Raw genomic sequence first — 56,747 nt, 5'->3', positions numbered from 1 at the left:
ATCGATGGAACGCACCGGTGACGTCACGAGGCTCTCGTAGCCGCCCCAGCTCGGGCCGATCCGAAAGAGGCGCAGGGCGTCGATGAACCGGGACACCCGCGCGAAGGTGCCCTCCCGCAGCTCGAAGCTGAGGAGCCCGGAGAAGCCGCTGAACTGGGAGGTGATCACAGCCTCGTCCGGGTCGTGGTCGGCGTGCGGGTGGTGGACAGCGGTGACCTCGGGGTGCGCGCGCAGATAGTCGACGACGCTCAGCGCGTTGCGCTGGTGCTGCTCCATCCGCACCGGAAGGGTCCGCAGCCCGCGCAGCACGAGGGACGCTTCCATGGCGGACATGACGGCGCCGAACAGCTGGTGGCCCTGGTAGAAGAGTTCGCGGATCGTGTCCCGGGAGCCGATCACCGCACCGCCGATGACATCGCTGTGTCCGCCGATGTACTTGGTCAGGGAGTGGACGACGAGGTCCACGCCTGCCGCGAGCGGCTTCTGGAAGAGCGGTGTGGACCAGGTGTTGTCCATCACCGTGCGGATGCCGTGGCGCCGCGCGACGGCCGTCAGCGCCGGTACGTCCACGACCTTCATGAGCATGGTGCCCGGGCTCTCGACATAGATGAGTGCCGTGTTCTCCCGGAGGTGCTCCTCGACGCCGGCGGCGGTCGGGTCGGCGAGGACCGTGTGCTCGACCCCGAAGCGCTCAAGGTGCTGCGCGAGTTCGATCGTCGGACCGTAGACGGTGTTGACGAAGAGCACGTGATCACCGCCGCGCAGCAGACCGGCGAAGACTGCGCCGATCGCGCCCATACCGGAGGCGAAGCACTTCGCGGCCTCGCCGCCCTCAAGCAGCGCGAGACGCTCCTCAAGGAAGGCGACCGTCGGGTTGGTGCCCCGGCTGTAGACGAAGTTCTCGTGTTCGGCGGCCTGCTGCCGTACGAACTCCCCGAAGGACGGCTTGGTGAAAAGGCTCGTCTGGTAGACGGGCGGAGCCACGGCACCGGGCCCGGCGCCCGGACCGTCCCAGACGCCCATACATATCTGCTGGTCGGTGCTGTTCACCTGTGCCCCTCGTCGCGGACTCGTGTGCGTGCGGACGTCGGCCGGGCTTGGAGCGGGCCGCCGAACAGGCGTAGCTTGTAATATAAGCTGCTACGTGGTCAACACTTTCCAGCGAACGCGTACGACCGAACGCATACGATCGGCACTGATCCGCACCGGGCCGCACAAGCCGCTCGGCGAGACTGCTGCTGAGTAGGCTCAGGTGACGAAGGCCGATTTCGACGGAGGGGCGAACGCATTGAGAGACACAGCGGAGGGGGAGCCCGCGCGGCAGCCGGCAGGGCGCGGTGCGATGCGCGCCCAGCCACGGTCGCTGACCACACAGGTCGCCGAGTTCATCGAGGAACTGTGCGTGGGCCCGGACGTCGAGCCGGGGACCCAACTTCCTCCGGAAGGCGAGCTCGCGGCACGGTTCGGGGTGAGCCGGGTGGTGCTCAGGGAGGCGATGAAGACTCTTGAGGCGCGCGGCCTGGTGCAGCGGCGCCAGGGCAAGCCGGCCGTCGTCGCCTCACCGAACGCTTTGCCAGTGGAGAAGTTCGTCGCGTTCGCGGTCCTGCGCGACAAGCGCGCCCTCATGGAGTTCACCGAGATCCGCAAGGCTCTCGAGGTGCACGCCGCCCGTCTCGCAGCGCAGCGCATCGCGGGCCCGGAGGAGCCGCAGACCCGGCCGCACATCGCCCGTGCCCGGGAGGCGATCGCCGAGCAGCGCGCCAACCCGCTGGACATGCCCACCCGAATACGCACGGACGTCGCCTTCCATCAGGCGCTGGTGGCAGCTGCGGGCAACACCAGCCTGACGCAGATCCTGGACGCTTTGGAACGCTCACTCGCCGAGAGCCGGGAGGAGAGCCACCGGCGGTATCTCGCAACCGGGGCCGATCCCGCCCGCTCCGCCACCGAACACGAGGAACTGCTCGACGCCGTGTTGACCGGCGACCCGGCGCAAGCGGTCGCAGCGATGGAATACCACCTGCACATCACGTTGCAGGAGATCGAGAGCCGCCCCGAGGCAGACGGAGCCGAGTAGGGGACACTGCCCGTCGAACGACGGCCGGGCGCCGGCCGGCCGAGCACGACCTCCGACCGGAAGTTCCGGGCCGCACGCGCCGGTCGCGGACCCGGCAGGCACCCTCCAGCACTCTTCGGGGGACGGAGCACCGCCCTGCTCTCTCGCGGCGCCTCGGCCGTGTACGCGCCTGCACTCCCTCGACCGCCGTCTGGCGCCAGGCGATCGACTCGACGACAACGGCCGGGTCCGGGTCCTTCACCGCGTCCCACAGAAGGCTGGCGGGGTGAAGCAACGTGGACCACCTGCTCGCGCGGCGCGGTCGGCAGCTCCGCCTGGAGGTGGTGACATCCTTGACTTGGGCGATGCGCATTACGGCCTGGTCGCCCCGCCGCGGATCCCCCCGGCCGGGTCCGCGACCTGATCGATCAGAGACAGCAGTTCGCGCCCGCGCGCGGCCAGGGTTCGCCGACGCCTCCCGTCGGCGGTTCTCGTTCGCCTTGTAGCGGTGTCACCACGGGGGTGGTGATGGGGGAGCGGCTGCACCAGGCCGCAAGCCCGGCGGCCCGGGAGAGCAGCCCGGGCGCGCTGAGAGTGACACCTGCGCGTCCCCACGCGATCAACCGAAACTGTCACCGACGCCGAAGGCCGTTCGCATCACAGCCGACCAGGGCACGGGACCGGGGCGTTCGGGTAGTCCGTCCGCCCCCGGTCTGCCGCCTGCCAGGAGTGCTCCTCCGCAGGCGCCGGAAGGCATCAGCGCAGGCCGCCGGAGGCGAGGATGAGGTCGCCGGTGATCCAGCACGCGTCGTCGGAGGCCAGGAAGGCCACCAGGGGCCCGTAATCGTCGGGAGTGCCCGTACGGCCCAGGGGGGTGGCGGCGATCGCCTGTGCTTCGCGTTCCGATCCGCTGTATCCCATGGCTCTGGTGCCGTCGGTGTCCGACGGGCCGGGCATGATCGCATTGACGCGGATGCCGCGTGGTCCCAGCTCCTTGGACGCCACGATGGTGAAGGCGTTGACGGCGCTCTTGGACGCGACGTACAGCGAGGCGTCCGGGGGGTGGCTGACCGTGCCCGATGTCGAGACGTTGATGATCGACGCGGCCTCGATGTCGTCCTGCGCGGCCAGGGCCTGCGTGGTCAGGATCGTGCCCAGCAGGTTGGTGGTCGTCTCGCTGTGGAACTGGGCCTCGGTGATGTCCGAGAGAGGCACGAACGTGCCCACGCCCGCGTTGTTCACGAGCACGTCGACCGGGCCGTAGGCCGCGCGCGCCCGGTCGAAGAGCCGGTGTACGTCTTCGCCGTCGGCCACGTCCGCCTGGACCGCGGTTGCCCGGCCGCCCTTGGCGGTGATGTCCGCGACGACTCGCGCGGCGCCCTCCGCGTCGCTGCGGTAGTTCACCACGACGGCCGCGCCGGCCTCGGCCAAGGACTTGGCGATCCCCGCGCCCAGGCCCTTCGACGCGCCGGTGACGATCGCTGTACGTCCGTTGTTGCTGCTCACAGTGGCTCCTCGACATGACTGCTGACACGAGTCACCGCAGGGAAGTGGTTACGTAATGGAAGTACGTACATTTTTATAAGCTGCCTCCGTCTCGGGTGCAGCGGCTCTGGGGTGAACGAACCGGCCGGTGCCGGTCGGCAACCTGACGTTCTCAGCCCCCGGGCTCCGCTCGTCAGCACCACTGTTTTCCGGGTTCCCACCTCGATGTCCGAGCACCGCACAAGAGGAGAAAAATGAGCACTATCGCGATAGTCGGTGCCGGGCCCCAGCTCGGTTCGGCGATCGGACGGCGGTTCGTCGCGGAAGGAACCCACGTTGTGCTCTCGCTCACCGCTCACCGCTCATGGTTCGTGGCTCATCGTGAAACAGCGCTCCAGGAGATGGACGGCGCCTTCTCTGCGGGCGGCACCAGGGCCGCCGCTCTCGCCGCCGATGCCACCGACCGGCCCGCGCCGCGTGCCGCGCTGAGGGGCGCCGAGCAGCGCTTCGGCACGGTGGACGCGGTCGGCCCCCTCGGGGGCTTGTGGTGCGCCGTGCCGCATGCGACGGGAGTGCAGAGGGGACCGCCCCGGTCGAGGCCAAAGCCTAGGTTCGGACTCGGGCGACCTGCTGGCTTCACTGCTGAGGACGGCGGGGACCTCGTCAGCTCTCATCCCGCTGTCGCAAGGCCCGATGCAACCCGTGGGGGGTACACAGGTTCCTCGACGACCAGTTCCAGCTGGGCGACGGTCACGAGGTTTGGATAGACCTCGCCGCACACGATCCGGCCGACCGCGTCGGCACGAGGCAGGCCGCCCGGAGGCATTCAAGCTGCCTCCGGCTCCTGGCCCGTACCGTACCGACCTACAGACGGCGTCCGAGGTAGTCGGCGCTGTGTGGGTGCAGGTGTGGGTGGGCCAGTGCGGCGATGTGTTCTCGGTAGTCGTGGTCGAGGGTGGTGAGGCGCCGACGGCGTCCAAAGGAATCCACTCGAGCCCGAGTTGATTGTTGTCTTTGTGGTGGCCGCCTGTCAGGGCCGGGCTTCCGGTCAGTGTGCACCGGAAGGTGATTTCGACCCGGTGGATCAGCTCTCCGTCTTCGTGGCTGTTGGGCCACTCTCGTATCCACAGCAGGCGGCCGGCGGTCACGGCCAGGCCGGCCTCTTCGAGGACTTCCCGCTCTGCTGCGGCGGGCAGGAGCTCGCCGGACCTCTGCCCGCCGCCGGGCAGGAAGTGGCGCTCGCGGCCTTCCCACAGCACCCGGGTCAGCAGGACACGACTCTGGTGGAGGATGACGGCCTTGGCCGAGTTTCTGATACGGGAGTTCATGGAGTTCCCCGGGGTGGCGCCCGTCGATCCTGGCGCAGCAGGGCGGCGGATTCGGGCTTTCACGCGGCTTTCGTGCGCTGTTCCAGCTGTGCCTCGACGCCATCTCGGGAGGCGGTGCTGATCCGCCGCCCCAGCCCCCGAGCCCATTCGGCACGGCTGATGGCGTCATGGATATCTGGGGGAAGGACTCATACCGGACCAAGATGTCCCGGGCCGCGAGCCATGTCGCTTCCCCCGGTCTAATCCCTGATCTTCAGGAACCGCATCCGTGTCGCCCCGTTGCTGTCGGTGCCCCCGGCCTCGGCGTTGGAGATCTTGCCGCCGGTGAGGACGAACATCAGGTGCAGGCGGACCGTACGGGGGCCGGAGGCGACTGTGTACTCCGTCATGATGTGCGTCGTTCCGCCCTGCTGCTCCTGGCGTTCCGCGTTGATCGCCGCGATCTGTGTGAAGCTCGTCAGGAGGGTGTCCGTGGTCTCGTCCCGCAGCCAGCCGATGATGTAGCCGCTGCCGCCGGTGGCGGAACCGAGCGCGTACCGCACGTCGCTGTCGATGTGGTACACCCCGGCCTCCGGGAGTACGACGTCGGACTCCGGTATCGGTACGTCGGCACCGGTCTTGGCCAGGAGGTTGGCGTGCTGCCGCTCGGTGTTGAGGAACCCGCTCACCGGTGTCAGACGGGCCCCGACCCGCCACCTCTCGGGGCAGCCGCGCGTCCCGGTGACGTCGATGTCCACCGACCGTTCGGTGCCGGTGTTGCCGCCGGGCGCGATGCCCGTCACCTCGATCCGGGGTACGAGCAGCCCGCCGGTCGTGTTCCGGGCGGCGTTGCACGGGGACGGGTCCAGGGCGGGGGTGTCGGGCGCGTACAGGCATCCGTCGCTGCCCCGGACGATGGCGTTGCCCCGGTCGGTGGACAGGCACGGCGGGCAGGCGGTGGCGCATCCATCCTGGCAGGAGGCGACCGGGACGACCGGGGGGACGGGGGCGTACGGGGTCGAGCCGTCGAGGGTGTCGGTGGTGCAGGTGACCGCTCCGTCGCAGGTGCGGCACGTCGTACGCAGGAACGACCTGCCGCAGCCCGGGGTGGCCGCCCGCACGGTGAGGACGAAGCTGTCGACCGTCCACTGCTTGGGGCCGACCCGGCAGGCGTCGTCGTTGCCGGTCTCCAGGTTCAGCTCGACGACGACCTTTCCGGCGAGGACGTCCGCGAGGGGCACGACGGTCGGCGGGATGACGCCGTCGTCCTCACCGCCCGCAGGCAGGTCGGGCGGGCCCAGGAGGTCGGTGCGGACCGGGGTGGTGCCGTTCCACAGGGCGAAGCGGCCGTAGAGCTGGCACGCCGTGCTGCTGCCGTCGTTGCGGACGTGGACCGAGGCGCTGACCGTTACCTCGGTGGGCTTGCCGCGCAGTGACGCGGGGTCGACACGTACGACGCCGGCGAGCCATGTGTGCTGTCCGTTGTGCGTCCCGTCATCAGCCGGGAACGTGCCGGTTCCGCTGTCCAGGATGGTCTGGGCGACCACGGGGTCCAGCGCGGCGTGGGTGTTGGCGATGGTGTAGTACGGCGTCGGGTCGATGCTCTTGGCGGTCGCCGCGACCCGGTACGGCGCGGAGTCGCGCAACGGGATCGTCTCGCAGTGCTCGCACCGCCTCGGGGCGCAGCATGAGGACCCGGAGCGGGTGCAGCTGGAGCACCCCGAGTCGGCGCACCTGGATTCGGGGCACGAGACGGGAAGGCGGGCCGGCTCGCTTGGCTGTCGGCCACCGACGACGATCGGGGACTGTCCGCAGCCGCATCCACTCATGGATCAACTCCTCATGTGGGTGGGTGGGATGGCAGCAGTGACGACGTGCCGCCATGCCGTTCGGGGTTACGGGTGCACCGGTGGGGGAGGGGGAAAGTGAAGTGTCGGCACGCGGCCGGAGCGCACGGGAGTCGCTACGTGAACGGGTCTGTCGGGAACTCACGGCGGACCGGAAGCCGACCGAGCGACGGGCGGGAAGAGGGAGAAGGGAGAGAGGTGAGGAAGCCCGCCCGGACGTGGGCATATCGAAAGCTCGGCCGTTCAGTTTCTCTGAAGCCGTTCCCAAAGTACTATCCCATGATCTGCCGGGCATTACCTCGAAAGAGTGGTTGCTTCTCACCGAGCGGCCGACAGCCTCTTCCTGACGCCGCGCACGGGCCGCCCGCCCGTCCTGTCCGACCGGGCCCGGCGGGCTGGAGTGCGGGCAGAATTCGGACCCGTCAGACCCCGTGTGCAAGGCCCGTGTGTTCACCGAGTCGATCGCATACCTCGACCATTCCAGGCCGCCACGGGAGCCGAGTTCGTCCGAGGACCAGGCAGTGGAGTTTGGCCCACACCCTGCCCTTCGTCCACTCGGTGAACCTGCGGTAGGCCGTCACACCCGGACGGCCCGGACAGGCCCGGGCGATGCGGCAAGCTGCTACTGCCACGTGCAGCCCGGTGTCCCCACAAACGATGTCCCCACGAACACGATCGCCGCCAGCACCTCCCGATCACCCCGGTCACCGTGCCGCCGCCGGCAGGCAGGCGCGGGAGGGCGCGGGTGGAGTAGCTCTTGTCAGCGACCGTGCGCTCGGGCCGGACACGGGGCCGTCCCGCCCGGGCTGCGTGACGCGGATCTTGCCGATGATCGCTTCGGCTTGGGTGCAGTCGTTGCGTTTGCCGGAGGTGACCGTGACGGACAGGGGCCGGCCGCGGCCGCCGCAGGCGAGGTGGAACCTGCTGGTCAGCCCGCCGCGGGAGCGTCCGAGCCCAACGCTCGTCGAGCCCCCTTCGGCGACCGTGTGCTGATGGGCCTGACGATGGTGGAGCCGAGTGCGACCAGCCAGCTCACCTCCGCCCTGTGCCGGGCTGCGGCCAGGAGCAGGTCGAAGGTCCCGTCGGCGGCCCAGCGGGCGAAGCGTCCGTGCACGGTCTGCCAGGGCCCGATCCGCTCCGGCAGGTCCCTCCAGGGCACCCCGGTGCGGAACTTGAAGAGGATGCCTTCCAGCACCTGACGGTGATCCCGATGCGCCACCTGCCCCGGGCACGACCCACAGACGGCAACAACGGCTCGATGACCGCCCACGTAGCGTGAGTCATCCTCCCGTCCCTCACGATCCATCCAACGATCAGATGATCGGAAAGACCCTGCCCAGGGCCTGTTCTGGAGGCGGATCGTCACGCAGGGCCTTGAGCGCGTGCGTCAGGGTGGGCTGCCCGCCAGCAGTGGACTCGCTGCCAGCCACACCTCAACGTGGTCGCGTATTCGCAGGTCTGGTCCGAGACACACCGCCACAAGCCCGAGCCCGCGAGGGGAACGGACTCGGAGCGTCACCTGAGCGAGGTGGCCCACGGGCTCGGTGGAATGCCCACAGCGGTCCGGTACCGCAGAGACCGTCTGTGAACGTCTCACGTCCGGTTGGTGGGGCGCCTGGCTATAGGTAGAACAACCATCCGGTCCCTTGGCATACCGCCGGAACCTTCTCGGCGACCATCGCATGAGGTAATGGCGTAGCTCATAGATCGTCCGGGTAGGTGTAGGCGCCTTGTGCAGCGGTGACGTCGTCGGTGGCGTAGCGCATGACGATGTGGTGCCAGTCGTGATTGCCGCCGATGACGGCGTCGATGTTCTTGATGAACTGCATGACCGCGCGCGTTACCGGGGGTTCGAAGCCACGCTCGTGGCACAGGCTGCGCATGTCGGCGCAGGCTTGCCGGTAGTCCGCCAGGTGGTGGTCGATGCGGTCAACAACCTGGCGGACGGCCTGCTGTGGGGTGCACTGGCGTGTGTGGCGGAAGATCATCACGCTGTTGACGGTGCGGTCCTGGTGGTCCTCGCGAGCTGCGGAGAAGATATCGTTGAGCAGGGCCTGCTGGAGACTGGCCGCCCGGCGCAGCCTGAGCATGGGGCGGCAGGAACGGAGTTCCGCGGGCAGGTAGCTGCCGCGGGGGCCGGAGGTTTCCATGAAGTCGTAGACCCAGTCCATGCCGAAGGCGGTCTCACGGAAGTCTTCGTACTCGCTCAAGCCCAAGACGCGCCCGTGGCGGTCAGTGTCGTAGTTGAAGCGTGACTGGCGGGTGTAGGACCGTACGAGTTCGCAGTAGTGATCGCGGAAGGCCTCGACCCAGGACAGCGGACGGTCTGCCTGGGTGCGCTGCCAAGTGCGATGGAGCTCCCTGGCGAGCGGACTCGTGGTGGTCAGCGCTTGGTTGTGCAGGATGCCCGTGATCTTGTCGGCGGCCTTCTGGACGCGGCTGACGTCACGCTGGGCTGCGCCTTCTTCCATCTGGTCATCGAAACGGAAGAAAAAGAACATCCACTTCATGCCCTCGAGCAACACAGACCGGTCCGCCCAAGGCCAGCAGTAGCAGGAAGCGAGCTCGATCCCGCTGCGACGTAGACGTTCTCGCGAGCGGGCCGTCGGGGCGAGATCCTGCTCCTGGACCCACTGCCAGAACTGTTGCGAGACCCGGCCGGTAAAGCGGTTGATCCGGGCCGGAAACGGGACCGGAAACTCGGCGGGGATCTCGATGTGCAAGCGGCTTCTGTCAGACAACTGGCTCTTTGAGGACGGGGCCAGCACATCAGATACAACGTCTCCGGACATCGCGAAACTGTCTCCGGCACGTAGGGGTAAGCGGCCTGCTGCTGCGGCGCCTCCATGAGGAGGCCCTTACTCAAGTCAGACAGCGGGAGACGGCGGCAGGAACCCCATATGGCGTATCGACCCGTGAACACGTTGAAAGCTGGTGAATTTGTGAACTGGCAACAGCTGGGCTGAGGTCGGCCAGGCGGACGGTACCGCCGACCCGGCTCTTGAACGGTTTGCCGTCCGGGCCGTTGATAGTGCCGGTCTGAACGTAGATGGCCTCGGTGCCGTCGGTCGGTCAGCCAGCCAGCCGGCGCGGTGGGCGGCGCGGAAGATCATGTCGAAGTACTGGGCCTGCCGGGCGTCGACCACGAACAGGATGCGGGTGGCTGCCAGTTCCCGTGTGCGGTAGGGGATGGCGGCCAGGTCGGTGGCCGCGTAGACGAAGCCGCCGTCCGCTTTCCGCACGATCAGGCGGGCGGGGCTGCCGTCCGGCCTCTTGACGTCGTCGAAGACCGGACTCGTTGACGATCTCGCGCCAGGTCGCGAGGGTCTCTTCGTGGCCGGCTCGCAGTTCGACGGCGCGCTGCTGTGCGCGGGCCTTGAAGGCCCGGGTCTTCGTCGAAGAGCTTGCGGGCGGTGCGGTAGAGGATGTCAGCTTGACGCCGAGGCGGACAGCCTCCGCGCGAGAGCGCATTTTCATGATCAGACGGTTGCCGTTCACCGTGAAGTTGAGGAAGCCGGGACCGAAAACCTCGGCCGTCAGCCCCGGCGTGGCGGTGAACTGGCCTTGGATCCGGTTGGCGAGGTCCCGCGGGGGATCTGCTCCAGGCGCTCGGCCCAGGAGCGGGCGGCGTTGGACTGGAAGTCGGCGTGCTCGGATCGGCGGATCAGCGGGTCCACGCCAGCCACCTCGGCGGGGAGGACTGCGTCCCACCGCCGCTTCGACGGCTTCCTCCACCTGACTGGCCAGGGACCGGACCTGCTGTTGCCGCACCATGCCTGTGCGCACCCTTCCCTGCGTGCTGTCTCACACCTGTGTGATCACTCAATGAGGACCGGCCCGTCCCGTGCGCACGGGACGGTTGGCGATTCTCCAGCGTGGCAGGTTCCAGGTCCTGCCTTCGGTCACTTTCTCTCGGTGAGAGAGTCCAGGCGAGCGACGCCTCAGGGCCTCCCGGCCAGCTCTGGGTCGGCTACCGACCGTGTGGCCACCGGAGGCACGGAGAGAATGTGCTGAGAGGTAGCGATCTCCGCCAGGGCTCTCAAGTCACCGATTGAACGGTGTTGATCCCCGGCTGGGTGAAAGGGAATCTGGCGGAGTGCACCAGCCGCGCCTCGTGGTCGGCCGGTGGTACCGCAGGAGGTGGCCCCGCTGGCGGTCGAACCTCTTGGGGAAGGTTCTCGTGCGTCGGGTACAGCGAGGTCTCGACCGTATTCACCTGCCACAGAAGCAGCGGGACGGTGTTGCACAACGGCCACTCACACAGCAGGAGACTGGTCGCCGCGAACATCAGCGTCCCGTTCGGGCCCGGGGCGAAACACAGGTCCGCTCAGACCGTGTCCGGCGCGGACATGCCCGGAATGGCCTCGCCCGGGATCCCGCGCCGGTCCGCCTCTCGCATGATCAGTTGCCGCAGGCCGACAGGCTGTTGCGGTCAGCGACGCTGTTGCTGTCCGCGACACTGTGGCGGATAGCAACAGCAGCAGCGCTTAAACGGGGAAATGCCCCAGAAGGGACAGGGCGGGGCCCAAGTGATGAGCTGCATACGACGAATACGCGCTCCCTGCGCGTCCGGTAGCCCCGGATGCGAGCTTCCTCGGCAGGGACCATCCGTGAGAACTCGTCGATCGCAGAGTGCATGAAGGGTGCTGGAAGGTGGGGGGAACCGGCGTGGCCCCACTCCGAGCAGACGGGTCAGGTGCCGGGTCGCGGTCCGCCCAGGACGCGGGTAGGCGGTGCGGCCTGGGCGGAGTCGCGGCCGGGCGTGTGGTCATCGGTCCCACGTATGGTCAGCGCGGTCCTCGGATGCTGTCGATGATGCGAGTCCAGTTGTCGTTGCCATGTCCGTCCTTGATCGCGCGCCGATAGTGGGCCTGCACGGCCAGCGGGAGCGCGAGGTCGAGGCCGAGTGACGTGCTGGTCTCGACGATGTGGTCGGCCGTCGCACCCATCATGGTGACCGTGCTGAGGTCGCCGGGATGTTCTCCAGCATCAAGCGCGGTGCCGGGATTCTCTTCGCCAGCCCTCAGCATGTCGCCAATCGAGTCGGCGGCGGAAAGCAACTCTGGCAGTGCTTCCTTGGCCTTCACTCCTGCGGTGCCCAGCATCGCGGTGGCATGCATCAGTCCGGACAGGGTGGTGAGGAACACCGCGAGTTGGGCTTGATACATCATCTGGGCGAGGCCCGGGTCCTCCCCCAGGTGCTTCGGCGTTCCGAGCAGTGTCAACGTCGCCAGGTGGCTCTCCAAGGCCTCGTCGGGGCCGCTGTAGTAGACATAGGCTGCCTCCGTGCCCACCATCGGCGCGGGGACCATGACACCTCCGGTGAGGAAGGTGGCGTCGTGGCCCGCTGCCCAGGTTGCTGCCTCGCGTGTGTGATCGGGAGTGTCAGAGCTGAGGTTGACCAGCGTCCGGCCAGCGAGCGATTCGGTGGCGCTGTCGAGGACGTCATACATCGCTTGGTAGTCGGTGAGGCTGAGGATCACGAGGTCACTCGCTTCGACCGCCTCGCTGGGTGTCGCTGCGAGCGTTGCTCCGTCGGACACGATGCCCTCGGCTCGACTGGCGGTGCGGTTCCAGACGGTGACCGGGTGGCCGGCAGTGAGGAGGGTGCGTGTCATCGCCTGGCCCATCGGGCCAAGCCCGATCACGGTGACAGCGCTGTTGTGCTTGGTGGTGCGGTTCTGTTGTTCGTTCACCCCTCCATGCTCGGAGAGGGCCAGTACTCTCGGAAGTACCGACTATTTTCTGCGGTACTTACCTTTTCGTAAGGGGATCAGTGATGGCCAAGAAGCCGAGACGCGGGCCTTACATCTGCGGCATCGACGCTGCGCTCGACGTGGTGAGCGGCAAGTGGAAGGGACGGATCCTTTGGGAACTTGATACCCACCGCGTACGCCGCTTCGCTGAGCTCCGCCGCGGTCTGCCTGGAGTGAGCGAGAAGATGCTGACGCAGCACCTGCGCGAGATGGAGGTGGACGGTCTCGTGCACCGGGAGGTCTACGCCGAGGGTGGAGTACTCCCTGACTGAGCACGGGCGCACGCTCAATCAAGCGCTCGGGCCGCTCGGCGCCTGGGGGATTGAGCGGGTGCGTCGCGAAGGCCACGAAACGGTCGGCGCAGCCGAGACCTCACTCGGCTGAGCATTCCGTCCCCCAATCCTGTGCGTGCGCGCCCCTTGGGAGCTGAATGCGGAGGGGTACCGCGTTTCATAAACAGCCTCGGGGGACCTCGGTACATCGGTTGGCGCTGACATTGATCATGGTTGGCCAGCACACCCACTGGGGGCTCCGCCGGGGTTCGCGGAAAGACCGCCGGGCGGGTGCCGGGGGCTGGCTCCGGTCCGCTCGTGCCGGCAGAGTTTCCGACTGGTGAGCAGGCCGAGGCGTACGGGAAGTTCGCCGAGGAACCGACCCGCTCCGAGCTGGAGCGGTTCTTCTTCCCGGACGTCGATCGCGGCCTGATCGCCCGGCGACGCTCCACCAGCTCGCTTCGCCCTCCGGAGGTGCACGCTGCGCGCTGCGCTACTTCGGTCGGTTCCTCCCGGATGACCCACTGGACGCGCCGTGACCGGTGGTCGAGCACCTGGCCGCGCAGTTCGGAATCGAGGAAGCGTCGGTGGGGAAGCGGTGGACCGAGTGGCCGAAGACGGCGTACGAGCATGCGTGGGGGCCCGGGACGCCTACGAGAACCGGTCAGCGCACTCGCAGGCTGACCATGATCGCTCTCAGCGCCAACCGCTGTAAGTGGCAGAAGCGGCTCACCGACGCCGACCGGCGGGCCCTGTCCCCGCCGTTCTGGACCCACGTGAACCCTTACGGCCGGTTCGAGCTGGACATGAATTCCCACCTCGACCTCGCTGCTGTGGCGTAAGACTAGGTGGCCTGGCCTGAATCCTCGGTCAGAGCAGCCGCGGTCAAGGTGAGGTGCTGGACCAGGACCGCGGCTGCGGTGTCGGCGTCGCGGGCCAGCACCGCTTCCTCCAGCCTGCGGTGTTCCTCGGCGCCGTCCCGGCCGGGATTGCGGTGCGCCGACCAACGACGGGCCAGCTCACTCGCGGTCCACAACCGGTCGAAGGTCTCCAGCAGCGCGCGGTTGCCACACCCTTCCAGCAGCGTGCGGTGAAAGGCCCGGTGAGCCTCGGCCCAGGTGCCGGTGTAGTACTCGCCCTCCTCCGGCACGTACGCCGGGGTGCGCACCAGACGATGATGGGCGGCCCGCACGCGGGCCTCCCAGTCGACGTCGCCGCGCTCGATGGACATGCGCAGGATGACCGGTTCGATGGTCCGACGGGCTTCCGCGATCTCCTGCCAGCGGTGGTCGGAGAAGGATGGGACCGCGAAACCGCGGTTGGGCAGCCGGTCGGCGAGCCCCTCGCCGACCACCCGCACGAGCGCCTCGCGCACCACGGCCAGGCTCACGCCTTGCTCCCTGGCGAGATCCTGCGGCTTGAGAGAGGCGCCGGGGGAGTAGTCCCCGCGCATGATCGCGTCCCGCAGGTGTGCGTAGACCTGCTCCGAAAGCATCTGTTTCCCCGGCGGGGTCGAGGAGCGCGCCGTCTGAGTCATGGGTCCATCCTAGACTGATCCCCTGGATAATCGATTATCTGTGTTACTGTCGATTCAGTAGCCGATGAGGACACCTTCGTCCGGAAAGGAACGACCGCTGTGCCTGCCAACGATCCCTTCGCCCGCCTCCCCCAGGCGGCCTCGTTCACCGTCACCAGCACCACCGTCACCGACGGCGCCGCGTGGCCGCCCGAGCAGCGCTCCTCCGGCCTGCCCGGCGGCAAGGACACATCCCCGCAGCTGTCCTGGAGCGGCGCCCCGAACGGCACCAAGAGCTATGCCGTCACCGTCTATGACCCCGACGCCCCCACCGGGTCCGGGTTCTGGCACTGGGCGGTCGCCGACATCCCCGCCACAGTCACCGAGCTGCCCGAGGGCGCCGGCGACGAGACCGGCTCGGGCCTGCCCGAGGGTGCCTACCAGTTGCCCAACGACGCCCGCGCGGCCCGCTACATCGGCGCCGCCCCGCCGGCCGGCCACGGCCCGCACCGCTACTTCGTCGTGGTGCACGCCCTCGACATCCCCTCGGCAGGCGTCCCGGCCGACGCCACCCCCGCCGTCCTCGGCTTCACCATGGCCGGTCACACCCTCGGACGCGCCGTGTTGATCGCCACTGCCGAAACACCCGCCTGACAGCGCCGCCCGACTTCCGGAGACACCACCGCCATGCACCTCGACGCCTTTCCCGGCTCCGCCCGCATCGGAGGCGGCCCGATGGGCCTGAACGCCGTACGCGACGTCAGCCGCGCCGTCAGCGCCGCCCACCTGTTCATCTATCTTGTCCCCGAGACCGCCGAGGAGGCGGCCGAGCTCGGCGTGACCGACCGCGGGCCGGCGTATCTTGCCTTCCGGTCGGCCGCGATGGGCGCGGTTCCGTGGCAGGCCACGCTCGCGGCCTTTTACAACTTCAGCCCGCGGGCAGTGCGGGCCATGGTGGGCGTATGGGACGCCGCGCCGCCGGAGCGGTGGCAGGCCGCCCGCTTTCTGGCCGCCGGCCGGGCGATGCGGCGCGTCAACGTACATCTCAGCGATGACCACCTCGCCGAGGCGCGCTCGCTGATCGACGCGGTCGTCGCCGGTGCCGACTATGCAGGCAAGGTGCTGGCCGCCGCGAACGCATCGGTCCCGCTTCCACCCGATCCCCTTGTCGCACTGTGGCAGCAGATCACAGTGGCACGCGAGTGGCGCGGCGACGCCCATCTCGTCGCACTCGCCGACAACGGCCTCGGGCCGTGCGACTGCCTCGTCCTGCACACCGCAACCGGCCGTCTCCCCGCAGCTCTCGCGCGAGCGACCCGCCAGTGGGACGACGAGGAGTGGAGCGCGGCGACGGCACGCCTCGTCGCGCGCGGCTGGCTCGACTCCCACGGCGTTGTCACCGACACCGGCAGTGCGGCACGCGAGCGCATCGAAGTGGAGACGGACGAGCACTGCGCCGCGCTATGGGCGCCGATCGGCAACGCAGGTGCCCGCCGCTTCGCCTCGCTCATCGCGCCGATCAGCAGCGCGTTCACCGCAGCAGGGACGTTCCAGGCCGTTCGCGGACAGTCCGACCTCACATAAGCAGGTCCTTTGCCCGAGCAAGATCAACCGCAGGCCGCTCGATCACTGGCAAACCCCCGGGCTCGCTGGCAGAACCCGTTCTTACTCGGAAGCGGGACGACCCCCCTTCTGAACCTTGCATTGTGTGAAATCCGGTCTCATGGCGGACCGTCAGCAGCCTTCCCCAACCGACCGGTCGGACGCGGACGACGTCGAACAGCACGCCCGTCCGAAGTGTGACGTCCAGCCCGGCTCGCCCTGCCGCTCGCGCGGCGGCGCGGTCGCCCCGCCGGCCACCCCCACCGCTTCACGAAGGTGCCCTGGTTGAAGAGGGCGCTGCGGGTGCCAACCCCGGCCGACCGTGACCCCGGCCGAGCGCGGACGGGCCCACCGTGGCGGCCGGGCGCCCGGCGCCGATCGACCCGGACCTGCCGAGCGCGGACATCCCCATCGGGTACGCGCGGTGCTCGACGCTCGGGCAGAAACTCGGGCAGAAAGCCGACTCCCAGCTCGACGCCCTCAGCCAGAACGGCATCCTTGCAGGCAAGATCTTCAGCGAGAAGATCAGAACCGCGTCCGGATCTGCCCGAAGTTCGAGGAGGCGCTGAAGACAGTGCGTGAGGTCAAAGTTCACGCCCCGCACTGCCGGGTCACCTTCAACCGTTTACGAGATGAAGCGGCTCGGCCGCGACGCCGCCGAAATCACCGCGCTCGCCGACCATCTCACCGCCCACGGCCTGGCCTTGGAAATGTTCGCCGGGCACCTGTCCGGCATCTACGGCCCCACTGGCCCGGGGAAGCTACTGGGGGAAGTACTGTTCGCGTTCTTCGCCGCGATGGCGGAGACCGAGCGGGATAACATCCGCGAGTCCACGCTCGAAGGGCTCGACACCGCGGCCCGCAAGGGCGAGCACGGCGGCGGGCCGCCCGTCATCACCAACGAGATGCTCGACACCGTGCTCCGGCGCCGCGCGGGCGGCGAGTCCGCGAGCAGATCCAGTCCGACCAACACCGTGTCCCGGCGGCACGCCCGTGCTGCCGCCGGTCAGGCAGTGGGTAGCGGTCGCCACCGTGCGAGTGGTTGTCCATGCACCGCTGTATGCCAGGGCTTGCGCCTGGCCGGTTACTCCTGGACGGAGACGCACCAGGACCAGGGGCCTGCGCGGCCGTCTGGGACTCGTAGCCACCGGTGAGGGAAACCGCCCACGGGACCGGCCAGACCGCGAGGCCACAGATGGCCGCCACCATCACACCAGCTACCTGCAAACGGCGCCGCGATTCCGTCTCGGGTCGCATTCTTCGCAATATGGGATATTCCTGTGCGCCGTCCGCTCGCCCAACCGGGAGAGACACTGCCTAATTCATGGTGGTCTTCACCCAGACGCCGAGGGACTCATGCTGAATGGTGTCTGCATTGTTGTGAATAGTCATCTTCGCCCAGTGTTCACCAAGCGTGTGATAGAAGGTGACGAGTTTCGCTAGATTGCCGTTGTAGTCCGTCCAGCCTGCCGCGTGCTTCACCCGCCCCGTGAAGGTTCCTTTGGTAACGGGGCCCTGGTAATCGTGTTGCCCTCGATCGAACTGCGTTTTCGCGGTGGGATTCAGTGTGCGATCCGGCTGCCACTTCCCCGTCTGGGAATTCGGACCGTTGAGGGACAGTGAGCCCTCAATTTCGGTTTCACCTTTACTGTGCAACACTTCGATTGTTGCGGAATTCTTCGACCAGACAGTCTGGTTGTACTTGGCCGTTTCGCTCTGCTTGGCGATCTTGTCTTCGAAGGTCTTGAGCTGACAACCCACGATGCTGTACTGGTCAGGAGAATTGTTCAGCTTGTCGAGGTAATGCTTGAGGCCGGCCGCACCCTGCAGGAGATCCCCGATATTTCCCGGGCAGCCTACGCCAAGTGCGGGTGTCTTGGCGTCCTTCAACAGGTCCTGGTACTCGGCCTTCAGCTTGGCGTCGACACCCGCCCACCCGCCGTACGAGGCCGAAATGGCTGCCGAAATTTTTGTTGCCGTCTCCTCCGCGCTCACCGCAAAGAAGAGGATGCGCCCGTACATGACAGATGACACATACAGAGGCGGGTTCTTCTCTCCGACCTTCTTTCGCTTCTTCAGGGTCGCGAGATATTTGTTCGTGAAATCTTCATTGAAGAAATCATCGAGGTCGGTGATGCCCACAGAAGCCGAAAATGCCTTTTCCCGAATGTAGGCGACAACGGTGTTGCTGTACTTCTTGTGCGTGGCCCCGATGTTGAGGCTTCCCTCGAACTTGAGATACTTCGCCGAAATGCCGAGTTCCAGGCAGACCTGCTGCGAACACTGCGCCTGGGTGTGGAAAAGGTAGAAATCCCGCGCACCCGGCTGCGCGTCCTTGACCGCGTCCTTGATGGCGTTGATGCAGTCGCTCCAGTTGGGCTCGACAGAATCGATGACAGGATTGGTTGTCAACCCGGTGATGTTGACCTTGATCTTTCTTCTGGCGCGAGAAGACCTCGTTCAGCAGGCACCCGTAGCCGACGGCCGCGTTCTCCAATGACCGTACAGGGCCGCTGAGGTAGACCTGTGGGGGATATGGGGCCCATGGCCGAGGCGGTGAAGAATCAAGATGAGTTCGGAGCCGATGGTCGCGCGGCGCATCTCCAGGTAGTCGACCGGGGTCCGGGATCCGGTTCGGGAGTTCGTTGGCCAGCTCCCACAGCCAGCTCTGCGTCATCACGTCAACCGAGTCCCGCAGTGTGCGCCGTCCCTGTAAGGACATCCGCGCCGTCGTACGCCCACAGATCAGCCAGGCCGCGTTCCAGCGCGTTGGCCGGGTCTCGGGCACCTCTCCCTCCAGCGGCATGCAGGCCTACAGGCGTTCGGTGCACATCCTGGCCGCGGCCAGGTCGCGTCGGTGCCCGTAGACGAGCGGGAAGTAGTCATCGCCGCAGAAGCCCCAGGTGAGCCACTCCGAGCTGAGAGTGAGCTCCTTTGCGCTCGCGTCCGGATAGCTACCGGCCGGGAACAGTGGCACGTCGTTCGTATCGAGTTGGCTCTCGCCCCACGCCCTCCTGGAGGACGCCCATGCGGTACGCCCAGTCCTTTGCGCAGCGGCGGGCCTCATCCAGGTGCGGGCTCAGCCGAACCGCGAAGGGCATCGGGAGTCGGGCAGCGGCGAGGGTCCGACCTTCCGGTACGGCACGTGGGCCTACGCCCGCAGCCGAGCGGCCCCGGCGGACGCGAGCAGCGACTTCACGTTCGCGCCAGCGGTGCCCAGGCCGGCCGGGCCGCTCGGCACAGCACCGGTGCGGGTGCGCTCGTTCCTGTACAGGCTGGAGCCCAACCCCGACTCCCCGCAAATCCGCGACGAGACACCCGGCGCCGTGGCCTTGCTCGCTTCGTGGCCGACCGGTGGAGTGCGCTGGCCTGCTGCGACACGGTCACGGCAGTGTGAGGATGCTGTAATGGTGTGGGGGGTTTCCCGGTGTGCCGCCTGCTGGGTACATGTTCGTACCGGTTCAGTACTCGCGGTGTGTCGCCGCCGCCAGAGAGCCGAGAAGTGCGAGTGCCTCGCTGCTGGGCGAGGCCGGCTCCGCGTGGTAGACGACGAGTTCCTGGCCCGGGGCCGAGCGGACGTCGAAGGTCTGCATGGTCAGCGTGAGTGGTCCCACGTCGCGGTGCTCGAAGCGTTTGTGCTCCAGCGCCTTGCCCCGGGCATCGTGGCGGTGCCATTGTTCGGCGAACTCCACACTCTGCTCGAGCAGTTCGCTGAGCACCTGCCGCACTCGGGGGTCGTGCGGTGCCGCGCCGTGGCCGTACCGAAAACCGGCCACGGAGTTGCGCGCGACGTCGTGCCAGTCGCGGTAGAAGACGCGGGCGGTCGGGTCGGTGAACACGACGTGCATGAGGTTGCGTGAGTGTGTCCAGCCGTGGAAGAGCGCATCGGCGATGGTGTTGGACGCCAGGACGTCGTACGCGCGGTTGTGGACGATGGCCGGATTGTGCGGCCAGGCGTCCATGAGCGCCAGCAGGCTCGGCTCGACCCGGCCGGTCACGGCTGCGGCCCGGGCGCGTGGGCCGCGGCCTGCGAGCCGGAACAGGTGCTGGCGGCCGTCCTCGCCCAGCCGCAGGGCGGCGGCCAGCGCGTCGAGAACCTGCTCGGAGGGCGTGCGCTCCCGCCCCTGCTCCAGACGTATGTAGTAGTCGGCGCTGACCCCGGCGAGCAGGGCGACTTCCTCGCGCCGCAGCCCCGCCACCCGGCGGTGCCCGGTGGCAGGGAGGTTCACCTCGGCCGGGGTGACGCGAGCGCGCCGGGCGGTGAGGTAGGAGCCGAGTTCCGAGCGTGCCATGCCGTCATGCTAGGTCCGGGCCCGCCACGCTTCCTGGGTGCGCTGCACCCAGGAGAACGCCGCCTCTCCCGCGCGCGGTCCGGCAGGACCAGCCTCGATCCCATGACCACACAACTCGAACAGCATTCCGGACACGTCGGGCCGGCCGGCCGCAAGGTCGTCCTCGTCACCGGTGCCAGCAGCGGCATCGGTGCGGCCGTCGCCGCACAGCTTGTAGCGGAGGGACACCAGGTGGTGGCCGGTGCGCGCCGCACAGGCCACCTGCGGAGGCTGGTTGAGCAGACGGCCGGGGCCGCCGCCCGCTCGGGCGGCGGCCTGCAGCCGGTACGGCTGGATGTGACGGACCGCGCCGGCGTCGCGGCCTTCGTACAGTCCGCCCGCGACCGTCACGGTCGCGTCGATGTCCTCGTCAACAACGCCGGCGTCATGCCCCTGTCGCGGCTGGACTCCCTGCTCGTCGAGGAGTGGGACCGGATGATCGACGTGAACGTCCGCGGCCTGCTGCACGGCATCGCCGCGGCACTGCCCGTATTCACTGAGCAGGACTCGGGGCACTTCGTCACGGTCGCGAGCATCGGCGCCCACCAGGTCGTGCCCACCGGCGCCGTCTACTGCGGCACCAAGTACGCGGCCTGGGCGATCACCGAGGGCCTGCGCCAGGAGTCGGCCCCCTCGATCCGGGTCACGACCATCTCTTCCGGCGTGGTCGAGTCCGAACTCGCCGACACCATCACCGAGGCCGGCGCCGCCGAGGCCATGCGCGCCTACCGCGCCCACGCCATCGGACCCGACGCCATCGCCGGCGCGGTCTCCTACGCCCTCGCGCAGCCGCCCGACGTCGATGTCAACGAGATCGTCGTACGCCCCACCCGCCAGCGCTGAACCCATCAGCCTTACGGAAAAAGGCCACCCTGCCTACGACGGCCGCGATCTGGGGGCGTCCACCGGCTCCGCCGCTGCCCGGAGCCGCCGGCCGCCTCGGCCAGTGGCTCCAGCGCGCCGAGACGGCAGAGCTGCTGGCCGAGCACGAGACCAACGCCAGGCACCTTCACCGCGTCGGCTACCTGGAGCCATCCGGCACCTCCGCAGCGGCTGGCAACGCCTCCGCGAAGCCTCACCGTGCCCCTCTACTGCCTCGGCGACCTCTGCCGCCTCCAGGCCGGCACTGCTCACCCGCACCTGACGGCCCAACCGGTCACGGCCTGCTTCACTGCTGCCTCGATGCCCCGGCTGCTCATCGCTCGCGTCACCGACGCCGCCCTGGACACAAACACCCTCACCCTCCACGACCGGACCAGCGCCCGGCAGGGTTGCACGGATGTCACCGGCTGGAGTGCACAAGGCCGGCCGAAGGCGCGAACCTTGACGGAGACGGGCCAGTTCGGACCCAGCAGCCGGGCGCCGCGGTGGTTCGGCGCTCGTACCCATGGGGCCTGTTGCGAAAGCGCGCTTGAGGAATGGTGCCGCGTCCGGGACCGTGGGTGAGGGCATCCACATCCGTCCCGGCTGGTCAGCTCACGGCGTGGCCGCGCTATGCGCGGACAGCTGCGGATACAGAACGGCCGGGTCCTCACCGAGCCGGGACTTCCACTGGGCCGTCCGCCCGTCGGCCAGTACTTCGAGGGAACCGGCCTCAAGGCCGTCCAGCGCCGCTTTGGAGATCAAATCGGGGTCCGACTTCTCGTCCTCGATGCCGGCCATCATGTCGGTGTCGACGCTTGCCATGGCCAGCGCCGTGACCTGAGTGCCCTGATCAGCAAGTTCGTACCGGATCCCGTTGGTCAGAGCCCAGGCCGCGGCCTTGGACGCCCCGTAGCTGTTGGAGTGCTCGTGCGCCATCCACGCCATGACCGACAGCACATTCAGCACGGCACCGCCGCCATTGGCGCTCAAGACCGGCGCGAAGGCACGCACCATGCGCAGGGTGCCGAAGAAGTTGGTCTCCATCTCCAGCCGGATATCCTCCTCCGCGCCGTCGGTGAGCCGGGCGAAGGTCGACACCCCGGCGTTGTTCACGAGCAGTGTCGTGTCGTCGGCCATGGCTGCGGCCCGGGTCACGGACGCGTCATCGGTGACGTCCAGCATCAGCGGGACGACACCAGGCATCTCGGGGGCGGTCTCGGGCCGACGGGCGGCCGCATAGACCTTTTTCACACCCCGGCGCCGCAACTCGGTGACGAAGCTGTGCCCGATACCACGGTTCGCGCCTGTGACCAGCGCTATCTCGTTTCGAATGTCCATGCCCGCTACGCTAAAACCTCACGCCAACGTGAGAGTCAAGCGCGGGAAGGGAAAACGGGGGATGAAGATCGGAGAGCTTGCGCGGCGGGCCGGCGTGAGCGTGCGCGCGTTGCGCTACTACGAGGAACAAGGTCTACTCAGCCCGGAGCGCACACCCTCGGGACAGCGCCGCTACACCGAGGACACCATCGAGGTGGTACGCCTTTTCCAGCAGTTCTACGCGGCCGGCCTCAACAGCCGTACCATCGCGACATTGCTGCCCTGCGTGAACAACGGGCGCATCACCGCCACCCAGCGCCGCACGCTGCGCGCCGAACGCGACCGCCTCGCGGACAGGGTGGAGGAAATGATCCACACACTGCACCAACTCGACCAGCTCATCACAGCCGCCGACAACCGCGGCGGGGCGGCTCACAGCCACTCGTCGAGGACTGCTACCAGCACGGTCGCCTCGTAGCGGACGGCGTGCTGGCCGTATCTCGGGGCCACCGCGCGGTGGCGCTTGAGACGGTTGATGCCGCACTCGACCGCATAGCGCTCTTTGCAGTCGGCCGGATCGAACTTCGGCGGCCGACCGCCGCGGGAGCCGCGCTTTGCGCGATGGGCGACCTGGTCGCGCTTCTTCGGGAACGAAGTATCAGAGACATCCGAGGCATTCACGTCATCGTGCAGCGGATACTCCGGCGACGCAGACAGGCGCGGTTGGCGGGGGGCCGTAGGCCTTGTCGGCGCGGACCTTCTCCGGCCGGGTTCGCGGGCGGCCCGGCCCCAGCCGGGGCACTCGGATGCCCTCCAGGACCAACTGGAATTGCGGTGAGTCACTGCGCTGTCCGGCCGTGGTCACCAGGGACATCGGCTTCTGGGTCTGTTCAACCGCCAGGTTGCAGCTTGGCGGTCACCGCCCCGCGAGCGCCCCAGCCCCTGGTCGGCCGGCTCGGCAAAGACCCCACCGGGCGCCTCGACCTGCACATCCCCCTTTTACGGGCGCCCGCCGCATGCTGGTGGCGCGCACGCTGGTGGAGTCCACCGAGACATCCCAGGTGATCAGCCCATCGGCGCCCGCCCGGGCCTGCAGTTGCTCGATGTTGCGAAGCCAGGTGCGCCATCCCGCCGCCAGCGACGAAACAGCCCGTAGACGCCGCAACAGCCTGTAGACGGTCTGCCAGTGGCCGTACCGCTCGGGCACGTCCCGCCAGGGCGCACCAGCCGAGGTCACACGCCGCCTTCTCTGGGGATAACCAGATGGCGCGAGGCGCGTGGAGAGCGCTTTATGCAGCTCAGCGTCAGGTGGGATGAGCGTAGCGGGTCCAACAGGTGTGGCGCTGATTGTCGTTCACGAGGCCCGGTGCGTCAGTCAGTGGCTGTGACACGCCCTGCTGCCTCGCGGGCGTCAATGAGCTCGTCCAAGTGAGTTTCGGCCCACGCGCGGATCACGTCCAGTAGGTCGAGGAGGCTCCTGCCGAGCGAGGTCAGTTCGTATTCGACATGGCGGGACGGTCCGGCATGGACGGTGCGGATGACGTAGCCGTCACGTTCCAGGGCCCGGAGTGACTGGGTGAGAACCTTCGGCGTGATGTTCCGCAGCGGCACTCGCAGTTCGGAGAACCGTCGTGGGCCGTCTTCAAGGCACTGGATGATCATTCCGGCCCACTTGTCGCCCACGCGGATCGGCATCAGTTCAGAAGGGCAGAGTGGGTCGAACATGTCCGGGTCCAGAGGCTTCGTCATAGGGGCCACGGTAGTTCGGTATCCAGGAGGTAACCATGGCTCCGGCTACTTTCCGAGTCAGCAGGCAGAGCTTATTGAGACGAAGCGAGGTAGCCGCATGGGAAAGATCATTGTTTTCGGCGCAGGTGGTCGCGCTGGACGGGCAGCTGTTGGCGAGGCGGTCCAGCGCGGGCACCATGTCACCGCGGTCGTTCGGGATCCGGGCAGGTACCGAGATCTCGAAGGGCCGGGAGTCCGCCTGCTCGCCGGTGATGCCACTGACGCCGACTCCGTTGCGGACCTCGCGAACGGTCATGACGCTGCGATCATGGCTGCCTACGACCCTGCCGTCCAGGCTGACATGTTCTTCAAAACCGCTACCCAAGCCCTCCTGGACGGGCTGCCGAAGGCCGGCGTGGGTCGCCTGGTCGTAGTCGGCCTGGCAGCCGTTCTGGAGACCGCCGACGGGACAGTGCTGATGGACAGCCCAGGCTTCCCGCCGGAGTACGGCCCCTTTTGCCTAGCTCATGCGGCCGGGGCAGGTGTGCTGCGCACCTCGACCACTACGCTGGACTGGCTGATCGTCAGCCCAGCGGGCGACTTCGATCATGACGGGACGCGCTCTGGGCGCTACTCCACCGCTTCCGCCAACGCTGCCAGCCGCATCTCTTACCACGACTTCGCAATCGCCTTGCTCGACGAAGTCGATGAGCCTCGTCATCACCGCACTCATGTAGGCGTTGAGACGGCGTGAACCGGGCCGCCGCCGCGACAGCCGTCGTGCCGCGGCGGCTACAGGCCCCTGTCCACGGTGGGGCATCGCAGATCAACCGCGTTGGTTCAAGGCTCTCGGCAGGTCCGGTTGGCCTCCTCTCGACTGGCATCGAAGTCGGACCGAGCCTCTTTAAATGCCGCCGTCAGCTCGACGTTTTGCTGCTCCGGCCTCGTGACTAGCCGGCTGAAGCTCGTCGAGGTCCGCTGGGGCTCCGAACCTGAACTCCTGCATGCTTGAGCTTCCAGAGCCTGCGACAGTCGCTTCTCCAGCTGTTGAACGCGGGCGGCCAGTCGGCTGTTGCGGGCCTGGGCGTTGGCCAGGTCGTCCCGGAAGGCGGCATCCCTGCCCGATCACCTCCCGCCGGGGGCTGCACGCTCGGCTGAACTACCTGAACCAACTCGGCCGCCGGGTATCAGGCGATGCGAGATGCGGCTATCTCGGTGGTCCGGGGCGTGCCGGGCCGGTGGCTGCAGCACAGGCAGTCCTCTCGCGGGACAAGCTCACCCGTATCGACGCGGCCTCCCGCGCCTACCGCCGCCGCAACGTGTCCCGTCACCTGCTGACGCGCCTGAATGCCCGTGGTGGGACCTGGGTGGAGATCCAGCCGCTGGGCCAGTCCCGTGTCGCCGAGCCTCGTAAGCGGGTCATCGCCACCGATGTGGCCGGGTTCCGGCGGCTGCGGACCCGCCGCTGGGACGGGATCGCGGGCGGCGTGGGTCGCCCAGGACGATGAAGCACTGGCGGATGTGTGGGAGGGCTGGCTGACCGTTTTGGGCAGCCAGTGGGGTCAGTACGAGGACGCCACCTCCGTCCGCTTCTTCGGCCGCCGCCACCAGGAAGGGGAGGAGAGCAGCATGGAGAAGTACACCAGGGACGGGCCGGTGGAGCTGCGCCGCAGGCAGGACAGGGCAGGGCAGGGCAGGGCTTCGGCTTGGTGCAGGTTCGCTGCGGTGAGGGAGTTGCCTTCCGGGGGCGGCTTTGACGAAGGCGCGGCGCCGGTCGGTGAGGGTGAGGGCACTGGCGAGCTGGTGGCCGAAGCCGCCCGGGGGAGTGGGCGCGTGGCGGACCGGGGCGCCGAGACGCGCTTCGATCGCCTCCATATGGCGGCGGGGACGGTATCCCAAGACGGACGACCGGGAGAGGGCTGTGAGATCACGTAAGTGTTTTCAGGAAGAGGTGGGCGGGAGAGGAGAGAGGTCACGCCGGGCTGGCAGGCAGCGGGGGCTGCGCTCAGGTGGTCGACTCGGCGCCAGGTGCTGGCCCGGTGTGCACGGTGGTCTTCCGAAAGCGGGGGTGGCATCCCATGGGTGGTGCCGTTCCACTGTGGCCAGGGGGAAGGATGCTGTTATTGGGTGCGGGCGGCTGGAGGTCGGCCCGAGTGGAGGGGTGGGTGAGCACATGCTGCGCGCCGGCGGTCCGGAGTGCGGCTGCTGGGTACCACACCCGTGCGGCGGCTACCGCCCGGACCCGGGCGGTGCGGGCGGCGGTCATGTCGCGGGGGCTGTCGCCCACCATGACCGCCTGAGGTGGCGCCGAACTGACCGACCTGCGCACCCAACTCGTCCGCCGCCGGACGCCGCCAGCGTCCGCGGCTTCCTCGAACTGAGGACATGAGCCGCTCCATCGGCGTCCGCGCCGATGGGGGTACTGATGGCCTTGCCCCGAAGAGAGCCTGGATGGGCGGCCAGCCTCCTGCTCGCTCTGCCCAACCAGCTGGCAGAGGACTGGGAGGAAGTCGAGCAACGGCACCACCAGCGTTGGTGCGAGAGTAACGGTCTATGACCGCTGTGGGCGTCCCCGGGACCCGTCCCCCTCCCCCCCCCGGAATCCGGCTTCATCAAGACCACACCCAGCCTCAGTGACAGCCGGAAGAACGACGCCAGAACGGCCCCCCTGAGCCCGCCGGCACGACCAACTCCTGCAGCGCCTGTGTCGCCCGCGATGGGGCATCCCCACAAAAATATCCGACCGATTCTGCTGGTGCGCAGGGCCGCACGCCCTCCTACCAGTGGGGGCACTCCTGCTCCGTCTGCTTCAGCGGCAACGACGACCTCCGGCTCAGACTCCCGCTCCCACACGCGCCCCAGACAGCGCGGGGCCCTTTCCGAGTCCCGTCACACGGTAAGAGGCACTCCCGCAAGCCCGCAGCGGCTCTTCTGCAGTGCCCACAAGAGATAGAAGCGAGCCCTATGACGGTCGCAACTGAGCACTGACGCGGTCGATACAGAGCGCGTTCCCGGCGATGAGGCAGGGTCGTGGTAGGCGTTCGGACAACCCGCCAAGGAGCTGTCCGAACGCCCTCACCAGGTTGTGCCTGAGCCGCTAGTTGCTGGTGGTAGCCAGCTTTGCCGCGAAGCCGAGGAAGACGCCGCCGGCTGTGGTGGTCATGCCTGCGGACAGGCGCTTGCGGCGGCGGAACTGGTTGGCGAGGTACGTGCCGCTGAAGATCAGTACGGACACGTAGGCGATGCTGATCGCCTGGTAGATCGCCACAAGCAGAGTGAACGACAGAGCGGGGTAAGCGTACCCGGGGTCGATGAACTGCACGAAGAAGGAGATGAAGAACAGGATCGCCTTCGGGTTCAGCAGGGTGATCACCAGCGAGCGGCGAAACAGGCGCGACTTCGGGGCGAGCGGTTCGCCACCGTGGTCGGTCTGTCGGTCGCGTTCGCGCCACATGCCGTACGCGGCGCGGAGCATTCCGACGGCGATCCAGGTGAGGTAACCGGCGCCGGCGAACTTCACGATCGAGAAGACCACGTCGTTGGTCTGCAGCAGGGACGCGAGCCCGGCCACGGTCGCCAGCATCAGCAACGTCTCGCCGGTGAACTGGCCGATCGCGGCCCGGTACCCGGCCCGCACGCCGTTCTTCGCCGCCACTGAGACCACGAACAGCGAGCTCGGCCCGGGCAGCAGAATAATGAGGAGAGCCCCCAGAGCGTAGGTGACGGGATTGTCGACACCGAGCATGCGCTTCTCCTCTCCAGGCCGATCGTCCCGGAGGCTCTCCCCGGGATCGTCATCCGACATCAATGCCGGTACGAACATGATGGCTGGTGACGAGTTTGTCCACCTCGTTGATCCGCTCCAGGGCGTACTTCTCGCCGATGTGCGTGAGATGGTCGGCCCCAAAGGCGCCCAGCTCGTCGGTGTCGAACGGGTCCTGGTCCGCGAAGCGGTCGCGGATCTCCCCGGGAGTGTCACAGAGACGGTGACACCGATCTGCTTGAGGTACGCGTCGATCTCCGCCGAGTTCTTGAGGTGTTGCTGTTCGTAGTCGACGAGGAGATCCCGGGCGGGGGGCTGCTGGGAAGTGGGATGAAGCGGGAGAATTCCACCGAGGAGAGGCGCACCCGGTCCAGGGTCCGCGGATGCCCTCGACCGTTCGTTCCAGTGTCTCCGGAGGTTCGCCCGGGGCGCCGGCGATATACGAGGCGTGCACCGAATCCTGCGTCGTTCAGCAGTGAGGTGGCCTCCAAGTTCCTGTCCTCAGTGGTCTTGTTCTTCCGCTGGGCCTCCAGCATCTCCGGGTCAGTAGCATCCAGGCCGATGTTGGCGCGGGTCACACCGAGCCGCTTCAGTTTGTCGACGTTGTTCCCGCTTCGTCAGGCCCAGCGCACGTGCGTAGACCATGAGCTCCAGGTCGCCGTCAGCGAAGAGCCTTCCGCTACGGTCGGGCATCCTCTCCAGGAGCGCATCCACGTACCGAGGGCTGGCGATGAAGCTGTCGTCGACCTCGAAAAGAGGTTGATACCGAACTCGCGATGGTAGCGGTCGACGGTCTCCCAGAAGGCGGCCGGGTCGCCTGTGTTGTCACTCCGCTCGGCGATTGAGCAATACGTGCACCGCTGAAGCCTGTCTCGCAGCCCCGGGCGTTGTTCACCATGATCTCCCGTACTGCCATCGTGCAGGAGGCCGGACTGCTGCCGGTAGTTCTCCGCGTAGGTGTCGAGCGCGTCGAAGATGAACCCGAGATCGGAAACGGTGTTGCCGAAGGAGAGCTGGTAACGGGGAGCCGGATTGGTCACGAGCGGCCGCCGCTGCGGTAACCGCGGCACCACCGACTGGGACACCGAGAACCCCAGCGGTGCGGCGGAGCACTGCCTGACAGCCGCCCGCACTTCACCCAGGCCGTGCCCGCTTCGCCAGCATCGACACCGACGGCGAATCCACCTGAAGCGGCCCGCCACGACCACTCCGGGCCTCCCGTCCTGGTCCTGTCCCAGTACGTCGAGCGGGAATACGCCGACCGCCTCGGGACCGATACCCACGGCGGCATCGCCTATCTCCTCAAGGACCGAGTGAGCCGTATCGCAGAGTTCACCGACGCACTGCGCCGCGTGGCCGCCGGCGGAACCGCCATGGCCCCCGACGTCATCGCCCAGCTCCGCGCCATCCGCGGCGATCCCGTCGCCCCCCCGGCCCCCTCCAGCGAACGTGAGGTCCTGGCACTGATGGCCGAAAGGCACGACAACGCCACCATCGCCCGGCGGCTTTGCACCACCGACAACGCCGTCCACAAACACATCGGCAGTGTCTTCCTCAAACTCGGCCTGTCAGCCGACAACAGCGGCCACTGCCGGATCCGCACTGTCCTGGCCTACCTCCGCCACCACAACGGCACCGAACCCACCACCTGTTGAGTAGTCGACCCCGCTCGAGCTCATCTTTTTTGTACGAACTCATGGATACACTCCGTCCGAAGGCACTGGCTGTTCCCCGCTCCTGGCAGGCCGGCACAGACCGTGTGATCCACCCCGTGAAAGTCATAGACGTCCGATCCGGTCTGACGACCCCCGGTTCGTGCCAGACTCGTGAAAGCGGCGGATCGCGTCACTCTCGCCCGGAGCCGTTTGCTTCTCTGGTGAAGCAGTCACGGTGTGTGACGAACATGGTGACAACGTCACGGCTGAGATGACACAGGGGGTCTCGAGTGAATCAGAACGACCTGGCGGCAATGGCTACACAGGCTCTGATCTCCGTTCTGGGGGGTGCGGCCAGCACGGCAACATCCCAGCTCATACAAGACAGGTTGAACCACTCCGCTCGCGGTCGTACTGCCCTGGAGGGCTTGAGTGCCTCCCCGAGCGATCCCACTGCCCAACAGGATGTGCAAGCCGCTCTCACCGACGAAATCAGAGGCGATGCCGAGTTTGCTGATCGGCTGGCCTTACTTCTTCACGCATCCACCCAGCAGACCACCGGAAGTGTGGTCATCACGGGCAGCCGACTGAAAAACAACCAGATAGCGCTGGGCCCTCTGACGATCAACAACACGCCTGCCGGACGAATGCTACTCACAGCGGCAATCGCCTTGGCACTCATTCTGCTGGCACTCGCTGCGTACGGCGGCGTGAGACTGATCAACGCCGATGACACGCCGAACAGGCAGAGGACCGCCCAGCGCGACGCGAGCGATTCCAACCCCAGTGTCACGGCGTCGGCCGCGGGCACTGCCACGGTCCGCAAGATGCTCCCCGAACGAAGCGACGTGGATGCAAAACTGTTCCCCAAATCCGAAGCGCCTGAATTCGCGCGTGCCACTCGCGTTTCCGCCTGCCAAGCGGTGCCGGAATGCCGCAAAGCCACATCTGCCGGTAGTGTCACGTACGATGGCGTCAAAGGTACCGGTAATTCCGTCGAGTTCGTCCTGTTGGCTTTCCCAGACGCTGAATCGGCCCATCTCGCGTATATGGGTCTCACCGTCAACAGTCGTCACTCAAATCACCCAAAAGTACGGTTGGCCAAGAGAGGCGAAGAGAGCCAGTTCTTCGAGTATCGGGAGCAGACCTACTTCAACAGTGATGGCAGCCCCGACGCCGATATACCGCCGGAGTTGATCGGTCGCTATGTCTTCTTCCGACAAGGCCCCTTCGTCGCAGTAGTGCAACAGTTGGGCGGGGACACTGTGCTTCGAGGCCCAACTCGCCTTCTGGACATGTCCGCAATGTTCGCTCGCCGGATCGCGAAATTCCAAGCGAGTTGAGGGCGGGTGGGCGACGCCGTTCGACAGGCCTGTGGTGGGTCGGGTTGTTGCGGTCTTACGGCTGACGTTGTTGAGGTTTTATGGCTGACATTTCTGAGGGTTTTGTTGCCTTCGCTTTTGCTGTTGGTGTGGTGTGGTGTGGTGTGAGGGTTGGGGGTGAGGGAGTGTGGGGATTGCTCGGGGGCGGTGCGTGCTGGGGCGGCTTTGCAGCTGCTTCTTTGATGGCGGGTATGCCCGTGCTGGCCTATCACCACGGAGACAGTCTCGCTTGTGTGTCTGCAATGGACGGGCCTGCGGGTATGGGCGGTTCTGTCGTTGCCCGTTTGTGGGGCCGTATTTTCCTGGTATGGGGTACGGAGTCTTCCGGTAGCAGGGGCTGGCTGTGCTCTACGGCCCACTCGATCCTGATCGCAGCGTCCTGTCCGCCTGCCTGGCCCTCGCGGCAGAGGCCGAGGCGTCGAGCGTGCTGGACGTCGGCTGCGGCACAGGTGTCTTCGCTCTCCTCCTGGCCGAGCGTGGGCTCGGTGTGGTCGGTATCGATCCTGCCCAGGCTTCGATCGACGTGGCCAGGGGCAAACCCGGCAATGCACAAGTCCAGTGGATATGCGCGGACGCGACCGCACTTCCCCCCGCTCCGGGTCGACCTGTGACCATGACGGGAACGTTGCACAGAAGATCGCTGACCCCGACGCATGACAGGCGACCTTGTACAAGGTGACAGATGTGACCGGCGTCGGCCCTGTGGCCAGTTGGGTGGGTCTGTTGGAGGTGTCCGGACCGCTGGTGAGCTTCCGCTGGACCTACGCGTTCGCCGAGGGCATGTGCGGACATCCGAGTCGATCTGGGGATTCCGTGACCGGCCAGAGGTGGAGCGGGACTTGGCCGTGCGCGGGTTCGGGGCGGGAGACGTGCGCGATGTCCCGGATCGCCGGGCGGGGGGTTGGTCTTCGTCGTCTCCCGCCCGGCACAGGCTCACTCCCCGAAAGAGGCCGGGTAGTAAGCACCCTTTCCCGGGCCTCCACGGTGTCCCGCTCAATGCTAGGCACTCGCAGGGCACGGTGTCAGCCCGTAGCATCCCTCAGCAAGGCCCGACACCGGGGGTCTGTACCGCAGCGCTGGGCGCTGCGTCGGGGTTTCTGCCTCAGTCGTGGTACGCGTGCGGTCTGCGGGCTGTCATGAGTGGGGCCGTGCGCTGCCAGGGCGTGGGCTGGAGGGCTCTGCGAGACGGTCTGGGAGGCAGTGGGTGATGCCTGGAGGGGGGAAGCCGGCTGTCTTCGCTCGCGGGCAGGCGGTGGACTTTTTGCGGGTGCTGGATGCGCGGGGCGCGTTGACCAGCAGCATGTCCGGGTTGATCAGTTGGGCTTTTGGGGTATCGCAGCGCTCGGTGTGGTGATGGCTGCAAGCGGCCCGGTCACACGGTGCGGCAGGCCGTCTGTCCCGCGAGTGTTTCGCTGTGGCTCGACGCCTGCCCGTGGCAGCCCGCTATCGACGCGCCCCCGGCCTGACCACCACCGTGCTGGCCACCGCGCGATCGGTCTCTCGCCGCCGGGCCCCCAGCGCGCTGTCTTCACCGGGGGTACCGTGACCGTGTCCGTGACGCAGGTCCGTCCTCGACGGCGGTCTGAAGACCCGCGGCTGATCCCGCCATGCCACCCGTGATGCTCCCCGGCGAGAACGTGGCGCCGCTGCCCGCGCTGCGCCTGGTCTCCGCGGCGCTCGTCACCGGAGCAGCCCGTAACGTCGGCGTCCTTCTGGCCGGCCTTGCTCGCGTGAGCTGGTGGCAGCACGACGACTGACACACCGCGGCGACACACACGCAACGAACTCTTCAACGCCTGGGCGGCCGACTGCGACTGACATCACCTCATCCTGTCGGGATACACACGGCCCGCCCCGCCCGCCGCAACCCCTGGCGAGAGATCCACTGCGCGGGAACGAGTCGCCCCGGCCCCGACGCCCCCCTGCTGTGGGGCGAGACCTGCGGCATGCCGGGCGGGTCCAGCGGCGGCCCCCACCTGGCGCACTTCGACCCCCCGCACCGGCACCGACCCCCGCACCGGCACCGGCACCGCCCCCGCACCGGGACCGGCGCCGGCGCCGGTGTCACCATCACCGGCCAGGAACTCGCGGGCGGACCGGCCCCCATGCCCCAGCTCTACGCCACCCGTTTCCGCGACAGCGCCCACCGCCTCCACGTGTGGGGCGCAGTCGTGCTGGTCGCGCTGGACGCCGGGCGGGTCGCCGGGCGGGAGGCCCGCGGCGCGCAGACGGGACTGATGCATGACTAAGACCTTCTGAAGCGGTATCTGATACCCGACCGCCACGGCACGGAGACCGCAGCCCACCACATTGGCCCCGTACGACATCGAAGGCGATCGACTCACCGCTGGAGGCCCTTCCCCATGCCCCTGCCCATCATGCTGCGCCGCGGGACACCGCTGGTGTCGGCGGTGCTCCTGAGCGGACTGCTGCTGCCCTCGGCGTCCGCCGCGTCCGCCGCGTCCGCCGCGTCCGCCGCGTCCGCCGCGCCGAAGGGAACCGGAGAACTGACCTGGCGTCCTTGCCATTCCGTCGCCAAGGACTGGCCCGACCCGGACGACACCCGAACCGAGTGCGCCCGACTACGCGTCCCCCTGGACTACTCGAAGCCGGAGGGACGCAAGATCAGTATCGCCGTCAGCCGGCTCAAGGCCGAACACGCGGCGTCGAAGGCCCCGCCTCTGGTGTACGGATCGGGCGGCCCGGGTCTGGTGAAGGTGTCGGCGCCGGCGGGCGTCCTCAAGACCGGGCTGCGCCCGCTCGCCGCCGACCACGACATCGTCAGCATGGACGACCGGGGCGCCGGCTACAGCGAGAAGGTCGACTGCGACACGGAGCCGGTCGATGACACTCCGCCGACCGCCGGCCCGAAAGAACGCGCGAAGGCGGAGTTCGACGACCAGTCCGCGTACAACAAGCGGTGCGTGGCCAAGGATCCCGAGTTCGTGCGTCAGCTCACTCCCGCCAACGCCGCCCGTGACCTCGATGCCTTCCGGCAGGCACTGGGCGTTCCGCAGATCGACTACTACGGCGTGTCGTTCAGTACCGCGGTCGGCCTGGCCTACCGGTCGCTCTTCGACGACCGGGTCCACCGCATGTGGCTGGATTCGGTGATGCCGCCGGTATTCGACCACTCGACGATGGACGGGGACGTGGAAGCCACGGGGGACCGGGACTTCGACGGCTTCGTCCGGTGGCTGGCCCGGCACGACGCCGAGTTCCACCTGGGCACCGACAAGGCCGCCATCGTGCGCAGGGTGACCGCCCTGCGTGACGAACTCGACCGCGAACCCCGGGTCGTCGGCGAGGAGGTGATGAACGGGGACTGGGTGGCCGACCTCGTCACCGATGTGCCCAGTGCCTGGGCGACGAGTGCGGCCGACCTGATACCCGTGCTGGAGGGGGAGAAGCCCGCCGCCCTGCCCAGGACGGAGGCAGCCCCCAAGCGGCGCCCCTTCGGTTTCGAGTCCCCGCACGGCGGTCTCAACGCCCTCCAGTACGACGCGATGCTGTGCAACACCGCTACCAGTGCCACGGGCTTCTCCGAGATGTGGGAGGCCCTGCACGCGCGCCGCGCCGCAGCCCCGGCGACCGGGGGCCGCTACTTCACCTCGGAGTGCGCCGACTGGCCCGTGCGTGTCCCGCCGACACCCGTGACGCGGGGAGACAGCCCGCTCCAGCTCTCCGGCCACCTGACCGAGGGCATCACCCCGTATGTGTGGGCGCAACGGGCCAAGAAGGCGGCGGGCGCCTCGCTGCTGACTGTCGAGGACGACGCCCACTCCTCCCTCTCCGGCCTGCCCTGTGTCACGAAGGTCCTGGCGTTCTTCCGGGACGGCACGACCACCAACGGCACCTGCCCCGGCGTGCAATGACCGCCTTTCCCCGACTCGGAGCCCTCATGAAACGTCCCCTCACCACCACCGGCGGCCTGGCCGGCGCCGCACTGCTCGGTCTGGCGGTGTTCGCACCGGGCGGAGCCGCCACACCGGCCGCCACACCGGCCGCGGCGACGACTGCTGCCACCACCACGACGGCGACGAAGCCGGCCGCACCGGCGAACGCGGCCCAACGGCGCGACGGACCGGACTTCACCGGCACGGTCGAGGTCAACGGCTGCTCCGGCGCGGTCGTGCGGACGCCCGCCTCCCGGGACGACGACCGGGCGCTGGTCATGACCAACGGGCACTGCTACGAAGGCGCCCGGCCCCTCCCCGGCGAGGTCCTGGTGGACCAGCCCTCGCACCGCCTGTTCAACGTGCTGGACGCCTCCGGCGACACGGCGGTGCAGCTGCATGCGAGCAAGGCCCTGTACGTCACCCTGACCGGCACGGACCTTGCCCTCTACCAGGTGGGCACGACCTACCGGGAACTCAAGGAGGACCACAAGGTCACTGCGCTGACGGTCTCGGACCGGCGGCCGGCGCGCGGCGCGGACATCCGGGTGGTGTCGGCGAGCTGGAAGAAGGAGTTCACCTGCAAGATCGACCAGCTCGTCTACCGGGTCCTGGAGGCCGGCAACGTCACGGAGGACGTCCTGCGGTACACACCCGCCTGCGACACCGGTTCCGGCACCTCGGGCTCCCCGGTGCTCTCCGGCGGCCAGGTGGTGGGCATCAACAACACCAGCAATCACGACGGCGGCCAGTGCACCCTGGACAACCCCTGCGAGATGGCGAAAACGGAAAGATCACCACCCACAAGGGGATCGGCTACGCCACCCAGACGTACTGGCTGACCACGTGCGTCGTCCCCGGCAACAAGCTGGACCTGGACCGCCCCGGCTGCCTGCTGCCCCGCCCCGACCCCCGCCGATGACCATGTGACACGGCGCCGGAGGCCGAGGGCTGAGGGCTGAGTGCCGGGGCGGGGGGCCCGCGGCCACGCCCCGTTCCCGCCGAGGGGCATGATGATGCCCCGCACCACATCAGGAGGGAACGCATGTCGGCCGTACCGGCACCGGAGGGCATCCCGGCCCCCTCCGCCTCGATCCTGCTCGTCGAGGACGACGAGACCATCCGCCGCTCCGTGGCACTGGCCCTGGAACGCTACGGCTACCGGGTCGCCACGGCCGAGGACGGTCTCGTCGGCCTCGAACGCTTCCGGGAAGGCGGGCACGACGTGCTGCTGCTGGACGTGATGCTGCCCGGGCTCGACGGCATCGGCCTGTGCCGGCGCGTCCGGGAGACCAGCACCGCCCCCGTCCTGATGATGTCCGCGCGCGGTGACAGCCTGGACGTCGTCTCGGGCCTGGAGGCAGGCGCCGACGACTACGTGGTCAAACCCGTGGACACCGCCGTACTGGTCGCCCGTATCCGCTCGCTGCTGCGCCGCGCCACGTTCGCCGCGGCCGGTCCCTCCCCGGCCCCCGGCCCGGACGGCACCGCACCGCTGGTCTTCGGGGACCTCACCGTCGACACCGCCGGCCTGGAGGTGTCCCGGGCCGGCGAGCCGGTCGCGCTGGCCCCCACCGAACTGCGCCTGCTGCTGGAGTTCGCCGCCAACCCCGGCGTCGTCCTCGACCGGCAGTCCCTATTGCGCACCGTGTGGGACTACGGCTGGGACGGCGACACCCGGGTGGTCGACCTGGCCGTGCAGCGGCTGCGGAAGAAGATCGGCGCCGACCGGATCGAGACCGTGCGCGGCTTCGGCTACAAACTGCGGCGGAACTGACGTGGGCCGCCTGCGCACCCTGCTCCACTGGCGGTCGCTGCACTGGAAGGTCGCCTCGCTGGTCGCCGTGGCCTGCACCGCCGTCGCGCTCACCGTCGGCCTGCTGGTGCACCGCAGCACCCTGGAACGCTCCCTGAACGACGGCGCGGCCAAGGCGGAGGCCGACCTCACCGACTCCGTCGAACGCTACGAGCGGGACGGGACGGAACCGGACGGCGTCGTGCGCGACACCACCGTCCTGCCTCACGAACTGCTGCGCCGCCTGCGGGACCGCCCCGCCGGTGCGGCCGAGACCCCCGTCACCTGGTACGAGGCCGATCCCTACCACCCGGGCATGTGGGCGGCACGCGACCACCGGGGCAGGCCGTTCGCCGTGTGCATCGACATGACCCCGGACCTGCTCACACGTCAGGCGCTGGACCGGCACATGTGGAAGTATTCCCTGGTCGTCCTCGGGATCGTCGTCCCGGTCTCGGCACTCGCCGCCGAACTGCCGCACCGCAGACTGCGCGCGGTGGCCCGCACCGCCCGCCGGATCTCGGACGGGGACCTGAGTGCGCGGACCGCCGTCAAGGGCACCGGCGACGAGATCAGCGTCATCTCCGCCACCGTCGACGCCATGGCCGACAGCCTGCACGGACGGCTGCGGGCCGAACAGCGGTTCACCGCCGATGTCGCCCACGAACTGCGCACCCCGCTCATGGGCCTGGTCACCGCCAGCGAGCTGCTTGCCCCGAGCGAGGCCACCGACCTGGTCCGGGACCGGGTGGCGGTGCTGCGGAACCTGGTCGAGGACCTGCTGGAGATCTCCCGGCTCGACGCGGGCGCCGAAACCCCCGACACCCGCCCGGTACCGCTGGCGGACGTGGTCCGCGACTGCCTCGCCCGTACCGGACTGGACAGCAGCTTCACGGCCGACGCGGGCCCCTTGGTGGACACCGACCCGCGCCGCCTCGACCGCATCGTCACCAACCTGGTCGTCAACGCCCACCGGCACGGCCGCGCGCCGGTCGAGGTCACGGTGGCGGGGCCGACGGTGACCGTACGCGACCACGGCACCGGGTTCCCCGCACGGCTGCTGGCCGAGGGGCCGCGCCGCTTCGCCACCGGCGCGTCCGAACGGGGCCACGGACACGGACTGGGCCTGACCATCGCGCTGGCCCAGGCGGAGGTCATCGGCGCCCGGCTGGACTTCGCCAACGCCCCGGACGGCGGGGCCGTGGCCGTACTGTCGCTCCGGGAACGGCAGCCGGCCGATACACAGCCGATACGTACCTGAGCGGCCCGAGAGCCCCGCCGCCGGTCTCCCCGACACCTCCACCGCACAAGGTGATCTGGTGCGTGAACGTCACGCACCCGCTCCTCGGAGGTGTCCCCATGCGCCCGGCCAACACACCCACCGCACCCGAACCGCACCGGGCGCCGCACGGCCCGGCCCCGGCCTCCGGCCAGGACGCCGCCCCGGCCGCGGTTCCCGACCCGGCACCGGCGTCCGAGGGGCCGCCTCCGCCCGCCCGTGTGCGTCGTTCGCGCCGCATCAGCGCCGCCGTCGCGGGGACCCTCGCCCTGGGCGCCCTGGTGACGCTCGGCGCCGTCACGGGAACCGGCGAACACGGCCCGGCCTCCCCGCACTCCCCTTCCCTGGCCTGGCCGCCGGAAGGACAGACCAGCATCCACGTCGCGGGCCTCGGCGTCCGAAACGCCCCGGGAGGCCGGGGCGCGCAGAAACCGGTTCCGCTCGCCAGCGTGACGAAGGTCATGACGGCATACGTCATCCTGCGCGACCACCCGATCCCGCCGGGCGGCACCGGCGCCCGGATCACCGTCGACGCCCGGGCCGCGCAGGAGTCCAGCCTGGGCGCCGAGTCGACCGTGGCGGTCGAGGCCGGACGGCGGCTGAGCGAACGACAGGTACTGGAACTCCTGCTGCTGCCCTCGGCCGGCAACATCGCCCGCATGCTCGCCCGCTGGGACGCCGGCACGGAGGAAGCGTTCGTCGCGAAGATGAACCGCGCGGCCCACGACCTGGGCATGACCAACACCACCTACCGTGACCCCAGCGGCATCGACCCGGCCACCGTCAGCACCTCCCCCGACCAGCTCAAGCTGGCCCGGAAAGTCATGCGGGACGCGGCCTTCCGGTCCGTCGTCGCCCAGCGGGAGGCCCACGTGCCCGGCTCGCCCCCCGTCCGCAACACCAACACCCTGCTCGGCGAGGACGGCGTGATCGGCGGCAAGACGGGATCCAGCTCCCCGGCGGGCGGCAACCTGATGTGGGCGGCCACCGCGCCGGACCACGACGGCAACGACCGGCTGGCCGTGGGCGTCGTCCTGCACCAGAAACCCGGCACCGGCTCCGAGAACGGCCTGCGCGCGGCACTCGCCACCAGCCGCTCGCTGATCGCCAGCGTACGGCGCTGGGTGGCGACGACGACCCCCGGCGCCCCGCGCTGAAGGACGACACGCGCAGGAGCAGCGGGCTGACGTGTGCCACCTACGACCCATGTGCGCCGCGTACGACGTGGCGGACCGGCGGCGGAAAATACTCACTCGGAAGCGAACCAAAGACGCCCCATCCAAGTGCCGGTAGCGGCGACTTTGCGCCTCCCCACGGTGGTGCTCCACGCGGGACAGACCCGACCGGCGGTCTGAGCGGGTCATCGCCACCGATGTCGCCGGGCTCCGGCGGCTGCGGACCCGCCGCTGGGACCGGATCCACGGACGCGTGGGCCGCCCAGGACGACGAAGCCCTCGCGGACGCGTGGAACAACGAACTCGCGGACCTGGACCTGCAACGGGGCCAGTACGAGCACACCACCTCCGCCGACTTCTCCGCCTGACCACCTGCAACGACTCAAATCCAGCCTCGTCTACCACCCGCTTCATACCAACTGCACATGTGAAATGGACCGTGAGGCATCGCAGATCAGCGAGAGCTCGGTGGGCGTGCCGGCAGAAGAGTTGATCCCATCGAGCGAGTTCATCCGGCGGTCTCCGGTACGGCCGGGCCGCTCCACCGTTCACCCCAAACTCCGGTAACGCTCGGAGGGGGGTTTGTTGGTGTACGCGGCGGCGGCTGGCCTGGGGTGTTGCTGGTTTGCTGAGAGGCGGGGTGGGCGGTTTCGGTGGGGAGCTTGGGGTGTGTGAGCTGGGGTTGTGTCTTGTGTGCTGAGCGGGGCTGGGTTTGTTGTGGGTAGCTTTAGCGTGTAATGGCTCGTTTGGTGTTTGTGCTGGTCAGTGCTGTTCTGCCTGGTGGGTGGGGGTTAGCGGCCGCGAGTGTGGCGCCTGTGTTGTTCGGCGAGGTGGTCGAGTCGTACGGCGTCGAGGGCGGGTGTGGTGATGCGTTCGGTGCCGTCGGTGATGGCGGTGCCGTCGGTGATGGCGGCTTGGCGGATGTGTCTGGTGAGGGATCGCAGGTGCGGGCAGGTGTTCCGACGCGGTGGAGAAGGCCGGGCCGGGAGCTACGTACCACTCCGGGAGTCAGCGTCGGTCCCCTCGGCTGCCTCGGACCTGTTCTCGGAATTGGCGCCGGCCTGCTGGGTGAGCCGTTCGGCGAGAAAGCCTGCGATGGCGGTCGCGGTCGGCTGGTTCCACAGCAGGGTCGGTGGCAAGAGGATTCCTGTGAGCTGTTGGAGCCGCCTGCGCAGCGACACGGTCATGATGGAGTCCACGCCCATCTCGCTGAGGGGGCGGTGGGGGTCGATGCCCGCGTCCGGAGTACCCAGGACAGCGGCCAGCGCGGAGCTGACGTGGTCGAGCAAGACCGCGGGCAGCTCCCGCGCGGACAGCTGCCCCCACTGCTCTTGCGCGCCGGATTCGCCGTTCGCCTCCTCCCCTTCGGGGGCGGGGGCCTGTAGTTCACTCAGGACGGCGGGCCGGTCTTCCCTGGCGGAACCGGGCAGCAGACGCAGCACCGCCATGTGCGGTGCCGCGCTACCCGAGGCGATGTTCCAGGCAGCGAAGGCGTCCTCGGGTGTGATGTCCGCGGTTCCGCGTGCTTCGAGTTCGGCGTCGATCGCCTCGGAGGATGTGGACATGCCCAGTCCGCGCCAGCTCGTCCACGCCATGCTGACCGTGTCATCCGCCCCGGCTGCCCTGCGGTGGTGGGCGAGCGCGTCGAGAAAGACGTTGGCCGCGGCGTAGAGGGCCTGGCCGGGCAGGTCCAGCAGCTGTCCGGCGGAGGAGAAGAGGACGAAGAAGTCGAGGGAACCGGGCGGGAAGAGCTCGTGCAGCACAAGGCCCCCGAGCACCTTCGGCCGGGTGACCGCTCGCAGGGACGCCTCGTCGCAGTCGCGCAGCCAGCGGTTGTCGGTCACCCCCGCGGCATGGACGATTCCGCGTACGGGCGGCATCTGGAGCCGGTGCGGGGCGAGTTGTGCGGACAGCGCTTCGCGGTCGGCGACGTCGGCAGCAAGTATCCGCACCGTCACACCGGCTGCTTCCAGGTCCCGGATGGACTTCACGGCCTGGACGTCGCTGTCCTTGCTGAGGTCGTCCCAGTGTTCGCGAGGCGGCAGACCTCGGCGGGAGAGCAGCAGTAGGCGGCGTGCCCCGCGGCCGGCGAGCCAGTGGGCGACCCGAAGGCCCAGTGCCCCGAGGCCGCCGGTCACCAGATAGGTGCCGTCGGGCGAGCAGGTGATCTCCGGTCCGGTGCCCGCCACCGGCTGTGGGGCGGACCCGGTGTCCGGTTCTGCTCCCTCCGCCGGCGCGGCGTGCGCGGCGCGCAGACGGACGGTCTCGCAGCGTCCCTCGCGGACGGAGACCACTTCTTCGGCGCCGGGGTGCTGCAGCAGGGGCAGGATCGCGGCAATGTCGGTGTTCTCGGGCGTCGTCGGTAAATCGATGACGCCGCCCCACACTTCGGGGTGTTCGGTTGAGCAGACGCGTCCGATTCCCCACAGCGGTGCCTGTGTCAGTGCCGTTCGCTGTGCCGCCTCGCGTACGCCGAAGGTCAAGCACCACATGCGGGTGCTCGCGCCGCTGTCCTGGTCTGCCAGTCGCTGAACGGTTTCGATGAGGTCGAGTGCGGCGTGGTCGGGAGCGTCGGGATCCTCGCCGGGATCGGCCGGCGGAGACAGCAGAAGGAGGGCGTCGGGGAGTGCCGCGCTGTCGGGCAGTCCGGGGCCGCCGGTGGTGAGGGCGATGTCCTTCTGTGCGCAGACCGAGCGCAGGCGTTCGAGGACCTCCAGGGTGCCGGGGGTCTCGGGGGCGGCGACGTGGAGGGAGGAGAGCGTCTGTGGCGGGCCGGAAGGGGTGGGGCAGGGGCTCCAGCACACCTCGTGCAGCAGCTGTGCCGGGGGCACAGAGCGACCGGAGGCTTCCAGCGGGCGGTAGGTGAGTCCGGACAGCCGGGCATGGCTGCGTTCCCGGCCATCCTGGGCGTCGTGCGAGGGGGTGCTGTCCTTGCTGTGGCCCTCCAGGGTGACCTCGACCATCCCGGAGCCGTCGGGGCCGGGAGGCTGGAGAAGGCGTGCCCGGATCGTGGCCCGCGCGGGCGGCGGCCCGCACACCGTGGCCTCCTCGATGTGGGCGGGCATGCGCAGAACCGGTTCTCCGGGGAAGAGGACCGAGGCTGTGGACAGCGCGGCGTCCAGCACGGATGCCCAGCTGGGAGCGGGCAATGACGCCTCTGGGTCCGCGGTGACCTCGGCGGCCAGGACGCCGTCTCCGCGACGCAGTTCCTCGATGCGCCAGGGGAAGCCCATCTCCGCCACCTGGAGTTCGGCCAGCCGGGAGATGACGTGGTCCGGCGGAAACACTTCGTGCGCGGACACTTCCCCAGACACCTCGGGCCCGCTCTTCGGGTGTTTCCGCTTCGGTGAACACATCTCTCCGTGCCCTGTGGCGTGCTCGGTGACGGCGCTGGTGTGTGTCACCCAGCCGCTGGGCGCGCTGCCGCCCTCCTCAAGAAGGCGGGTGCTGAGCTTGAGGGTGGCGTCCTGGTACACCACCTGCACCTCGCGGTTCTCGCCGGTCGGCACCGGGGTGTGCAGGACCATGTTGCGCAGCACCGGCCACGTGGGGCGCTCCAGGGCGGCGGCGCCCGCGGAGAAGAAGGTGGCCAATAGCACCGCGGCCGGTACGATCTCGGTCCCCTGCACAGGGTGGCGGCCGGGGAAGGGGCGGGAGTCCTCATTCAGCCGAGTGCGCCACAACAGCGTGCGGGTGGTACCGCGTACACAGGTGCTGTCGCCGAGAAGGGTGTGGGAATCGGGGTCGTGTCCTGCCCCAGCGGACTCGCTGGGAGCAGGATCCGCCCAGAAGTGCTGGTGCTGCCATGCCGTGGTGGGAAGGTCGCGTGCGGGCCGGCCAGGGTAGAAGGCACTCCAGTCGACCGCGGCGCCGTGGCAGTGGAGTGCGGCCAAGTTGAGCAGCGCGGTGGAGCGGGCGCTGCGGTCGCGGCGGAGGGTATGGGCGACGTACCCGTTCTCGGCGCCCGAGTCCGCCAGCGCCTCGTCGATGGAGTGTGTGACGACCGGGTGGGGCGAGATTTCCAGGAAGTGGCGGTGTCCGTCCTCGATGGCAGCCTCGACGGCCTGCTGGAAGCGCACGGGGTTGCGCAGGTTGGCGGCCCAGTACCGGCTATCGCGCCGGGCCGTCGCACGCGGGATGTCCAAGGCGGTGCTGTAGAGCGGCACGCTGGGCGGTGCGGGGTCGAGGTCGGTGACGCTCGCGGCAAGACGGGGGCACAACGCCTCCATGTGCGGGCTGTGGAAGGCGACATCGGAGTCGACGCGCCGCACCTGGAGCTGCTCTTCCCGCCATTCCTGGAGCAGGGCGGAAACAGCGGCGGCCGTGCCGGAAATGACACTGGAAGTCCTCGACGCCGCCACCGCCGCTTCGACGTCCCGCTGTCCCTTCAGACGCCGGGCCACCTCCTCGAACGGCAAGCTCACCATGGCCATCGCGCCCCGGCCGACGACCTGCTCCAGCAGGGCGGAGCGCCGGCACGCCAGCCGTGCACCGTCCCGGGTGTCGAGGACACCGGCCGCCACAGCTGCGGCGATCTCACCGACCGAGTGCCCGATGACGGCCGCAGGCTGCACCCCCCAACTGCGCCATACGGCCTGTAGCCCCGTCTGCACGGCATAAAGAGCCGCCTGGATGCGAACGGTGTCGTCCGGAACGCCGTCGGCGAGCAGGGTGAGCAGCGAATATCCTGCCTCCTTGCGATAGACCGGCTCCAGCTCCTCGATCGTCTGCAAGAAGGGCGGCTCCTCCTCCAGCAAGTCCCTGCCCATGCCCGCCCATTGGGAGCCATGGCCGGAGAAGACCCACACCGGATTCGCGGGCGCCTGTGCCCTCGGCACCCTCCCGGTGACGGCTTTGGGGTGCTCTTCCTCCCTCGCCAGATCCTGCAGCGCCGGTACGGCTTCCGCTGCATCAGCGGCCAGCACGGCTGCCCGCTCGCTGAGATGGCTGCGCCTGCACGAGAGGGCCGCGCCCAGCGCCGGGACGTCCGCCTCCGGACGCTGCGCCAGGTGCGCGGCGAGTTTCCCGGCGTAGGCGCGCATCCCGGCGGCGGTGCCGCCGCTGATAAGCAACGGGAAGTCGCCGTTGCGGTTGTCCGCCGCGGCCGCAGGGGCGGCTGCGACGGGGGCCCGGTGCGCTTGCGGAGCTTCCTCCAGGACGGTGTGCGCGATTGTCCCGCCGTATCCGTAGCTGGCCACCCCGGCCCGGCGCGGCCGGGGACCGGCGGGCCATGGGGTGTTCGCTGTGGCGAGGAGCAGGCCATTCTCTCCCCACGGAAGGCGCGGGTCGGGAGCGGTGGACAGCCGCGAGGCGGGGATCAGCTCATGCTGGAGCGCGAGCACCGTCTTGATGATCCCGGCGACGCCCGCTCCTGCCTCCAGGTGCCCGATGTTCGTCTTGGCCGATCCGATGAGGCACGGGTCAGAAGCCGAGCGATGCTGTCCCAGCACGGTGCTCAGCGCGCCCGCTTCCACCGGGTCGCCCGTCGGGGTGCCGGTCCCATGTGCCTCGATGTAGTCCACGTCGCGAGGATCCACACCGGCGGCCTCATAAGCGCGCCGCAGCAGGTGTTCCTGGGCCTCCCGGCTGGGGCTCATGATGCCCTCGGTACGTCCATCCTGATGGACGGCGGAGCCTCGGATGACGGCCAGCACCTCATCACCGTCCTCGACGGCGGCGCTGAGCAGTTTGAGGACGACGATGCCGCAGCCCTCGCCTCGCCCGTACCCGTCGGCGGACTCGTCGAACGCCTTCGAGCGCCCGTCAGGAGAGGTGGCACCGGCCTCGTCGAGTACCACGGACAGCCCCGGCCCCGCGACCAGCATGACGCCGCCGGCGAGAGCCAGCGGCGTCTCACCTGCGCGCAGCGCCTGGCACGCCTGATGGATGGCCACCAGCGACGAGGAGCAGGCAGTGTCCACGGAAAGGCTCGGGCCGCGCAGGTCCAGAACGTGGGAGACCCGGTTGGCCACCGCACACGGTGAACTGCCCACGCCCGTCCAGGCTTCGATGCGTGGCAGGTCCTCCAAGAGGCGGCGGCCGTAGTCGTCGGAGCCGACGCCGATGAAGACACCCGTGTCGCTGCCCTCCAGGTCCAGGGGCGGTACGCCGGCGTGTTCCAGCGCCTCCCAGCACACCTCCAGCGCCATGCGCTGCTGTGGGTCCATGAGCCGTGCTTCGCGCGCGGAGATGCCGAAGAAGGCGGCATCGAAGCCGGCGATGTCCTCCATGAACGAGCCCCGGCTGGTGGTTCGCCTCAGCACCGCGGCGTGCTCCGTGCCGCGGTCGTCATACCCTTGCCACCGCTCGGGGGGAATCTCCCGGACCGCCTCACGGCCCTCCCGCAGGAACGCCCAGTACGCCTGGGGAGAGTCGATCCCGGCGGCGAACCGGCAGCCCATTCCGATGATGGCGACAGGTTCCAGCTTCCCGGTCGGAGTGCTCATTTGCTGCGTAGCTCCCATACGAACGGTCCTGTAACCGGCACGACGGCACGCTCCGCCAAGCCTCAGGAGATATGGACGAGAAACAGGAATGCAAGGAATGGGGTGTCTCAGGCCGCGCAACGCTTTCCGGCTGCGCTCAGCAAGGGATAGGAGGTGACCGCGAAGGCCGGGTTCTGCAGCAGGTCCCAGAAGGCGTGGAGCTCCCGTTCGCTCAGGCCGGCGGCGAGCAGTTCGTCCCTCAGCTGCTCGGTGTTGGCCCGGTGCAGGTCGATACCGGCGCTCTTACCGGACCACGCCTGTGCGAAGACGGTGGTGCTCATCTGTTCCAGCCCGGCGTCCGCCATCGCCTGGACCACCTTGCGTCCCCACAGCGGATCGCCCCCGGCCGACTCCATGAGACTCATGAGTTCGGCGTGCACCCGCGTGAACAGGTCCGTCGCGGCGCAGCTGGGCGCGGTCAGCACCGGAATCCACCCGCAGTCGAACTCCTCCAGAACGAGCCAGCCTCCCGGGCGCAGTGCCTGTACAAGACGGAGGAGTACCTGGCGACGCTCGGGCACATGCACCAGCACCAGACGGGCATGAATGAGATCGAACTCGTCCTCCGGGAGCGAGTCGTGGGCGATGTCGTGCCGCAGCAGCCGCACATTTCCCGGTTTTTCACGGGAGTCCATCCACCGCGGCTCGACGTCGGTGACGCTCACCCGTCCGGTCGGGCCCACCCTCTCGCCCAACCAGCGCCCGAGAGAACCTCCACCACCACCGACCTCCAGGCACGTCCAGCCCGAGCCAACTCCCGTTCTGGCCAGGGCAGCGCGGGAAGCCGGGTCATAAGTCGCCTCGAGGGCGCCGAAGCGGCTGTTGGTCTCCTCAGCACTGTTGTCGAACACGTAGTGGGACATGGCGCACCTCCTGCCTTTTGCGATCCGGGTCATGCGGCCGCTTCCTCCTCCACCGCAGCGCACGGTCCCCCGGGGATACCACCCCTGGAGGACGGGAGAAGCGTGAACATGTTGAACGGTCGCGCACTTGTGAACGCCCTGGCGGCCAGCGAACAGAAAGCAGACCCTCCGGCGTGGTCTCAGGTCGGTGCTGTGTGGTGGGTCGGCGGTTGAGCTGAGTACCAGTGTCTGTTGGCCGGCGGTTGTCGTTGGGAGGGGGTGTTGGTGTGTGGTGGGTTGTCGGAGGTCTGTTTGTGGTTGTTTTGTGTTCTGGCGGTTGTGTGTTGGTGGGTTCGCAGGTCGCCGGGTGTTCGGCGTGGGGGGCGATTGGCTGGCTTCCGGGTAGTGGGCGAGCGGTGTGCGTGCGACGAAGATTGCGAGCAGAGTGATTGCGGCCGCCAGAAGGGCGTAGCCGGCCGTCGTCCATCCCCATGTCTCGGCCTGGTGATCGGCAGCAGGAGGAACAGGGTGCCTGAGGCCGCCAGCAGGGCACCGACGAGGTCCAGTCGCGCGGTGGAGGCGGAACGGGACTCGGGAAAGACCTTCGCCCCGGGGAGGAGAGCGAGGATCGAGAGGGGCACCACCACCATGAACACCGTCATCGAGCCGGCTGCCGTCGCCGAGCGGGCCCGCCAGAACCTGGCCCTCCAGTTCCGCGTCTTCGACTGCGGCTCCCTGACGCCGGACTCGAGTATTTTCCCGCCGTAACTCCCGCGAATCTTGTCCCGGACAAGCCACTGACCAGCCCAGACGGTCTGGTCCTGTCCGGGACACCCGGATTCCGTTGCCCGGACGCTGGTTGACTATGCACGCTCTTTCCATCACAGCGGCCCGATGAGCGACTCGGGATTCGGGACCGTCCTCGAAGGGGAGATCCAGAATGAAAGCTGCACGGAAACGAAGCGTTCTCCGAAATGCGCTTAGCGGCGGAGCACTTGCCGGGATCGTGATGGCGACCGGCCTCGCGACCGCCGGCCCGGCCGCGGCGGACGCGAGTGGCTGCACTCCGGCCGACCTGGGAATGGTCTGCGGTAATGTGTGGGGAGACTCGACGTACGTTCACGACGCGGGCATCGCCCGGGACAAGATTGAACTCTCGATCTGCGACTACCAAGGTGTCGTCACGGTCTACAACAGCTCAGGCTCCAAAATCTGGCAGAAGCACTCCCCTCGGCACGGAGGGTGCAGTGTAGGCCGGGCCTGGTTCGACTTTTCGGTGAACCGGTACTTCCCGAACAACTCCAAGATCTCCCTCTCCTGGTACGAGCGCGGGGTGCACCAGGCGACGGTCAGTCACCGAATCACCAAGTAAGCGCTCGCCCGCTGCGGCGGCGTGCCCCCGCACCACATCACCGAGCGGCCCATCGGAAAAGGCCGTCGAAAAGACTCAAGGAGATCAAGTGAGAAAGAAGATTGCGGGAGTATTGACCGCCGCGTCACTGCTGTGCGGCCTTGCCGCAGCGTCCCAGCCGGCTCAGGCGGCGCCCAGCACCCAGTCCGGCCGTGACGGAGGTTGCACGATGCTGTGGGCCAGCGCGGGCGTTGGCGCGGAGATGTGCAAGTCCTATTGGCCCGTCGGAAACGGGTACACCGACGGCTGGGTCGCTGTGACAAAGCCGCACCCGAAACTGCGCGGCCAAGTCATGCTGGACGGGAACATCGTGAACTACGTATCAGCCACGGGCCAGCGAGGAAGCCGGGACTTCTCCTACCAGAAACGGGTCCTGGTCCGGGTGTGCTACGGCAACACGGACATCTGCTCCAACTGGTGGTGACCGCCATCTGATACATGGGCGCTTGCGCACCGTTCGCACGAGAGGTCAGAGAGAAGTTGGGGGCTCGGCGACTCCCGACTTGCCGTTTCCGGCCGTGACCCCTGCTCAAAGCACGGAGTTCTTCCCAACCTGACGTGACAGGTACTCAGGATCGCCGCCGCGGTGGCGTACTCGCGTTGGATGTGAGGAAGCTTTTGGTGGATGGGTTCACGACCAAGATCGCCTGTCCGCCAGGGGTGTCCGCGTGCTTGTTTTCCCGTCCGGCATCGATGTGTCCACTACCGGGGCCGGGCATTTCCACCATGCGGTGCCGCGGCGGCCCGTACAGCACTCGGTAGTGGATCAGGTGCGGGTGCTGGGTCACGGCCGTCTCGATCGCCGCGAGGTACGCCTTCTCCCGGCTGCGGGAACCGGTGACGACCAGGTGCTCACGCGCCCCGGCGGCAACGTTCGCCATTGCTCGACCAGGTCCATCCAGCGGGTGAGCTCCTTGACTACCACCGCGCTACCGGAGGTCTCCGGCACGCTCGTGGCCCCCGCCCTGTCTTGATGGGCGGCCAGCGCCTGCGGGCGCTCGCGGTAGAGCTGGCACAGCCCGTCTTGGTTCCGCTTGCTGGTGCGCCGCCGCCGGGACTCCCACGCGGTCAACGGGCTCGCGTCCGAGGCACCGCCGGTGACCGCGTTCAGGCCGCCAGCGGCTGTGATTTCTTGGGTTGGTGTCGGTGGTGGTGGGAGTTGGTCGTGCTGGTTCAGGGGTGGGTGTTAGGGGGCTGGTCGGTGGGTGGTTGTGGGTGGTTGTGGGTGGTTGTGGGTGGGGTGGGCGGTTGTCATGAGGTGAAAGATTGAGGGGTGGGATCGCTGTCGTGGGGCTTTATCGCGTGGGAGCTGATGTTGACTCAGAGGGGAGGCACCTCGAAGTCGGGAACCGTGTGCTCCTGGATGAGAATGCCGCCCTGGAACGGATCTTTCAGGAAGTCCTGGAGGAGCCCGGCGGGCAGCGGCGTGTCGGGTGCCGCCGGGCTGGTCCAGTCTTGCTGATCTGGCCCGGCCGGTTCGGGCGGGGTTACCGGTTCTCTTGCAGCTTGAGTATCTCGGAGAAGATCGAGGTGGCTGGCTGGTTGATGGGTTCGTCGAAGGTGCTCGTCTGGGCGATGTGCCCTTGGTCGGATGATGCGGTCGGCGAGGCGGGTGTTGGCCGGCCGATGGGTGACGAACACGGTCGCCCGTTCCTCGGCGAGTGCCCTGAGCCGGGTGTAGGTCCGGTGCTCGGTGCGGGCGTCGAGCGCGGCGGTCGGTTCGTCCATCATGAGGACGGGGGCGTCGCGGTGGAACGCGCGAGCGACCGCGATGGGCTGCCACTGCCTGCCGGACAGGTCGTGTCCGTCCCGCCAGGAACGGGCCGGCGAGGTGTCCAGCCTGTGGGGCAGGGCGGCGATGACACTGTCGGCGCCGGCCGCCTCGGCCGCGGTGTGCACGGCGGTGTCGCCGTCGGGGTGGGGCTGGCCGAGGGTGATGTTCTCGCGGGCGGCCAGCGGGTGTAGTCCTGCGGCACGAGCGCCGTCTTGGCGAGCATCCTGGCCGGGTCGGCGTCCGCCAGGTCCACCCCGTCCCACCGCACCGAACCGCTGGTGGGCGGGAAGAGGCCGGTCAGGATGCGGGCGAGGGTGCTCTTGCCGGCGCCGTTCTCGCCGACCAGGGCGGTGACCTCGCCGCGTTTGAGGTCCAGGTTGTTGCCGTCGAGTGCGGGGGTGTCGGTGCCGGGACAGGTGAAGGAGACATCTGTGGCGGTGATGGCCTGCGGCCTGTCCTCGGTGACCGGGGCCGAGCCGCGGCGGGTCGTCCACGGTGTGGCCACGGCGAGGAAGCGGGCCCAGTCGTCCAGGGACAGCGAGGTGCCAAAGAGCCGTGCCCCGGGCCCGCACCGTCGTCGCGAGAGCCGCCGTAGAGGTCCGTACCGCCAAGGCTGCGGTCCCGGCGACTGCGAGTTCCATGCGGCCACTCGCCACCAGGAGCACGAGCGGGCCCCAGGTCGCGGTGGTGCCGACCGCGGTGAGTGCGTCACCGGTCCCCTGCACCACCAGGGCCTGCCGGGTGGCCTTGAGCTGCTCGGTCCGTCTTCGGCGTGGGCCGGGCCGCAGCGGTGCGGGCGCCGGCGTCGAGCAGGTAGCGGCCGGACGCGGCGAGGGCGAGGACCGTCACGGTGGTCAGGTTCTCGCGCAGGCCGGCGGCGATGTCGCCTCCGGTGAAGGTGGCAGCCAGGACGCGGGTGGTGGCCGTGAGCGCGGCCGGGCCGCGGTGAGGGTGGCGGCGCCGATCTGGCAGCCGAGCAGGGCCAGGGCGGCGCGGGGGTCGGTGAGCCAGCCGAGGTGGGCCGCCTCGGAGAGGGTGTGGGGCACACGGCGCGCTATCGCGGCGGTGGGCAGGTTGACGCTTGCCTCGAAGTGCCGGTCGGAGGCCGGGCGCATGAGCGGCGGCTGGCCCGCGGCGGCGACGGGCAGCGAGGACACGGAAGAACTCACGCCCCCATCAGGGGCCGGACCAGGCGGCCGGGCAACGGGATTGTTCCGCATCCTCCTCATCGCCGCTGGTCGCCTGGACCGAACGTTATTCACGGCGCTCGTACTTCACTCGTTCGAGTGGGGCCGTGGTACGGGGCGGGGGAGGCACCGGTGCCGGCCCTGGACCACGACGGCAGCCCAAGACCCCTCTACGGCACGGTGAGGACCGGCATCCAGGGCCTGTCGACGGCGTCTGCGATGTCCCGGCCGACCGCGCCCTGGGGGACCTCCGCCCAGGCGTGTGCGGTGTGGGGCAGGAAGCGGGCGCCGAGTACCCAGCGGGCCTGGCGGCCGGCCAGCGCGGTCACGATGACGGTGGCGAGACTGATTTCGGCGCACGCGATCCGGCCCGGCCACCACGCCGGGATCACCGCCTGCACCGCGGTGTAGAGGGCTTCGAGCTGGGCCAGGCGCGCGTACGGCAGGCCGCGCAGCCGTCGCCCGGCGGCGAGCTTCCAGCGCAGCGGCAACGGACTCCCAGCCAGGGAGAGCGTCAGTGCGACGGCGGCCACCAGCCGGGCACGCCGTGGAACGGTGGGCCGGGCGGCGGGGACCGTGACCGTCATCGCTGCCACCACCTTCGTCGTGCTCGCCGGGGCCGGTCGGTGTCGACGAGCACGCCGGTGGCCACCAGTTCGTCGACGAACGCGGCAATCTGGCCGCTGACCTGCTGGGGGTCCTGACCGGTGGGGATGGCGATCCCGGTCGGCGAGCCCGGCGGTGTCACCGCGGACGGTGATGGCCTGCCAGATCCGGGAGGCGTCCTGATCGAGCATCAGCCACGTCCCCCGCCGAACGTCGAGCACCGCCGTGCCGTCCGGCCGTGTTGTGGTGCACGTGGCGGGCGGGGATCAGCACGCCGTCATCTCCCTCCTGGCCGTCTGGCCACTGAGCCACCAGCACGTCACGCTCAGCTGGTGCAGGTCGGCGATCACCGTGGCGCTCTGCCCCCGGGCTGCCTGAGCGAGCGAGGTACGGACGGCCGCGGGGTCGATCAGCCCACCGTCCGCGAGCGGACTGGAAGCGGTCAGTTCATCAAGCCGATCCCGGTGGCGGGCGAGTCCGGCGATGCGCCGGGCGGTGAACGACCCTTTCGAGCGCCGGGAGGTCAACCAGTCCGGGAGCTTGGGCAGCGCGGCCCGCAGCAGCGGCTTGTAGGCCACCAGCCCGCGCCGTGCGAGGGCTGGCACGGCGAAGGCGGCGCGGACGACCTGGTTGTCCAGGTACGGATACACCGGCCGGATGCCGAGCGCCTGACCGTACGGGGCCCAGCCGCGGGCCGAGGCGCCCACCGAGTGCAGGGCGGCCCACTGGTCGAACTCGTCCGCCATCTCGGTCTGCTGGTCACCGGCTAGGCGGTCCGGCTCACCGGGCGCTGGACTTGGCCTGGGTTCGCGACATTCGAGACCTGTGTGTCGATCTTCGGGTGGCTCTGTTCTTCAAGCAGGTCGGTGGGGTTCTTCAAGCAGGTCGGTGGGCTGTCCCCGAAGGCCGGCGGCCGCCTGCTCGATGGCCGGACCTGGGATGAGTATCCCGCCACAGCGGACATGGCGGGGGTGTGACCCAGATGTGCGTCAAAGAGCCCCCGGTAGCAGTGCCGGACGAGGAGACCACGGCCGACCGGATCAGCACGTCGCCCTGTCGGCGATGGTGCTCGCGGTGACCGGCTGTGGCGCTACTGCGGGTAGTGACTGGCTTGTGCGCCCAGGACGTTCAGCAGAGCCAGGGCCTCGGCGCTGGGGGATCCCGGCGGTGCGGTGTAGAGCACGAGGTACTGGTCGCGGTCGGTGAGGGTGAGCGTGTCGCAGTCGACGGTGACTTCCCCGACGGCCGGGTGGCGGAAGGTCTTGGTGAGCGTCGGCGGGGCCTGCACGTCGTGCCGTTCCCAGAGGCGGGCGAAGTCGGCATCGGCATCGCGGAGTTCGTCGACGAGGCCGGTCACCGCGGGATCGGTGGGGTAGCGGGCGAGAGTGGTGTGGAGCTGCATCACGACACTCAGCCGGAACTCGGCGGCGTCAAAGATCCCGTAGAGCGCTGCATCGGCGCGGTGCCGCCCGGGGAAGGCCCGGCGCGCGAGGTTGCGGTCCTCGGGGGCGAGCGGGGCGAAGTCCTCCATGAGCGCGGCCGCGAGGTCGTTCCAGGCCAGGACCTCGAACGCGGCGGACATCACGAAACCGGCCGTCTGCGGCAGCCGCTGAAGGAGCGCGAGGATGCTGGGGCGGACATCGCGCCGGTGCAGTCCGGTACGGTTCGGCGCGGTGCCCGCGAGGACGTGGAGGTGGCCGGCCTCCGCGCCGGTGAGCCGCAGCGCTCCCGCGATCGCGGCCAGGACATCGGCCGAGGGGCGTGGCGCCCTGCCCTGCTCGAGGCGGATGTAGTACTCCGTGGAGATGTGCGCGAGGACCGCCACTTCCTCACGGCGAAGACCCGGTGTGCGGCGTCGCGGGCCGGAGGGGAGGCCGACATCCTGCGGGCGGAGCCGCTCGCGGCGGCTGCGGAGGAACGCCCCGAGTTCCTGTTTGTCCATACGCCCAGTGTGGGCGCGGCGCGGCGGCGGATCCTGGTACAGCCTGTGCCTGTATCCGGCCGGCAGCCGGCCGGACGCTGTTGCCATGACGAACAGCACGAACACCACCGACAGCGCACCCATCGGCCTGCTCACCGGCAAGGTCATCTTCATCACCGGCGCCAGCCGCGGTATCGGCGCGGCTGCGGCCCGGCTCTTCGCCTCCGAGGGCGCCGCCGTCGTGCTCGCCGCTCGCAGCACCGACGCCCTCGACCGCCTCGTCACCGAGATCCGTGCCGGTGGCGGCACCGCCGACGCCGCCACCCTGGACCTCGCCGACAGCGCGAGCATCCGCGCCGCCATCGACCACGTCGAAAAGCTGCACGGCCGGCTGGACGGCGCCTTCAACAACGGTGCGGTCCCCCAGCACCAGTTCGGCCCGGTCGAGACCACCAGCGACGAGGACATCGACGAACAGTTCGCTGTGAACTTCCGTGCCCACTGGACGGCCATGACCGCCGAGGCCGCCCTCATGCGACAGGGCGGCGGCGGGGCGATCGTCAACACCTCCAGCATCGGCAGCCGCCGCGCGAACCCCGCCCTGCCCGCCTACGGCGCCATGAAGCGCGCGCTCAACAGCCTCACCGAGACCGCCGCGGTCAACTGGGCCCCCGCCAACATCCGAGTGAACGGCATCACCCCCGGCGGCACCTCCACTGAGATGATCGACACCTGGGAAGCGGCTACTCCCGGGATTGCCGAGCAGATGACCGCGACGATCCCGCTCGGCAAGATGGCCGAGCCCCGGCAGATCGCCGAGGCGGCCGCCTGGCTGCTCAGCGACCGCGCCTCGTACGTGACCGGCGCGATCGTGCCGGTCGACGGCGGCGCCGGCGCTTGACAGAGCGGCCCGGGTCTTGACCCGCGCTCCAGGTACAGCCGCTGAAACCGCGGAGGTCATGCGCCGTGGCCGGGGTGGTGCCGCGACAGTGCGGGCATGCCCAGGTCTGCCTTCTTCTCCGTCTCCGAGCTGAGGGTCCGACCCCGGTGGCGGAAGACCGGGACCGCCCGACGCCTGCACAAGACACTGCTCGAAGACCGGCCCGAAGCCCTGGCCGTGCTCCTGGTCAACCCCGACCACCCCAAGGTCGAAGCCCTTTACCAGACGTGGGGCTACCGCCGGATCGGAAACCGCCAGCCCTTCCCCGACCCCCCCCAACTACGCGATCGCGCTCCGCGACCTGCGCACGGGTGGCTGAGGAGGTGGTGCCGGCCGCTATCGGCGAGCGTCAGGCATCGTCCCTCTCCTCGGGCCAGGGCTTGCCCTGCCAGAGCCACCGGCCCGTGCCGTCACGAAGGTGGGCAGGCCGGTCGCGATACGGGGTGCGTCGGTCGATCAAGCTGCCCCACCTGCCCTCCTGCTCCTGGACGGGGTGGAGAGAAACCCGCCGCCCGTCCAGTGGCCCGCCGGTCAAGGTCGCATTCGTACTCATAGACCCAGACTTCCCCCGGGACCCGGCGACAGGTGGAAGGCCGGCCGGTATGACTGAGCTGCGCCGGCGGGTCTACGGCATTGGCAGGACAAGGACGTCTACGGGGCGGAACCTCTGGCAGCTGCCTGGTCGAGTGTGGCCGGACACGCGTCGGAGTCCGGGTGTGTGGCGAGGGCGATCAAGGCGTCGAGGCGTTGGCCTGCCGCCTGCAACTCGGCGACCTTCGCCGCCGTGCGGGCACGTTCGTCAAGCAAGCGCGCCAGCAACTCGGGACCGACATGGCGTGCATCGACAGCCGGCAACAGTTCAGCGATCACCCGGCTGGTGAGCCCAGCCGTGTAGAGCTCGCGGATCAGCCGTACACGGTCCTCGGCCGATGGCGGGTAGACACGCTGTCCTCCTGCCGTGCGCGAGGAACGCAACAAGCCCTGCTCCTCGTAGTAGCGCAGAGCGCGTGTACTGACACCGGCCCGGTCGGCCAGCTCTCCGATACGCACTGTGACCCGCTCCTCGCTCTGCGGTGTCCGATTTGCCTTTGACGTTGACGTCAAGTTCTAGCGTAGACGCGAAGGGCGGGAGCGAACGCCATCCTCCGCCCGGCGAAAGGACGATCATGGACATCGCTGGTTCCACCGCGCTCGTGACCGGAGCCAACCGGGGCATCGGCCGGCGCTTCGTCGACGAATTGCTGGCCCGCGGGGCCGAACGGGTCTACGCGGCCGTCCGCAGCCCGGAGACAATCACCGCATCCGACCCCCGCGTCAGCCCGCTGTACCTGGACCTCCTCGACGAGAAGTCGATCACCGACGCGGCCGACGTCGCACAGGACGTGACACTGCTGGTCAACAACGCCGGCATCGCCACGGGAGCCAACCTGCTGACCGACGACCTGGACGACGTCCGGCGAGAGCTGGAGACGCACCTCTTCGGCACCCTCCGCGTCATCCGCGCCTTCGCTCCGGTCCTGGCCACACACGGCGGCGGAGCGATCGTGAACGTGCTCTCCGTACTGTCATGGGTCGCCACCCCTCAGGGCTCGGGCTCCTACTCCGTCGCCAAAGCCGCCGAGTGGAACATGACCAACGGCGTACGCGTCGAGCTCGCCGGACAGAAGACCCTGGTCCAAGGCGTCCACCTGGGGGCAGCGGACACCGACATGATGGCGGGCACCGACGCACCCAAGATCGACCCCGTCGACGTCGCACGCGCCAGCCTCGACGGCGTGCAGAGCAACTCCCTCGAAGTGCTGGTCGACAACCCCAGCCGCTTCGTCAAGGCGGCCCTGGCCGACGACCCGGCACAGCTGTACGGCCCCGCGCCCGCCAAGTGAGCCTCCTAAGCGTTGCCTTGGCGGGTGCGGGTGCGGGTGCGGGTCGCGGTCAGGTCTTGGATCCGTCCCGGCAGGGCAGGTGAGATCCACAGGACCCCGCCGCCGGGGTCGATGACGACGTGGACGTCCACCCCGTAGCGGCGGCGCTTGGCCGAGTGGCGCGCGGCCGTCCCCGACCCGGTCGCACTCGGCGAGGATGCCGTCGCGCAGGACGAAGTCCGGATCACTCTCCCCGCAGGACCTTGAACAGGCCCCGGTGCTCGGTCCACGAGCAGGCCGATGACCGCGGTGTGTAGACGTGAGAGGCGCCGACGGCGATGCCGGAACCGGCCGCGATCTAGGCGAAAGTGTCGTGCATGGGCGGTACACCAGGCCGATCAGGGCACGTTGGTGTGGCGGAAGCTTGCAGCGGCGGCCACCCCCGCGGACGACGATGAGCATGGTTCCCACTCGACCAAGGCATGGGGAAGGCCCAGCGAGGCAGGACAGGGAACCAACGAGGGTCCTGCGCCGATGAGATGAGACTTCGAAGACCTTCCTCAACGGCACGGGAGCCCCGTGCGTTGCGGAGACCGAAACCGGTTACCCGATCAGTGGCCTACACTGAAAAGGCTCAACGACGTATCGCGTTGCACCCATCAATCCCCTGAAATGGCACCGGGAAAGCGACAC

Annotated in this window: 51 protein-coding genes and 7 pseudogenes (1 of these 58 running past the window's edge); 27 read left to right on the top strand and 31 right to left on the bottom strand. The window is 68.7% G+C overall.

What is annotated here, in order from left to right; genetic code table 11:
• A protein-coding gene (locus FM076_RS00275) for a PLP-dependent transferase (RefSeq protein ID WP_173867943.1) crosses the window boundary here: on the bottom strand, window positions 1-1,050 show its 5' portion. 108 nt of this gene lie to the left of the window's left edge; the window shows 1,050 of its 1,158 coding nt (coding positions 1-1,050); its start codon is at window positions 1,048-1,050; its stop codon lies off the left edge, out of view.
• A gap of 202 nt (window positions 1,051-1,252) precedes the next feature.
• Between FM076_RS00275 and FM076_RS00270 the strand changes: the two genes are divergently transcribed.
• Window positions 1,253-2,077 (top strand): FadR/GntR family transcriptional regulator, encoded by an 825-nt coding sequence (locus FM076_RS00270; protein WP_345944825.1) that lies wholly within the window; start codon window positions 1,253-1,255, stop codon window positions 2,075-2,077.
• 735 nt (window positions 2,078-2,812) lie between these two features.
• On the opposite strand, the gene FM076_RS00265 is transcribed toward FM076_RS00270, so the two are convergent.
• From FM076_RS00265 to FM076_RS00230, 9 genes and pseudogenes are all read right to left on the bottom strand, one after another.
• Complete coding sequence (locus FM076_RS00265) at window positions 2,813-3,562, bottom strand: SDR family oxidoreductase (protein WP_173867942.1); 750 nt, start codon at window positions 3,560-3,562, stop codon at window positions 2,813-2,815.
• A 341-nt stretch (window positions 3,563-3,903) separates the two neighbouring features.
• The gene (locus FM076_RS33205; protein ID WP_243275226.1) at window positions 3,904-4,104 is read right to left on the bottom strand and encodes a hypothetical protein; all 201 of its coding nucleotides are present in this window, start codon (window positions 4,102-4,104) and stop codon (window positions 3,904-3,906) included.
• A 411-nt stretch (window positions 4,105-4,515) separates the two neighbouring features.
• Window positions 4,516-4,869, bottom strand: a pseudogene (locus FM076_RS33200) (NUDIX domain-containing protein); the annotation flags it as partial.
• A 239-nt stretch (window positions 4,870-5,108) separates the two neighbouring features.
• Window positions 5,109-6,494 carry a hypothetical protein gene (locus tag FM076_RS00255; protein WP_243274240.1) on the bottom strand — a complete coding sequence of 462 codons (1,386 nt, stop codon included), beginning with the start codon at window positions 6,492-6,494 and terminating at the stop codon, window positions 5,109-5,111.
• A 637-nt stretch (window positions 6,495-7,131) separates the two neighbouring features.
• A pseudogene (locus tag FM076_RS00250) lies at window positions 7,132-7,434 on the bottom strand (IS5/IS1182 family transposase); the annotation flags it as partial.
• 189 nt (window positions 7,435-7,623) lie between these two features.
• Window positions 7,624-8,001 (bottom strand): transposase, encoded by a 378-nt coding sequence (locus FM076_RS00245; RefSeq protein ID WP_274598768.1) that lies wholly within the window; start codon window positions 7,999-8,001, stop codon window positions 7,624-7,626.
• Window positions 8,002-8,395: 394 nt separating this feature from the next.
• Entirely contained in the window at window positions 8,396-9,418 is a 1,023-nt protein-coding gene (locus FM076_RS00240) for a terpene synthase family protein (protein WP_173867938.1), read from the bottom strand.
• Window positions 9,419-9,562: 144 nt separating this feature from the next.
• Window positions 9,563-9,937 (bottom strand): arginine--tRNA ligase, encoded by a 375-nt coding sequence (gene argS, locus FM076_RS00235; protein WP_345944824.1) that lies wholly within the window; start codon window positions 9,935-9,937, stop codon window positions 9,563-9,565.
• A gap of 1,545 nt (window positions 9,938-11,482) precedes the next feature.
• Window positions 11,483-12,391 (bottom strand): NAD(P)-binding domain-containing protein, encoded by a 909-nt coding sequence (locus FM076_RS00230; protein WP_173867937.1) that lies wholly within the window; start codon window positions 12,389-12,391, stop codon window positions 11,483-11,485.
• Between the two features lie 83 nt (window positions 12,392-12,474).
• Here FM076_RS00230 and FM076_RS00225 point away from each other — a divergent pair.
• From FM076_RS00225 to FM076_RS00220, 3 genes and pseudogenes are all read left to right on the top strand, one after another.
• A pseudogene (locus FM076_RS00225) lies at window positions 12,475-12,835 on the top strand (winged helix-turn-helix transcriptional regulator).
• Window positions 12,836-13,041: 206 nt separating this feature from the next.
• Window positions 13,042-13,426, top strand: a pseudogene (locus tag FM076_RS34845) (DUF4158 domain-containing protein); the annotation flags it as partial.
• Window positions 13,410-13,565, top strand: coding sequence for a hypothetical protein (locus FM076_RS00220; protein ID WP_173867936.1), 156 nt, complete (start codon window positions 13,410-13,412; stop codon window positions 13,563-13,565). The pseudogene FM076_RS34845 and the gene FM076_RS00220, both read left to right, overlap by 17 nt.
• 2 nt (window positions 13,566-13,567) lie before the next feature.
• Here the strand turns inward: FM076_RS00220 and FM076_RS00215 are convergent, their stop codons facing one another.
• Window positions 13,568-14,260 (bottom strand): GntR family transcriptional regulator, encoded by a 693-nt coding sequence (locus FM076_RS00215; protein ID WP_173867935.1) that lies wholly within the window; start codon window positions 14,258-14,260, stop codon window positions 13,568-13,570.
• Between the two features lie 99 nt (window positions 14,261-14,359).
• On the opposite strand from FM076_RS00215, the gene FM076_RS00210 reads away from it, so the two are divergent.
• The 3 genes from FM076_RS00210 to FM076_RS33195 all read left to right on the top strand — a co-directional run bounded on the left by FM076_RS00210 (window position 14,360) and on the right by FM076_RS33195 (window position 16,995).
• Window positions 14,360-14,893 carry a YbhB/YbcL family Raf kinase inhibitor-like protein gene (locus FM076_RS00210; protein ID WP_173867934.1) on the top strand — a complete coding sequence of 178 codons (534 nt, stop codon included), beginning with the start codon at window positions 14,360-14,362 and terminating at the stop codon, window positions 14,891-14,893.
• A gap of 33 nt (window positions 14,894-14,926) precedes the next feature.
• Window positions 14,927-15,823, top strand: a complete 897-nt coding sequence (locus tag FM076_RS00205) for an SCO6745 family protein (protein ID WP_173867933.1) — start codon at window positions 14,927-14,929, stop codon at window positions 15,821-15,823.
• Window positions 15,824-16,473: 650 nt separating this feature from the next.
• The gene (locus FM076_RS33195; RefSeq protein ID WP_243274239.1) at window positions 16,474-16,995 is read left to right on the top strand and encodes a recombinase family protein; all 522 of its coding nucleotides are present in this window, start codon (window positions 16,474-16,476) and stop codon (window positions 16,993-16,995) included.
• Window positions 16,996-17,158: 163 nt separating this feature from the next.
• On the opposite strand, the gene FM076_RS00195 is transcribed toward FM076_RS33195, so the two are convergent.
• The 3 genes and pseudogenes from FM076_RS00195 to FM076_RS00185 all read right to left on the bottom strand — a co-directional run bounded on the left by FM076_RS00195 (window position 17,159) and on the right by FM076_RS00185 (window position 20,133).
• A complete protein-coding gene (locus tag FM076_RS00195; protein ID WP_173867932.1) occupies window positions 17,159-18,253 on the bottom strand; it encodes a thiol-activated cytolysin family protein in 1,095 nt (364 codons plus the stop codon).
• Window positions 18,254-18,275: 22 nt separating this feature from the next.
• Window positions 18,276-19,127, bottom strand: a pseudogene (locus FM076_RS33190) (terpene synthase family protein); the annotation flags it as partial.
• 175 nt (window positions 19,128-19,302) lie between these two features.
• Window positions 19,303-20,133 carry a helix-turn-helix domain-containing protein gene (locus FM076_RS00185; RefSeq protein ID WP_173867930.1) on the bottom strand — a complete coding sequence of 277 codons (831 nt, stop codon included), beginning with the start codon at window positions 20,131-20,133 and terminating at the stop codon, window positions 19,303-19,305.
• Window positions 20,134-20,235: 102 nt separating this feature from the next.
• Between FM076_RS00185 and FM076_RS00180 the strand changes: the two genes are divergently transcribed.
• Window positions 20,236-21,015: an SDR family oxidoreductase gene (locus tag FM076_RS00180; RefSeq protein ID WP_173867929.1), complete on the top strand. Its 780-nt coding sequence runs from the start codon at window positions 20,236-20,238 to the stop codon at window positions 21,013-21,015.
• Between the two features lie 633 nt (window positions 21,016-21,648).
• Here the strand turns inward: FM076_RS00180 and FM076_RS00175 are convergent.
• Window positions 21,649-22,374 carry an SDR family oxidoreductase gene (locus FM076_RS00175; protein ID WP_173867928.1) on the bottom strand — a complete coding sequence of 242 codons (726 nt, stop codon included), beginning with the start codon at window positions 22,372-22,374 and terminating at the stop codon, window positions 21,649-21,651.
• Between the two features lie 61 nt (window positions 22,375-22,435).
• Between FM076_RS00175 and FM076_RS00170 the strand changes: the two genes are divergently transcribed.
• Window positions 22,436-22,831: a MerR family transcriptional regulator gene (locus tag FM076_RS00170; protein ID WP_173867927.1), complete on the top strand. Its 396-nt coding sequence runs from the start codon at window positions 22,436-22,438 to the stop codon at window positions 22,829-22,831.
• Here FM076_RS00170 and FM076_RS00165 read toward each other — a convergent pair.
• Together FM076_RS00165 and FM076_RS00155 are read right to left on the bottom strand one after the other, a co-directional pair.
• Complete coding sequence (locus FM076_RS00165) at window positions 22,786-23,034, bottom strand: hypothetical protein (protein ID WP_173867926.1); 249 nt, start codon at window positions 23,032-23,034, stop codon at window positions 22,786-22,788. The genes FM076_RS00170 and FM076_RS00165 overlap by 46 nt on opposite strands.
• A 690-nt stretch (window positions 23,035-23,724) precedes the next feature.
• Window positions 23,725-24,102 carry a winged helix-turn-helix transcriptional regulator gene (locus tag FM076_RS00155; RefSeq protein WP_173867924.1) on the bottom strand — a complete coding sequence of 126 codons (378 nt, stop codon included), beginning with the start codon at window positions 24,100-24,102 and terminating at the stop codon, window positions 23,725-23,727.
• Between the two features lie 97 nt (window positions 24,103-24,199).
• Here FM076_RS00155 and FM076_RS00150 point away from each other — a divergent pair, with 97 nt between their 5' ends.
• Window positions 24,200-24,835 (top strand): NAD(P)-dependent oxidoreductase, encoded by a 636-nt coding sequence (locus FM076_RS00150; protein ID WP_173867923.1) that lies wholly within the window; start codon window positions 24,200-24,202, stop codon window positions 24,833-24,835.
• A gap of 484 nt (window positions 24,836-25,319) precedes the next feature.
• Window positions 25,320-25,589 carry a hypothetical protein gene (locus FM076_RS00145; RefSeq protein ID WP_173867922.1) on the top strand — a complete coding sequence of 90 codons (270 nt, stop codon included), beginning with the start codon at window positions 25,320-25,322 and terminating at the stop codon, window positions 25,587-25,589.
• A gap of 1,589 nt (window positions 25,590-27,178) precedes the next feature.
• Here FM076_RS00145 and leuE read toward each other — a convergent pair.
• Together leuE and FM076_RS00135 are read right to left on the bottom strand one after the other, a co-directional pair.
• Entirely contained in the window at window positions 27,179-27,826 is a 648-nt protein-coding gene (leuE, locus tag FM076_RS00140; protein ID WP_173867921.1) for a leucine efflux protein LeuE, read from the bottom strand.
• 635 nt (window positions 27,827-28,461) lie between these two features.
• Window positions 28,462-28,929 carry a hypothetical protein gene (locus tag FM076_RS00135; RefSeq protein WP_173867920.1) on the bottom strand — a complete coding sequence of 156 codons (468 nt, stop codon included), beginning with the start codon at window positions 28,927-28,929 and terminating at the stop codon, window positions 28,462-28,464.
• A 228-nt stretch (window positions 28,930-29,157) separates the two neighbouring features.
• Between FM076_RS00135 and FM076_RS00130 the strand changes: the two genes are divergently transcribed.
• The 11 genes and pseudogenes from FM076_RS00130 to FM076_RS00080 all read left to right on the top strand — a co-directional run bounded on the left by FM076_RS00130 (window position 29,158) and on the right by FM076_RS00080 (window position 39,394).
• Window positions 29,158-29,499 (top strand): response regulator transcription factor, encoded by a 342-nt coding sequence (locus FM076_RS00130; RefSeq protein WP_207730257.1) that lies wholly within the window; start codon window positions 29,158-29,160, stop codon window positions 29,497-29,499.
• A 290-nt stretch (window positions 29,500-29,789) separates the two neighbouring features.
• Window positions 29,790-30,842 (top strand): hypothetical protein, encoded by a 1,053-nt coding sequence (locus FM076_RS00125; RefSeq protein WP_173867919.1) that lies wholly within the window; start codon window positions 29,790-29,792, stop codon window positions 30,840-30,842.
• A gap of 376 nt (window positions 30,843-31,218) precedes the next feature.
• Window positions 31,219-31,839, top strand: a pseudogene (locus FM076_RS00120) (class I SAM-dependent methyltransferase).
• A 649-nt stretch (window positions 31,840-32,488) separates the two neighbouring features.
• Entirely contained in the window at window positions 32,489-32,638 is a 150-nt protein-coding gene (locus FM076_RS00115) for a hypothetical protein (protein WP_173867918.1), read from the top strand.
• 189 nt (window positions 32,639-32,827) lie between these two features.
• On the top strand, window positions 32,828-33,130 hold the full coding sequence (locus FM076_RS00110) for a hypothetical protein (protein WP_243274238.1): 303 nt from the start codon (window positions 32,828-32,830) through the stop codon (window positions 33,128-33,130).
• A gap of 114 nt (window positions 33,131-33,244) precedes the next feature.
• Complete coding sequence (locus FM076_RS00105; RefSeq protein WP_173867917.1) at window positions 33,245-34,756, top strand: alpha/beta fold hydrolase; 1,512 nt, start codon at window positions 33,245-33,247, stop codon at window positions 34,754-34,756.
• 26 nt (window positions 34,757-34,782) lie between these two features.
• Window positions 34,783-35,619, top strand: a complete 837-nt coding sequence (locus tag FM076_RS00100) for a S1 family peptidase (RefSeq protein ID WP_243274237.1) — start codon at window positions 34,783-34,785, stop codon at window positions 35,617-35,619.
• Between the two features lie 203 nt (window positions 35,620-35,822).
• Entirely contained in the window at window positions 35,823-36,554 is a 732-nt protein-coding gene (cseB, locus tag FM076_RS00095; RefSeq protein ID WP_173867916.1) for a two-component system response regulator CseB, read from the top strand.
• A gap of 1 nt (window position 36,555) precedes the next feature.
• Entirely contained in the window at window positions 36,556-37,833 is a 1,278-nt protein-coding gene (locus FM076_RS00090) for an ATP-binding protein (RefSeq protein WP_173867915.1), read from the top strand.
• A 98-nt stretch (window positions 37,834-37,931) separates the two neighbouring features.
• Window positions 37,932-39,008, top strand: a complete 1,077-nt coding sequence (locus tag FM076_RS00085; protein WP_173874411.1) for a D-alanyl-D-alanine carboxypeptidase family protein — start codon at window positions 37,932-37,934, stop codon at window positions 39,006-39,008.
• A 215-nt stretch (window positions 39,009-39,223) separates the two neighbouring features.
• Complete coding sequence (locus tag FM076_RS00080) at window positions 39,224-39,394, top strand: hypothetical protein (protein ID WP_173867914.1); 171 nt, start codon at window positions 39,224-39,226, stop codon at window positions 39,392-39,394.
• A gap of 621 nt (window positions 39,395-40,015) precedes the next feature.
• Here FM076_RS00080 and FM076_RS00075 read toward each other — a convergent pair.
• Both FM076_RS00075 and FM076_RS00070 read right to left on the bottom strand, forming a co-directional pair.
• Window positions 40,016-45,472: a type I polyketide synthase gene (locus FM076_RS00075; protein ID WP_173867913.1), complete on the bottom strand. Its 5,457-nt coding sequence runs from the start codon at window positions 45,470-45,472 to the stop codon at window positions 40,016-40,018.
• Window positions 45,473-45,579: 107 nt separating this feature from the next.
• Window positions 45,580-46,374, bottom strand: a complete 795-nt coding sequence (locus FM076_RS00070; protein WP_173867912.1) for a class I SAM-dependent methyltransferase — start codon at window positions 46,372-46,374, stop codon at window positions 45,580-45,582.
• Window positions 46,375-46,926: 552 nt separating this feature from the next.
• On the opposite strand from FM076_RS00070, the gene FM076_RS00065 reads away from it, so the two are divergent.
• The 3 genes from FM076_RS00065 (at window position 46,927) to FM076_RS00055 (ending at window position 48,188) form a co-directional block, all read left to right on the top strand.
• Complete coding sequence (locus FM076_RS00065; RefSeq protein ID WP_173867911.1) at window positions 46,927-47,121, top strand: hypothetical protein; 195 nt, start codon at window positions 46,927-46,929, stop codon at window positions 47,119-47,121.
• A gap of 172 nt (window positions 47,122-47,293) precedes the next feature.
• On the top strand, window positions 47,294-47,725 hold the full coding sequence (locus FM076_RS00060) for a hypothetical protein (protein ID WP_173867910.1): 432 nt from the start codon (window positions 47,294-47,296) through the stop codon (window positions 47,723-47,725).
• 88 nt (window positions 47,726-47,813) lie between these two features.
• Window positions 47,814-48,188, top strand: a complete 375-nt coding sequence (locus FM076_RS00055; RefSeq protein WP_173867909.1) for a hypothetical protein — start codon at window positions 47,814-47,816, stop codon at window positions 48,186-48,188.
• A gap of 145 nt (window positions 48,189-48,333) precedes the next feature.
• Here the strand turns inward: FM076_RS00055 and FM076_RS33185 are convergent, their stop codons facing one another.
• From FM076_RS33185 to FM076_RS00025, 8 genes are all read right to left on the bottom strand, one after another.
• On the bottom strand, window positions 48,334-48,645 hold the full coding sequence (locus FM076_RS33185; RefSeq protein WP_243274236.1) for a hypothetical protein: 312 nt from the start codon (window positions 48,643-48,645) through the stop codon (window positions 48,334-48,336).
• A gap of 439 nt (window positions 48,646-49,084) precedes the next feature.
• Window positions 49,085-49,492: a hypothetical protein gene (locus tag FM076_RS33180; protein ID WP_243274234.1), complete on the bottom strand. Its 408-nt coding sequence runs from the start codon at window positions 49,490-49,492 to the stop codon at window positions 49,085-49,087.
• On the bottom strand, window positions 49,492-50,043 hold the full coding sequence (locus tag FM076_RS33175) for an ATP-binding cassette domain-containing protein (protein ID WP_345944822.1): 552 nt from the start codon (window positions 50,041-50,043) through the stop codon (window positions 49,492-49,494). The genes FM076_RS33180 and FM076_RS33175 overlap by 1 nt, the downstream gene beginning before the upstream one ends.
• 349 nt (window positions 50,044-50,392) lie before the next feature.
• Complete coding sequence (locus tag FM076_RS33170; protein WP_243274232.1) at window positions 50,393-50,707, bottom strand: hypothetical protein; 315 nt, start codon at window positions 50,705-50,707, stop codon at window positions 50,393-50,395.
• Window positions 50,708-50,895: 188 nt separating this feature from the next.
• A complete protein-coding gene (locus tag FM076_RS00040; protein WP_173867908.1) occupies window positions 50,896-51,312 on the bottom strand; it encodes a lasso peptide biosynthesis B2 protein in 417 nt (138 codons plus the stop codon).
• The gene (locus FM076_RS00035) at window positions 51,309-51,473 is read right to left on the bottom strand and encodes a hypothetical protein (RefSeq protein ID WP_173867907.1); all 165 of its coding nucleotides are present in this window, start codon (window positions 51,471-51,473) and stop codon (window positions 51,309-51,311) included. The genes FM076_RS00040 and FM076_RS00035 overlap by 4 nt, the downstream gene beginning before the upstream one ends.
• A 124-nt stretch (window positions 51,474-51,597) precedes the next feature.
• Window positions 51,598-52,077 (bottom strand): asparagine synthase-related protein, encoded by a 480-nt coding sequence (locus FM076_RS00030; RefSeq protein ID WP_173867906.1) that lies wholly within the window; start codon window positions 52,075-52,077, stop codon window positions 51,598-51,600.
• A 344-nt stretch (window positions 52,078-52,421) separates the two neighbouring features.
• Window positions 52,422-53,273 carry a helix-turn-helix transcriptional regulator gene (locus tag FM076_RS00025; protein ID WP_173867905.1) on the bottom strand — a complete coding sequence of 284 codons (852 nt, stop codon included), beginning with the start codon at window positions 53,271-53,273 and terminating at the stop codon, window positions 52,422-52,424.
• A gap of 85 nt (window positions 53,274-53,358) precedes the next feature.
• Here FM076_RS00025 and FM076_RS00020 point away from each other — a divergent pair, with 85 nt between their 5' ends.
• A complete protein-coding gene (locus FM076_RS00020) occupies window positions 53,359-54,153 on the top strand; it encodes an SDR family NAD(P)-dependent oxidoreductase (RefSeq protein WP_173867904.1) in 795 nt (264 codons plus the stop codon).
• A 690-nt stretch (window positions 54,154-54,843) separates the two neighbouring features.
• Here FM076_RS00020 and FM076_RS00015 read toward each other — a convergent pair.
• Complete coding sequence (locus tag FM076_RS00015; RefSeq protein ID WP_173867903.1) at window positions 54,844-55,242, bottom strand: MerR family transcriptional regulator; 399 nt, start codon at window positions 55,240-55,242, stop codon at window positions 54,844-54,846.
• A 116-nt stretch (window positions 55,243-55,358) separates the two neighbouring features.
• Here FM076_RS00015 and FM076_RS00010 point away from each other — a divergent pair, with 116 nt between their 5' ends.
• Window positions 55,359-56,075, top strand: coding sequence for an SDR family oxidoreductase (locus FM076_RS00010; protein WP_173867902.1), 717 nt, complete (start codon window positions 55,359-55,361; stop codon window positions 56,073-56,075).
• A gap of 14 nt (window positions 56,076-56,089) precedes the next feature.
• Here FM076_RS00010 and FM076_RS33165 read toward each other — a convergent pair.
• Window positions 56,090-56,572: pseudogene (locus tag FM076_RS33165) on the bottom strand (IS5/IS1182 family transposase); the annotation flags it as partial.
• Window positions 56,573-56,747 lie beyond the last annotated feature (175 nt).

Origin of the sequence: Streptomyces albus subsp. chlorinus (assembly GCF_013302895.1) — a bacterium.
GTDB classification, from domain to species: Bacteria; Actinomycetota; Actinomycetes; order Streptomycetales; family Streptomycetaceae; genus Streptomyces; species Streptomyces chlorinus.
The sequence above is the reverse complement of the archived record's forward strand: the minus strand, read 5'-3'. Positions and strand labels throughout refer to the sequence as shown.

What these genes read in the sequence shown, in the direction of transcription:
- FM076_RS00245 (WP_274598768.1), bottom strand. Translation starts at nt 8,001, where the DNA reads ATGGATCGTGAGGGACGGGAGGATGACTCACGCTACGTGGGCGGTCAT.
- FM076_RS00175 (WP_173867928.1), bottom strand. Translation starts at nt 22,374, where the DNA reads ATGGACATTCGAAACGAGATAGCGCTGGTCACAGGCGCGAACCGTGGT.
- FM076_RS00155 (WP_173867924.1), bottom strand. Translation starts at nt 24,102, where the DNA reads ATGACGAAGCCTCTGGACCCGGACATGTTCGACCCACTCTGCCCTTCT.
- leuE (WP_173867921.1), bottom strand. Translation starts at nt 27,826, where the DNA reads ATGCTCGGTGTCGACAATCCCGTCACCTACGCTCTGGGGGCTCTCCTC.
- FM076_RS00030 (WP_173867906.1), bottom strand. Translation starts at nt 52,077, where the DNA reads ATGGCGGACGAGTTCGACCAGTGGGCCGCCCTGCACTCGGTGGGCGCC.
- FM076_RS00205 (WP_173867933.1), top strand. Translation starts at nt 14,927, where the DNA reads ATGCACCTCGACGCCTTTCCCGGCTCCGCCCGCATCGGAGGCGGCCCG.
- FM076_RS00040 (WP_173867908.1), bottom strand. Translation starts at nt 51,312, where the DNA reads ATGACGGTCACGGTCCCCGCCGCCCGGCCCACCGTTCCACGGCGTGCC.
- FM076_RS00185 (WP_173867930.1), bottom strand. Translation starts at nt 20,133, where the DNA reads ATGGCACGCTCGGAACTCGGCTCCTACCTCACCGCCCGGCGCGCTCGC.
- FM076_RS00075 (WP_173867913.1), bottom strand. Translation starts at nt 45,472, where the DNA reads ATGAGCACTCCGACCGGGAAGCTGGAACCTGTCGCCATCATCGGAATG.
- cseB (WP_173867916.1), top strand. Translation starts at nt 35,823, where the DNA reads ATGTCGGCCGTACCGGCACCGGAGGGCATCCCGGCCCCCTCCGCCTCG.
- FM076_RS00180 (WP_173867929.1), top strand. Translation starts at nt 20,236, where the DNA reads ATGACCACACAACTCGAACAGCATTCCGGACACGTCGGGCCGGCCGGC.
- FM076_RS00100 (WP_243274237.1), top strand. Translation starts at nt 34,783, where the DNA reads ATGAAACGTCCCCTCACCACCACCGGCGGCCTGGCCGGCGCCGCACTG.
- FM076_RS00025 (WP_173867905.1), bottom strand. Translation starts at nt 53,273, where the DNA reads ATGGACAAACAGGAACTCGGGGCGTTCCTCCGCAGCCGCCGCGAGCGG.
- FM076_RS33185 (WP_243274236.1), bottom strand. Translation starts at nt 48,645, where the DNA reads ATGGCGAACGTTGCCGCCGGGGCGCGTGAGCACCTGGTCGTCACCGGT.
- FM076_RS33195 (WP_243274239.1), top strand. Translation starts at nt 16,474, where the DNA reads ATGAAGCGGCTCGGCCGCGACGCCGCCGAAATCACCGCGCTCGCCGAC.
- FM076_RS00170 (WP_173867927.1), top strand. Translation starts at nt 22,436, where the DNA reads ATGAAGATCGGAGAGCTTGCGCGGCGGGCCGGCGTGAGCGTGCGCGCG.
- FM076_RS00085 (WP_173874411.1), top strand. Translation starts at nt 37,932, where the DNA reads ATGCGCCCGGCCAACACACCCACCGCACCCGAACCGCACCGGGCGCCG.
- FM076_RS00110 (WP_243274238.1), top strand. Translation starts at nt 32,828, where the DNA reads ATGCCGGGCGGGTCCAGCGGCGGCCCCCACCTGGCGCACTTCGACCCC.
- FM076_RS00020 (WP_173867904.1), top strand. Translation starts at nt 53,359, where the DNA reads ATGACGAACAGCACGAACACCACCGACAGCGCACCCATCGGCCTGCTC.
- FM076_RS00010 (WP_173867902.1), top strand. Translation starts at nt 55,359, where the DNA reads ATGGACATCGCTGGTTCCACCGCGCTCGTGACCGGAGCCAACCGGGGC.
- FM076_RS00115 (WP_173867918.1), top strand. Translation starts at nt 32,489, where the DNA reads ATGCCACCCGTGATGCTCCCCGGCGAGAACGTGGCGCCGCTGCCCGCG.
- FM076_RS00215 (WP_173867935.1), bottom strand. Translation starts at nt 14,260, where the DNA reads ATGACTCAGACGGCGCGCTCCTCGACCCCGCCGGGGAAACAGATGCTT.
- FM076_RS00220 (WP_173867936.1), top strand. Translation starts at nt 13,410, where the DNA reads ATGATCGCTCTCAGCGCCAACCGCTGTAAGTGGCAGAAGCGGCTCACC.
- FM076_RS00070 (WP_173867912.1), bottom strand. Translation starts at nt 46,374, where the DNA reads ATGTCCCACTACGTGTTCGACAACAGTGCTGAGGAGACCAACAGCCGC.
- FM076_RS00080 (WP_173867914.1), top strand. Translation starts at nt 39,224, where the DNA reads ATGTCGCCGGGCTCCGGCGGCTGCGGACCCGCCGCTGGGACCGGATCC.
- FM076_RS33180 (WP_243274234.1), bottom strand. Translation starts at nt 49,492, where the DNA reads ATGGACGAACCGACCGCCGCGCTCGACGCCCGCACCGAGCACCGGACC.
- FM076_RS00060 (WP_173867910.1), top strand. Translation starts at nt 47,294, where the DNA reads ATGAAAGCTGCACGGAAACGAAGCGTTCTCCGAAATGCGCTTAGCGGC.
- FM076_RS00105 (WP_173867917.1), top strand. Translation starts at nt 33,245, where the DNA reads ATGCCCCTGCCCATCATGCTGCGCCGCGGGACACCGCTGGTGTCGGCG.
- FM076_RS33205 (WP_243275226.1), bottom strand. Translation starts at nt 4,104, where the DNA reads ATGCGGCACGGCGCACCACAAGCCCCCGAGGGGGCCGACCGCGTCCAC.
- FM076_RS00150 (WP_173867923.1), top strand. Translation starts at nt 24,200, where the DNA reads ATGGGAAAGATCATTGTTTTCGGCGCAGGTGGTCGCGCTGGACGGGCA.